Genomic DNA, 57,671 nt, shown 5'->3' with positions numbered 1-57,671 from the left:
AATTGGCTCAAATCATAGCTCATCATTCAGGTAAGTCCTTGGCAGAGGTGATCCAAACCGGTGACCGTGACTACTGGATGATAGCCAGCGAAGCTAAAGACTTCGGTATGATTGACGAGGTACTTACCCGTAACTAATAACCCTTATTAATTCGAATACTATGAGTACAACAACTGAAGTATGTTCTTTCTGCGGGAGACACTCGGGCAAGGACGTGTTCTTGGTCTCCAGCGGGGTAGAGAGCAATGTATATATCTGTAACTATTGTATAGAGCAGGCAGGTAGTATCTGGCGTTCTGAGATTGAGAACAACAAGAAGAAAGCCATTATGGCCATGAACAAGGATCTACTGCTGAAGAAACCTACTGAAATCAAAAGCTTTTTAGATCAATATGTTATCGGTCAGGAGGCCACCAAAAAAGTGCTTTCTGTGGCTGTATACAATCACTATAAGCGATTGCTACAGGAAAGAGATGAGCATGAAGTAGAGATCCAAAAGAGTAATATCGTGATGGTAGGACAGACCGGAACAGGGAAGACCCTTATGGCACGTACTATTGCCCAAATGCTCAATGTACCTTTGGCCATCGTAGATGCTACTGTATTCACTGAAGCAGGCTATGTAGGAGAGGACGTAGAAAGTATCCTTACCCGCTTGTTACAGGCAGCTGACTATGATGTGGATAGAGCTGAACGAGGTATTGTCTTTATCGACGAGATCGACAAAATCGCTCGTAAGGGAGACAATCCTTCCATTACTCGCGATGTCTCAGGAGAAGGGGTACAGCATGCCCTACTGAAGCTCTTAGAAGGTTCTATCGTAAATGTTCCCCCTAAGGGAGGTCGTAAGCACCCTGATCAGAAATATATAGAGGTCAATACCGAACATATCCTCTTTATCGCAGGAGGTGCTTTCGATGGTATTGAGCAGATTATCGCTAAGCGTATGAACCGCCAAGCGGTGGGCTATAATACTTCCAAGGAGACTCGTGTGGATGACAAAAACCTTCTACAGTATGTCACTCATAAGGACTTGAAGGATTTTGGATTGATTCCTGAAATCATCGGACGATTGCCTGTGCTCACCTATATGAATCCATTGGATGAATCCACTCTTAGAATGATTCTTACCGAACCTAAGAATGCAATTATAAAGCAGTATATCAAGCTTTTTGGTATGGATGATATTGCTCTTTCTTTTGAGGAAGAAGCTCTGAACTTCATCGTAGAAAAAGCTTTGGAGTACAAGCTCGGTGCCCGCGGATTGCGTTCTCTCTGTGAAAGTATCCTTACCGATGCGATGTTCCAACTACCAGGAACAGAGGAAAAATCATTGGTTGTTACTCGTGCTTATGCACAGGAGAAACTCACCAAATCGGGATTTACCCAACACCTGCTTACTGCATAGATCAAGTAAAACAAAAAATATAGGACTTTGGTAGGATTACCGAAGTCCTATTCTCTTACCAATCAATAGTATAAAAAGATGAAAAAAATTATTGTATTATTCCTACTCCTTATCGCAGGAGTCTCTTGTAAAAATGCTTCCTCTTCAGGGCAGATAGTTCCCCAGAAGGAAATCACCAATGCCATATATTATGCGCAGAAACCCATTATCTCCGCCCACCGTGCAGGAAAGGGAATCAAAGGCTATCCAGAGAATTGCTTACAGACCATTCAGCACCTTTCTAAAAAAGGGATTCATAGCTTTGAGATAGATATCTTTGAAAGTACCGATGGCGACCTCTTCCTCATGCATGATGACAAGCTCGGGCGTACCGCCACCGGAAGTGGTATCGTATCACAGATGAGTACTCAAGAGCTGCTCAAGGTACGACTCAAGGACGATTTTGGACAAGAAACCACTTTCCCTATCCCTATGCTCAAGGATGTACTGAGCTGGAGCAAGCAGCATGGTGCTTACCTGATGCTGGACTTCAAAAAGGGAATTTCTTACCAAAAGGTAGCCGAATTGGTTCGAGCTGAACAGATGGAAGCACAAGTAGTACTCATTAGCTACAATGTAGAACAAGCCAAAGCACTCCACAAGGTAGCTCCAGAGATGCTTATTTCAGTGACCATACGTAACCAAGCCGAATTAGACCGTATCCTTGAGACTGGGATTCCTAAGGAAAAACTCCTTGCCTTCACAGGAGTACACTTAGCAGAAGACAGCCTATATAAGACCCTCAATGAGCAACGTATTCCCGCTATTTTGGGAACTTTGGGTAACTTGGACAAGCGAGCAGCAGCCAAAGGCGACCAGCTCTATAATCAATGGGCAGAGAAAGGTATACAAGTCTTCTCCACAGACCGTCCTTTTGCGCCTCGATTCTAAAAGACAAGTCTAAAAGATTATATATCAGTAAGGTATAATGTTTTCTCAAAAGTTTCTTTCTGAGAAAACAAAAAAATCTATTTTTTTCACTATCTTTGCATTTGGATATTATAATAAATAATAGGAACTATTATTTATTATTCACATATTCGCTTACGCAACTTTACCTATTACCTGAAAAAGATGAGTATCAAAGAATTATTACAAGAAAAGACAAACATAGGAGAAGTTACCCTCAGAGGATGGGTACGTACTTTTCGCAGCAATCGCTTTATAGCCCTTAATGATGGTTCTACTTTGTCCAACCTACAAGTGGTGGTGGATTTCGAACACACTCCCGAGGAGACTCTCAAGCGTATCACCACTGGTGCGGCTATTGAGGTTAAAGGGAAAGTAGTAGAAAGCCAAGGAAAAGGTCAATCAATAGAAGTACAAGCCACTGAGGTGACCATCTTGGGAGACTGTAATCCTGATGAGTACCCTATCCAACCTAAAAAACACTCCTTGGAGTTCCTTCGCGAACAGGCACACCTAAGAGTGCGTACCAATGCCTTTGGAGCTATCATGCGCGTACGCTCTACCTTAGCCTATGCTATACATAAGTATTTCCAAGAAAAAGGTTTCTTCTATGTCAATACCCCTATTATCACCGGAAGCGATGCAGAAGGAGCAGGGGAGATGTTCCGTGTCACTACTCTCGATGCAAAGAATCCGCCCCTTACCGAGACAGGAGAGGTAGATTATAAGAAAGATTTCTTCGGTCGTGAGACAAACTTAACTGTATCTGGACAGCTCGAAGGAGAGACCTTTGCAATGTCATTGGGCAAAATATATACCTTTGGTCCTACCTTCCGTGCGGAAAATTCCAATACTTCCCGACACTTGGCTGAGTTCTGGATGATAGAGCCTGAAATGGCTTTCTATGACCTGATAGACAATATGAACTTGGCTGAGGATTTCATCAAGAATGTACTCAAATATACTTTGGAGGTGCGTCGTGAGGATATTGAATTTCTTAACCAGCGTTTCTTAGAAGAAGAGAAGACCAAGCCACAGCAGGAGCGTAGTGAGATGTCTCTTATCGAAAAGTTAGAGTTTGTCATTCACAACGATTTCAAGCGAGTAAGCTATACCGAAGCGGTGGAAATTCTCAAGAACTGCAACCACAACAAAAAGAAGAAATTCCAATATCTTATAGATGAGTGGGGAGTAGATCTCCAGAGCGAACACGAGCGCTACTTGGTAGAAAAGCATTTTGGCTGTCCTGTGATTCTCTATGACTATCCTGCCAAGATCAAGGCCTTCTATATGCGCCTGAACGAGGATGGAAAGACGGTTCGCGCTATGGATATTCTTTTCCCTGGCATTGGAGAGATTGTAGGGGGCTCTCAGCGTGAGGAGCGCTATGAGGTACTCAAGCAGAAAATAGCTGACTTAGGTATGGATGAGCAGACCCTCTGGTGGTACTTAGAGCTACGTAAGTTCGGTACAGCCGTACATAGTGGTTTTGGTCTGGGCTTTGAGCGCTTGGTGCTCTTCACTACGGGTATGACTAATATCCGCGATGTGATCCCTTATCCACGTACCCCACAGAGTGCAGAGTTTTAATGTTTTTAATTGGTTATAATTATTCACAAAACCATCTCCCTAAAGGGAGGTGGTTTTTTGACGAGGTTCATAGAGGAACAAATAAAAATTGAACACTATATTTACGGCCATCAAAAAATATTTATTTCGCAGTTTGTAAATAATATTTTCAATCGTTATAAAGCTAAAATATATTAGTAAGAAAGGGTTATTTGAAGTATCAGGAGATGAAAAGAATAGAGCTCATAATAGTTGTTATTAGTCTGTTGTATATTACGATAGGAAATGCGCAAACAAACAAAAAAATAGCGGTTAAGAAACAAATATTAGGCGTGTTAGGTAAGAATTATACAATAGAGAAATATAAGAGTTATACTCGAAATAAGGAATATCTAACGCTTCAGGTATTTGTAGATAGTATTCATGAAAAGGAACTTTATATAGCATATATTAATGGAGATTCTTTTTGGATAAAGAAAAAAGAGAGTGTTACTTTTTTGGTAAATCATAGACAAACCTATGAAGTGGGAGCTTCTGCATTTGTTACGGGAATATTGAAAATTCCTAATATCATTCCCCGTAAAAGAGATTCCTTGGTGATTAAGGCCAATCTAAAGTCTCCACCTAAGGTAACTCCCAGACCTAAATATGGAAAAATCGCCATATTAGGAGAGGAGTATACAATGGATACTTATAAAAGTCAGGATAAGAAAACCTATCTGACCTTTCAAGTTTTTGTATTTGGCTGACAGACAGAAGACTTTTTCGTAAGTATCAATGAAGAGGATACCGATCATGTAGAGGGAAAGAATGCTGCAACCTATATGATTAGAGCTAAGAGGAATTACGATGTAGAATTGTCGAATTATTTAATGGAGACGATAAGAATCCCCTACATTTTCCCTCAGGAGGGCGATTCCTTGGTGATCAAGGGATATCTGAAAGTACCTATAAAAGTCTATTGATTGTACCTAAGTAAAATACTTGATATATAAGCTCTTTAATCTCAAAAAAAGCCGTATCTTTGCACAAAAGAAACTTAGAAATACTTAGAAAGATGTTAGTTAGCATGGATTCCTTGCCACAAACGGCACGGGTATGGATATACCCCAGTAATCGACTTCTGACGGGGGAAGAGGAGGCACAGATTACAGCAGATCTCACTGCATATCTCTCCAAATGGGCTTCTCATGGCACCTTGGTAAGGAGTGCTTTTGAGCTGCGCTACCACCAGTTTATCGTCATTGCTGCCGATGACAATCAGCATATTGGAGGATGTTCCTTGGATGAGCTGGCGCACTTTATACAGGCTTTAGAGCAGAAGTATAACTTGCTCCTTTTGGACAAAATGAATGTGAGCTACCGCCATGAGGACAAAATCTATTATGTGCCCCTTACAGATTTCAAGAAGCTCGTACAGCACAAAAAGGTAGATGGTAACACCATTGTTTTCAACAACTTGGTTACTAATCTCTACGAATACGAACAAGTCTGGGAAACTCCCATGATCGATAGCTGGCACAATCGATTCCTTAAGTAAGGGAAAAGAAAAAGGGTAATAAAAACAAAGCGTTTTTATTACCCTTTTTATCATGTAAAAATAAGCTTATTTTTTAGCTTTTACTTTCACAACGAGTTCTATTTCGTCATTGATGAATTTGTCCTTTAAATCGCCAAAAACAGACTTAGAAGCATAGTTTACGCCATAGTCTACACGGTTGATATTGAAAGGTTGGCTTTCGAGGGTTACTTCGCTATCGGTGATAGTAAGGGTAGCAGGGAAGGAAATAGTTTTTGTTTTTCCTTTTAGAGTAAGATCTCCAGTTACGTTAGTCCCATCGAAGCCAGTAAGCTTAAAGCTTCCTGTAGGGTAGGTTTTTACATTGAAGAAATGGTCAGCTCCTTCTTCTTTTCCAGTTCCTTTTAGGTGAGCTTCGAGGTCGAGCTTTCCTTCGTCTTCCTTGATGTCAGTAACGGTAATAGAATTCATATCTATCACAAAATTTCCGCTTACTTTACCATTGTCTACAGTAAAGGTTCCATTTTGTAGTGCGATAGTACCTGTATGGCTACCTGTGGGTTTGCTTCCTTTCCATTCGATAACAGAAGTAGGTTCAGCAGTATAAGTACCACTGGCTGTTACAGGAGCTGTCTCTACAGGGGTTTCTGTGGTTTGTTCTTGGTTGTTAGTAGTACCATTGTTCCCGCAACTTGCTACAATAAGAGCAAGGACTACTGCTGCGGATAATACCATTTTCTTCATGAAAAATTTTTGTTTAAATTCAAAGGGCAAAAATACCCTTTATTTTTTTAACAAAATGTCAAAAACAATTATATATTTGTTAATTGCATTCTTGTATAGGCAAAAGGACTCATATACTCTACTTAGAGTAGGCCTTTATCACAGCTGAACTTTTGCTTCTAAAACCTATCTTCCCATATATACCAATAGGATGCTGATATCGGCAGGGGAGACCCCACTGATACGAGAAGCTTGAGAAAGAGTAGTTGGGCGTATTTTCTTGAGTTTTTCTCGCGACTCGAAGGAAAGAGAGGTGAGCTTGTCATAGTTGAAGCTCTCAGGGATACGGATATCCTCCAAGCGGTTGAGCTTATCGGCATTGTTCTTCTCCTTCTCTATATAACCGGCATACTTGATCTCTATCTCTGTACTCTCAAGGACTTCCTTGCTCAGCTGCTGAGCATGGGCAAATGCTTTTACTTGGGGCAACTCCATGAAGTCCTCCACAGTAATATTGGGGCGGGCGAGTACTTTGGCCATCTTATCTCCCTGTTTCATAGGGGAGGAATCATACTTCTCAAGGAGAGGATTTGCCTCTTCAGGAGTGATGCTTGTTTCCTTAAAGAACTGTACAAAAGCAGCTGTTTTCGTCTGTTTTTCCTCTAATAGTCGCATACGTTCCTCACTGGCCAATCCTAAGGCATATCCCATAGGGGTAAGGCGCATATCGGCATTGTCCTGTCTAAGGAGGGTACGATATTCGGCTCGAGAGGTGAACATACGATAAGGCTCTTCAGTGCCCTTGGTGATTAGGTCATCGATAAGGACTCCTATATAAGCCTCGTTGCGCTTAAGGACAAAGGGTGATTGCTCCTGTACTTTACGCGAAGCATTGATCCCTGCGATGAGTCCCTGAGCACCAGCTTCTTCATAGCCTGTGGTACCATTGATCTGTCCTGCAAAGAAAAGATTTTCTATGATTTTTGTCTCCAAGGTAGCCTTGAGCTGGGTAGGAGGGAAGTAGTCATATTCTATAGCATAGCCTGGGCGAAGGAACTTCACCTGCTCGAAACCTGCTACCTTGCGCAGGGCGGTATATTGCACCTCTTCTGGGAGAGAGGTCGAAAAACCATTGACATACATTTCCACTGTGTGCCACCCTTCAGGTTCTACAAAAATCTGGTGACGATCCTTATCGGCAAAGCGGTTGATCTTATCCTCTATGGAAGGACAATAGCGCGGCCCCACACCATGGATAATTCCGGTGAACATCGGAGAGCGGTCAAAGCCAGTCCGTAAGATATCATGTACCTCCTCACTGGTATAGGTCATATAACAATCCAACTGATGGGTAAGAGGCTGGGTCAGTGGTAGGTAGGAGAATTTTTCAGGGTTTTCATCTCCAGGCTGTGGGGTCATCTTCGAATAATCCAAGGAACGCCCATCTACACGGGGGGGAGTTCCTGTTTTCATGCGTCCTGCTTCAAAACCATGAGCTACAAGACATTCAGTAATGCCCTTGGCAGCTTTTTCTCCAGCGCGTCCGCCTCCGAGTTGTTTCAGGCCAATGTGAATAATTCCATTGAGAAAAGTGCCATTGGTAAGCACTACACTCTTGGCACGTATTTCACTACCAAGAGAGGTCTTCACACCTGTAGCCTTGCCACCCTCTATGAGTACCTCAGTGACCATTTCTTGGAAGAAATCAAGGTTGGGCAGCCTCTCCAGTTGTAGGCGCCAAGCCTCCGAGAATCGCATGCGATCACTTTGGGCACGTGGGCTCCACATGGCAGGTCCTTTGGACTTGTTGAGCATCTTGAACTGAATGGCCGTTTGGTCTGTGATAATGCCCATATAGCCCCCCAATGCATCTATCTCGCGAACAATCTGTCCCTTAGCAATTCCCCCTACAGCGGGGTTGCAGGACATTTGTGCCATGTTCTGTAGTTGCATGGTGATAAGAAGGGTCTTTGCCCCTGTATTGGCGGCAGCGGCAGCAGCTTCACAGCCTGCATGCCCCGCACCGACTACTATAACGTCGTACATCTCTTTTAATTATCAATTGTTAATTATCAATTGTTAGTTTTGTGATACGCATGCCTGATTTTTAAAACATTTGTAATGCCACAATTATTAATCATTAGTTGTCTATTACATCAAACTAAACAGAGAAATTATACGATTCCCTTGCATAATTGGCAACTAACAAATGATAATTATTTTTGTTGTTTTAAGAATACTAGTAAGCAACTTAATTACTTCTGCTGCATCTGTTTTTATGCTATATACTCTTTTGGAGTAATATAGTCTGTTCTTGATAGAAGTTCTAACCAATATAAGGTTTCATTTATTTCTTTTTGAGCAATAGCAAGCTTATGGATAAAATCTGAGGTGCTTTCAGAATGCTCTGATTCATATACCATAGCCCCAACAGAGGTGCCACTGCGTAAGACTTGCTTAGAAAGTACATATTCCTTTTTTCTTCTGTCAAATACTTATAAAGATTGACCATTCTCACAGCAAGCGCCATGCTCTTTCCCTTTAGTATATTTTCTTACATTCTTTTAGCTATTAACAATTGACAATTAACAATTAACAATTGATTTTGCTTTCCACTTGGCAATAAAGGCAGGCTTAGTACCTCCTTCTTTTTGGGCGCAGAGGAAGGTCTCTACAAGTGTTTTTTCAGGATTAAGGTAGTGACCATGGCTCTTGTAGCCCTGCATGGTATCTCCCAGAAAGGTCTCAGAAAGAAAATTGATATCATATTCCTGAATCACCCACTCACGATGATCTTTCTCACGCATCATATCCAGAGCCCATTGAGTATATTTCACATTATTGACATGGGAGTTCACATCCAAGTCACTGATTCTCACCTTGAAGTCACATATATGAATCATCTCCTCGGGGAGTAGTACACGTTCGGTCTGCATGGCAATCCCACCATCGAGGCGAGGGTGAAACATCTCTTGACTATTGGTCATATCGATAGGGTGGCGAGAGGCGATATCCATGGTAATCCAAGTAGAAGAGCTTTCTCCTATCTTGCGATCACCTACATAGAGCTCGAACTGGCGGAAGGCATGTACCCCCTGAACAGGTAGAGACCAAGTATGAATGGTTACCCGCTCGTTCCACTGAGGCCACTCATACATCTTGAGTTTTTGCTGGATCAGCGCCCAGAAGAAACCCTTTCGAACCAAGTCCTTATAGCCAAATCCTAAAGAGGCGGCATGCTCTGCTGCTATATCCTGCAACATACCCAATACGCCATAGAGACCTAATTGGTTATTCAAATTCACTTGTGTGCTACGTACCTTATAGGTTTCTGTAAATATAGATAACATAGTAGTTTTGAGTTTTATTTGTTGTTACTAAAGTAAATCAGTTTTCTTCTGTATACCGTTAGGAGCTTGGACTTGGAGATAAAGCCAATGTATTTCCCATTCTTGACCACAGGAAGGTTCCAAGCGGCGGTATTTTGGAATTTGTCCATGACTTGGTTCATTGTATCTTGTCCCATCTGGATCAGAGCCGGAGGGGGTTGCATCATCTCAAGGACAGATACTTTGTCATACAGCTCCTTTTCAAAGATCAGGTGGCGAATATCATCTAAAAGGATAACTCCTTCTAAACTGCCTTTTTCCCTATCCAGAACAGGGAAAATATTACGAGAAGACTCTCGAACGGCTTCATATACGACCCCCTTGAGCGTCATGTCCGTGTATACAGGGACAAAATTAGTCTCTATGACACTCTCCATATCCATGAGAGTCAGGATAGCCTGATCTTTGTCCTGATTGACCAATTCTCCTTTGCGTCCCAGCTCCATAGTATAGATAGAATATTTGTTAAAATACTTAGCTATAGAAAAGGAAACTACAGCGGTTACCATGGCAGGGACAAAGAGAGAGTAGCCGCCAGTGACCTCTGCAATAAGGAAAATAGCCGTAAGGGGAGCATGGAGCACCCCTGTCATGAGAGCTGTCATTCCAATCAAGGTAAAATTGGCCAAAGGTAGCTTGTAAGGGAGTATATCTATCTGGTTGATGATACGAGCAAAACAATTGCCCATCACTCCCCCCATGAAGAGCATAGGGGAGAAAATACCTCCCACGCCACCTGCACCAAAAGTGACTGAGGTGGCTACGACCTTAAATAGCACTAAGCCTCCTAAGAGAAGGATAACGACCCAAGGATTTTCCAAGTTCCATCCAAAAATATTGGAACTAATCGAGAGCTCAGGATGCCCTGCCTTCAGATGGTTAATCACCTCATGCCCTTCTCCATAGAGTGGTGGCATGACAAAGACCAAAAGCCCTAAGATAGCTCCTCCGATAACAATACGCAGATAAGCGGAAGAGAACTTAGAGAAAAACCGATTGACCCCCTCATATACAAAGGTAAAGTAGGCTGACATAAAGCCTCCTACGACCCCCAAGAGAAGGTAAAAAGGAATGTTGTGCATCAGGAAACTATCCCCTACATAGATCGGTAATAAGGCAGCATTGCCAAAGAAAATATAAGAGGTGAGTACTCCCGAGAGTGAGGCTACAAAGAGTGGTAACAGAGAGGAAAGGGTAAGGTCTAAACCAAAAACCTCTATAGCAAAAAGAATTCCAGCCAGAGGTACCTTAAAGATGGCAGCCAAAGCCGCAGCACAGGCACAGGCCAAGAGCAGCATCCTATCAGATTGGTTGATGTGGAACAGGCGAGCTACCTGTGAGCTAATTCCAGCACCTGTAACTACCATAGGTCCCTCCAATCCTACAGATCCCCCAAAGCCAATGGTAATAGGAGCTGTAAGTATGCTACCATAAGCCTGAAAGCGCTTCATGATACCCTTTTGCTTGGCCACTGCATATAGAATAGAGGGAATCCCATGGCTGACCTCCTTGCGGATGATATACTTCTTGACCCAGTAGACCAATAAGAAACCAACCGCAGGGAAAATCACATAAAAACCATAGTTGATATAGCGGATGATATTGCCTACCAAAACCTCCTCAATAAAGTGTGTAAGGGAGCGCATCGCCAGTGCTGCAAAGCCCGTAGCGACTCCAACTAACCCACAAAGTAGCAGTATAAACTGCCTATGAGTGAGGTATTGTGTTTTCCACTGTAGGAATTTTATATACCAACGCGCAGTCGTTCTCATTATAGTTTTGAACTCTAAGTTCTGAATTTTAAGTTATCTCACTAGTCAATTGTGAGTTATCGGTACTAACCACTAACCACTATTTGAACTCTTTTTCGTGTCGTTTGCGTTCGTTTTCGTCCAAATATATTTTTCTCAAGCGCATATTCTTAGGAGTTACCTCTACATATTCGTCTTTTTGAATATATTCAAGTGCCTCTTCGAGAGAGAACTTGATAGGAGGAGCGAGTTTCACTTTCTCATCAGACCCAGCAGCACGTACATTGGTGAGTTTCTTAGTTTTAGTCACATTCACTACGATATCCCCACTGCGAGAATTTTCGCCAATCACCTGACCTGTATAGATATCTTCTCCAGGGAAGATGAAGAAACGCCCTCTGTCCTGAAGCTTGTCCAAAGAGTAAGGAATAGCGGTACCCTGTTCCATAGAGATAAGAGATCCATTGATACGACCTGCTATTTCCCCTTTGAAAGGTTGAAACTCTAAGAAACGGTGGTGTATGATAGCCTCTCCTGCGGTGGCAGTAAGCAATTGGTTTCTCAATCCGATAATACCACGAGAAGGGATTAGGAACTTGATAACCATACGCTCGCCCTTAGGTTCCATACTGAGCATTTCCCCCTTGCGAAGAGTAACGAAATCCACGGCTTTACCACTTACATTTTCAGGGAGGTCTATGGTAAGTTCTTCTACAGGTTCACACTTTACGCCATCTATTTCCTTGATAATTACCTGAGGTTGTCCTATCTGTAGTTCATAGCCTTCACGACGCATGGTTTCGATAAGCACCGAGAGGTGAAGCACCCCACGACCATATACAATAAACTTGTCCGCACTGCCAGTGGCTTCCACCCGTAGAGCGAGGTTCTTCTCCAATTCGCGTTCCAAACGTTCCTTGATATGGCGGGAAGTAACGAACTTTCCATCTTTTCCAAAGAAAGGAGAGTCATTGATGGTGAAGAGCATACTCATAGTAGGCTCATCAATAGCGATGGTCGGAAGGGCTTCAGGGTTTTCGTAATCGGCAATAGTATCACCTATGTCAAAACCTTCCAAGCCAGCAATGGCACAGATGTCACCCGCTTGTACTTCTTCCACTTTCTTACGGCCTAAGCCATCGAAGGTATGTAGTTCACGTATTTTGGACTTAACAATTGTCCCATCGCGTTTTACAAGTGAGATATTCATACCTGCCTGAAGGGTGCCACGGTGTAGACGCCCAATAGCAATACGCCCAGTAAAGGTAGAATAGTCCAAAGAAGTAATAAGCATCTGTAGGCTACCTTCTTCAATCACAGGAGCAGGAATATGCTCCACAACCATATCCAAAAGAGGTTCTATAGATGTGGTGGGTTTGCGCCAGTCCTCGGACATCCAGTTCTGCTTGGCTGAACCATATACAGTAGGGAAGTCCAGCTGCCAATCCTCCGCACCCAGTTCGAACATAAGGTCAAATACCGCTTCATGCACCTCCTCTGGGGTACAGTTTTCCTTATCCACCTTGTTGATAACCACAATGGGTTTAAGCTTCATCTCAATGGCTTTCTGCAAGACAAAGCGGGTCTGAGGCATAGGCCCCTCAAAGGCATCTACCAATAGGAGTACTCCATCGGCCATATTCAGTACACGCTCTACTTCTCCTCCGAAGTCTGCGTGGCCAGGAGTGTCTATAATATTGATTTTGGTTCCCTTATAGTTCACCGAAACATTCTTAGAGAGAATTGTAATTCCGCGTTCGCGTTCCAAATCGTTGTTGTCCAAGATGAGATCACCTGTCTCTTGGTTGTCACGAAAGAGTGCGCAGTGGTGTAAGATTTTATCTACTAAGGTTGTTTTTCCATGGTCTACGTGGGCAATAATGGCTATGTTTCTGATAGCTGTCATATAAAATATTTTTAGGGGGCAAAAGTACGAAAAAGTTTTTAGTTTTTAGCGATTAGTTTTTAGTTATTTAACGTGAAGGGTCAATAGAGGCTCTTAGAAGCCTTATAAGCTAAAAAATAATTTGCCAATGTATCCACAAAATCTGATACATTGGCAAATGCATTAGCCAATATGTTAATTAGCCAATTATAGGAAGAAGGCTACTATAGCAGCAATAAGACCATAGACAAGCATAGGAATTACTGTTTTTTTCAGGATAGTACCCTCGGCATTATCGATGCCTAATACGGAGCAGCCTGCAATGATATTGTTGATACACACCATGTTCCCCATAGCCCCCCCTACCGATTGCAGGGCTAAGATAAGCGGTACTGAAAGCCCCGTGGCAGTAGCTACAGAATATTGAACTGCCCCAAAGGTAACATTGGAAATAGTATTGGAACCAGAGAAGAAAGCTCCTAAAGCGCCTAAGAACGAAGCAAAGGAGACCCAATGCTGTTGAGTAGCATCGGCCAGTCCCTTCCCTATGGTTTGGGTCATGGAATAATCATCCCCTACCATCATAAGCTTGACCATGATCATAGCTCCTACTAAGGCCAAGAAAGGTTTTTGTACCTGGAAAGCACTCTTGAGGTAGATATCCTTACACTTATTCCAAGAGAGAGCAAAGATAAAGAAGGAAATAACTACTGTAACTACAAAAGGAATAAGAGAAGGGGTATAGAGTAACTTATAGCTATCACCTACACCTGTCTTGAAAATATTTTCTACTGAAAATATGAGCCCCTTAGATACCTTGAAGATTCCCAATTCTCCCAAGGAGAACTCCAGCCATTCGGAGGAATCGTTAAGCATCGCTTTGAATGGCAATTGTTGTACACGGGTAAGTACCAAGATAATAATAAGTAATAGGGTAGGGGTAAAAGCTTTGATAAGTGTCTTAGCTGCAATGGGCTGTTTTTCTTTTTTCTGCTCTGTTTTAGCCAGTCCGATTCCCTTGCCTGCCAATAGTACGGATACAAATAGACCTATAGCTCCTCCTACCAAGGAAGGGAACTCATAGTTGAACTGGGCGATAAGTAAGTAAGGGACGGTGCAAGAGAGCACACTAAGAAGAATAAAGAGAATATTTTGCTTGATTTCTTTCCAAGAAACAATGAATCGTAGCGCAAGTATAGGAATAACAAAGGCAGCTACAAAATGGATAAGAGCAGAATATTTCCCAATGGAAGAGACATCCTCCCCACCTATAGTACCACTGTCTAAGAGTGTCTTGAAGCCATACCAAGTAGGAGTACCTACCGCCCCAAAGGAGACCGGTACGGAGTTCATTACCAAAGCGAGCATCACCACTTGCATTGGTTTGAAGCCAATACCTACTAAGATAGGTGCTGCAATGGCTACAGGAGTACCAAACCCACTGGCTCCCTCCAGCATAAAAGCAAAAGCCCAACCTATGATCATCAGCTGTGCTACTGGGTTCTCACTGATATTGCCCAGCCAGCTTCTTAGGGTATTCATAGCTCCAGAGGTTTCCATCATACGATTGAAGAAGACTGCTCCGAAAATTACAGAAATAGGGGTGAATACTGAAATAATCGCTGAGACAACGTTGGCATTGAGCAATATAAATTCGTTTTTGAAATAGAATAATTGCAATATGTAGACAATTCCTGCAATCAAAGGAAGTGCTACATATGAAGGAAAAGCATTGCGCTTTACCATCAGGTAAATCAGTAGCACAATAGGGAAAATACTTAAGAAAAGATCCATGAGAAAAGTATTAGTAGGTTTTTATATCAAAAAACTTTAGAAAAGCCCTTTTTAACGCCGCAAATATATAACTTTTCATACATATAAATCGCTTTCTTTAACTTTTATTTAAGTATTAAAAGATAAAGAAATGAAGTGCTAAAGAGTTTATGTCGATTTTTTGTTCCTCGGATTCCCTAATCCTTGATATTTTCTCAATATTTAACATATGTTTGTGACTTGTTCTCAGGGACAATTCTTACTTTTGCGCCAAAATAAATATCTATTTTTTATGAAGAAATTAGTAGTATTGGCCGTAACAGCTCTATTCTTAGGAGCTTGCGGTGGAGGTAAATCTCCAGAAATGAAACGCTTAGAGAACGAACAAAAAGCCTTATCACTTCAGAGCAAGATCAATGACTTGCAAATGCAACTTGTAAAAGAACAAGCTACCAATGAGAAATTAAAACAAGAGGCAGAAAGCATTAATAGTCTTGCTAATAGTAGCGCCTCTGCTTTCTCCGATGCAGAATCTGCTTCTGCTTCTGCAGCTAAGGCAAAGAAGGCACAACGTGATCTAAAGAAAGCTCAGAAAGTAAACAAAGACTTGGCTAACAGTAACAAGAAAGTTCAAAAGCTCGAAAAAGAAATTAGCAGAGCTCAACAAAAACTTGCCAAAACAGGAGTACAAGTAGAGTTTACACAACCTGCCAACTAAGAAGGTATACTATCCCTCTTCACTTTTGATAGAGAGTTCCAACCAGCGATCACTTTTTTCCTCCAAGAGAGTTAATACTTCACTGAGAGCTTGGGATTGTTCCTGTAGTTCTTCGCTGGAGAGTGCCTCTTGAGTAAAATGTGCTTCAATGGTTGCCTTCTGAGCTTCTAACTGAGCAATTTCCTTCTCCAAGCGAGACAATTCACGTTGCTCATTTTGAGAAAGAGTACTATTAGCCCCGCGCCATGAGTTCTTCGTGGCAGGGGCTTTTTCCTCTTTTGGAGTTTCCCTGACAGAAGACTGTTCATAGGTGAAATAATCAGAATAGTTGCCAGGAAAGTCCTGTACCTCACCCTCTCCTTTGAAAACAAAGAGGTGATCTACAATCTTATCCATGAAATAACGATCATGGGAGACAATCACCAAGCAACCCTCATAATCCAAAAGGAACTCTTCTAAGACATTGAGCGTAACGATATCAAGGTCATTGGTAGGCTCATCCAGAATCAGGAAGTTCGGATTCTGAATCAGGACAGTACAGAGGTAGAGACGCTTGCGCTCACCCCCACTGAGTTTCTCTACATAGTCATATTGTTTCTTGCGATCAAAGAGAAAGCGTTCCAATAGTTGTGCTGCCGAAAGGGTACGCCCCTTGAGCAAAGGGATATATTCGCCATATTTCTTGATCACATCTATTACCTTTTCCTGTGGGTTGATCTCAATTCCTTGTTGGGTATAATAGCCAAACTGTACAGTTTCTCCTATGATAATCTTACCGGCATCAGGGGCGATTTTCCCAGTAAGTAAGTTTAGGAAGGTACTCTTGCCCGTACCATTCTTACCAATAATTCCTACCCTTTCCCCACGCTTGAATACATAGGAGAAGCGGTCAAGGATCGTTTTCTCAGGAAATTTCTTCACCACATTGTGCAGTTCAATAATCTTGCTCCCTAGGCGTTGCATAGCGATTTCCAGCTCTACCACATGTTCGCGACGGCGCTTTTGGGCTTGTTCCTTGATCAGGGCAAAGTCATCAATACGCGATTTGCTCTTGGTGGTACGTGCCTTAGGCTGGCGACGTATCCAGTCTAACTCACGTACATATAGGTTCTTTGCTTTTTCTTGAGAGGCTTGTTCCTGATCAAGGCGCTGCTGTTTTTTTTCCAAGAAATAAGTATAGTTCCCTTTGTAACTATAGAGGGTACCTTCGTCCAATTCTAAAATTTCATTACACACCCTCTCTAAAAAGTAGCGGTCGTGGGTTACCATGAAGAGGGTCATCTTTTCCTTGGCAAAGAAATTCTCCAACCACTCAATCATCTCAAGGTCAAGGTGGTTGGTAGGCTCGTCAAGGAAGATAAGGTCGGGCTTGCTAATGAGCACATTAGCAAGGGCGAGCCTTTTGCGTTGCCCTCCAGAGAGGTGCTTGATAGGCAAGTGTAGGTTAGTGAGTTTCAGCTGAAAGAGGATTTGCTTGTATTGGGTTTCAAAATCCCAAGCCTCGTGCCGCTCCATAGCTTCAAAAGCTTTTTGGTAGGCTACTTCGTCTTCAGGGTGTTCCAAGGCATGTTCGTACTGCTGAATGACCTTGAGTATAGGATTTTCCTCTTGGAAGATATAGTCCTCAATAGTCAACTCTTCTGGCAGCGCAGGTTCCTGAGAGAGAAAGGCTATTTTCAGTCCCTTGCGAGAGACTACCTGCCCTGTATCGGGCGTGTCCTGACCAATAAGGATTTTTAGGAGCGAGCTCTTACCCGCACCATTCTTAGCGATGAGGGCTATTTTTTGGTCTTTGTTGATACCGAAAGACACATTTTCGAAGAGCACTCGCTCCCCATAGGCCTTGGATATGTTTTCTACAGATAAATAATTCAAATTGAGGGTGTTTTAAGAGTTTGTTATTAGTCTTTGAGAAAGATTACTTCGTCTTTTACAGGGATATGTTGTTCTATAAAATAGGCTTTTAAGGCTTCATAATCCTTATATTCAATCCACAGATGTAGGATGCGACCTTTTTCTTTTGTGAATAAGTCTAAGAAGGGCTTACTCATTTTATATCTCTCCTCTGAGAGGTTGAAAAAATAAGCCATTTTGATAGCATCTTTATCCAAAGAATATAAAATCTGTTCTTTATAATGTATTTTTAGCTTCTCCCCACGGATAACGAGGGTGTATAGGGTGTACTTGTACTCTTTAAAAATCATTATGAGTATATAAATGATTATCGAAGCGGTAGCTACTACCAGAAGAATACGTAACAAAAAACCTATTGGGTCAAGAGTATCTGTTAGAAAGCTATGACTTACGCCACTAACAAAAAAAGTAGTTAGCATGAGTAGTAATATTCTGTTTCCCCATTCCATAGCAGTAAGGCTCCTTCCTTGGATAGTTAGGTGAGTCATAACTTTCTAACTTTTTGAAAGAAGTTGCTTGGCGTGTTCCCTTGCCGATTCGGTAATATCTTTTCCTCCGAGCATCTGGGCGATTTCCTCTATGCGCTGCTCTGGGCTAAGTTCTTGGAACTGGGTGGTGGTGCGGCCTGCGATGTCGGTTTTGTATATCTTGATATGTACATCTCCTTTGCTAGCTACCTGTGGAAGGTGAGAGATAGCAAATACCTGACGGCTTTGGCTCATCTGTTTCATGATCTCTCCCATTTTGTGGGCTATCTCACCGGAGACTCCCGTGTCTATCTCGTCAAAGATAATGGTAGGTAGCGCTATTTTGGTAGCTAAAATATGCTTGATAGTGAGCATGATACGAGAGAGTTCCCCACCAGAGGCGGTTTTCTTGAGCAACCCGAAATTCCCCCCTTTGTTGGCGGAAAAGAGGAAAGAAAGGCTGTCATTTCCCTTGGCTTGGTAGTGCTCGGTAGGGGTTAGGCTGATTTGGAACTGCGCATTGGGCATCCCCAAGTCCTTAAGAGAATCCTGTAGGCTCTTGGTGAGCCTAGGAATTACCTTCTCACGTACCTTGTGGAGTTTTTGAGCAAGTGTGCTGAGGGTTTGGAAGGCCTTCTCTACTTCTTTTTGGGCAATCTCTATATCCCCTTCTATATTTTCCATTTGGGAGACTTTCTCTTCCAAAGCCTCTTTGATAAGGATAAGTTCAGAGACGGTACTTACCTTATGTTTTTTCTGTAAGTCATAGAGTTTTTGGAGTTTTTTCTGAGCACGGGCGAGCTTCTTGGGGTCGAACTCCACGTTCTCGGCTAGGTCATATACCTCGCGGGAGAGGTCATCCAACTCTATATAGGCGGCATCGATACGTTCGTAGAGTTCGCTGTACTGAGGCGAATAGCTACTTAGGGTGGAGAAGAGCGAGGAGAGATCGCGCATTTGGGTCATGATTCCCTGTTCCTCTTCGGCCAAGAGATTCGCTGCTTCAGTGAGGTTGTCCCTGATGGTCTCACTATTGGAGGCTTGGTTGTAGAAAGCCTCCAGTTCTTCTTGCATACCTTCCTCCAGCTCAATCTCCTGTAGTTCGGAAAGTACAAAAGTATTGTAATCGTGTTCCTTTTGGGTATTTTCCTGAAAGGTCTTGAGTTCTTGGAGCTTTTTGCTTTCTCCTTTGTATACCTTTAGAGCGGCTTGGTATTCCTCCAATAAGGATGTATTCTCAGCTAAAGAGTCTATGAGAAAGAATTGGAAATCTTCCTCACTGAGTTGCTGGGTATCGTGCTGGGAGTGGATATCAATGAGAGTTTTTCCTAAGGAAGAAAGAACATCAAGGGTTACAGGACTGTCGTTGACAAAGGCACGAGACTTACCCGAAGAGAGAATCTCCCGACGAATAATGGTCAGTGGTTCATAGTCCAATTCTTCCTGCTGGAAAAAATCAGCCAGGCCATAGCTTGCTATAGCAAACTCAGCTTCTACTACACATTTTTCTTCAGGATTTCTCAGCGCACTCAGGTCTGCCCGACGGCCTAAGACCAAAGCAAGCGCATCTAGGAGGATAGACTTCCCAGAGCCTGTCTCTCCTGTGATAATAGTAAAGCCCTTAGAGAAATGAATCTTGATGTCCTCAATAAGGGCAAAGTTCTTGATAGCTAATGATTGTAACACGAATTCAATGATTAATGTTCAATGATTAATGTTCAATGATTGAATAACATATAGTATTAATCATTGCAGGCATTAATCATTATTGAAGGTTTCCTATAAAAAATATTCCATAACATTCCTGATTCTCAGTAAGATGTAGGAAATCTTTCAGTTTGGGGGCAAAGGCAGGGGTTCCCCAATAACACCCCAGCTCATAGGCAGTACATAGCAAATACATATTCTGTACCGCCATGGCTACAGCAGCGACTTCCTCCCATTGGGAAACCTTTCCGCTGAATTCCACAGCAATGGAGATAATGGTATCTGCTTTGGCCACTTTCTGAGCGAGAGCATTGTAAGTATCCTCGGAGAACTTCTCTGCGGGGACATGCCCTTTGTAGAGGCGCTGGAGTTCGGCACCCAAGGCTGTTTTCTCTTCTCCACGGAAGGCTTTCAGGCGCCAAGGCTTGGTTTTCTTATGGTTAGGCGCATAAGTGGCGATGTCCAAGATATCCTCGATAATCTCCTCAGGGATAGGTGTTTCGGTATAGTCCGCAGGGAAAATACTCTTGCGGGACTTGATAATGTGTTTTATGAGAGTTGCAGTGGTATTCATGATCAATTTTAGAGTTAATAATGATTAAGGTCAACTGAGTAATTATTGGTGCAAATATACAAAATATAATGGTTAGTGATTGAGTTTTTTACCTTCAGCGTACTCAAAGGGAAATCAAGCGAATTACAAGTGTTCAGAACGAACCTACTTACCATTTGAGATTATCTGCGATTTTTCTGTCATTGGAGAGGTGTTGTACCTTGTTCTGTCCGCCGAACTTACCTTGACTCTTCATATACTCCACAAAAGTGCCCTTCGGGACACAAGTGATCTTGAGTCTTTGTAGGATTTTTCCCTCTATCAGGTCTTTGTAGTAGCTGTTCTGTGCTTGAAGACCTTGGTCAAGAGTATTGGCAAAGGTCTCTATGTCCTCTGGGAGTTTTTCGAATTCAATAAACCACTCATGGTAAGGGAGTTCCCCAGGGGCAGGATTCACCTGAGGGGCTACGGTGAACTCACTGACCTCACCCCCTGCTTTGCTTACTGCTTGGGCAAGAGCTTCCTCTACTTCCTTGGCAATGACATGTTCGCCAAAGGCGGAAATAAAGTGCTTGATACGCCCTGTTACCACGATACGGTAAGGGGAGAGACTGGTGAACATGACAGTGTCTCCCATGTTGTAGCCCCATAAGCCTGCATTAGTGGAGACAATAAGTACGTAATTCACGCCCAGCTGTACGTCCTTGAGAGAAATGCGCTTTGGGTTTTCACTGAAGAAGGTATCAGCTTCGACAAACTCATAAAAAATACCAGAGTTGAGCAACAAGAGCATACCCTTTTCGTTTTGGCTATCTTGATAGGCGAAAAAGCCTTCGCTAGCAGGATAAAGCTCTATAGAATCCACTCTACGCCCGATCAGATGCTCGAACTTCTGGCGGTAAGGTTCGTAGTTGACCCCTCCGTAGATAAAGAGTTGGAAGTGGGGAAACAGCTCTCCTATGGGCTTATGAGATTTCTCTTGTAGTCGTTCGAAGTACATTTGTACCCAGGGGGGGATTCCACTGATTACGGTCATATCCTCCTTGATAGTTTCCTTGACAATAGCATCTATTTTTGTTTCCCAATCCTCTATACAGTTAGTCTCCCAAGAGGGCATTCGGTTTCTTTGTAGGTATTTGGGGACATAGTGGGCAGAGATTCCAGAGAGTCTTCCTAAGAGGATGCCATTTTTCTTTTCCAAGATAGGGCTTCCCTGTAGGAAAATCATTTTACCATTTACAAAATCCGCCTTCCCTGTTTGGGCTATATAGCACATAATGGCATCACGAGCCGCTTGGATATGATAAGGCATCGACTCTTTGGTCAGGGGGATGTACTTAGCCCCACTGGTTGTGCCAGAGGTTTTGGCAAAGTAGAGCGGCTTACCAGGCCAGAGGATATCGGACTGAGCTTCCTTCACCCTTTCGATATACGGCGAAAGAGCCTCATAGTCTCGGATAGGTACTTGCTTTATGAAATCTTCATAAGAGTGGATTTGGTCAAAGTGATGCTCCTTGCCAAAGACTGTATTTTTAGCTTTTTGTATAAGGGAGTTTAGGATTTTCTCTTGGGTAGGGATGGGATCTTTCGCCCAGAGATCAATCTTCTTGCGTATATATTGAGCCCATTTTCGGGCGAGAAAACTTTTTATACTCATAGTATAATTATTTGAAAGTCATATAGTTCAGTGGATCTACAGGATATCCTTCGTGCCAGAGTTCAAAGTGTAGGTGGGTACCTGTGGAGAGTTCGCCTGTATTGCCTACCTTGGCGACGACCTCACCAGGACTTACCTTATCACCCTGTTTCTTCACTAAGGAAGCATTGTGCTTGTATACCGAGATGAAGTTGTTCGGATGTTCTATGACAATGACAAAGCCTGTCTGTGCAGACCATTCAGAAAAGATGATCGTACCATTGGTGATTGCCCTTACAGGAGTCCCCTCAGGAGCAGTGATATCCACCCCATAGTGTCGCTTGTCCGACTTGAAAGCACTGGAGAGTGTTCCTTGGCAAGGAGGGAAAAAACTCTTTTGAGCCTTGTTGGAGGCTTGGTCGAAGACATTGTAACGCTCCTCTTCAGCTACCTCATGGCGCAGTTTCATTTCCTCTTCGCTGGCTTGTATATCCACCTCTACAGGGATTTGTTGTACCGCATTGAGCAAAGAATCCTTATTTACCTTGTCTGGATGGATATCTCCAGTAAGTATTTTCTGTAGGGAGGAAAAATAGGCATCATTGCCCCCAATACGCTGTTGTAGAGAGTCGGTACGGAAGGTAAGATCAACAATTTGCTTGCGCAGGTCAGCCTCTGAAAAGCCTAAGATATACTGCCTCAAGGGAGAGTAGATAATCACTAAGGAGGTCAGTACAATCATCAGAATAGCAAATAAGCTACTATAGATGAATACATTAAGCCTATTGAGGCGAAAGGTAGCGACATCCTCCAAGGTGTTTTCATTCATGATGACTACACGATACTTGAAGAGCCACTTGCCACGAAGGTCTTTATTTGATTTCTTTTTTACACTCATTGATGTCGTTTTGAGTTTTAAGATTTGAGTTTTGAATTTTCTTATTTCCTAATGCCATTTTGCTAAGGACAATTCCCATAATAATTCCTATAACTAAGATAGGGATGCTTCCCAAAAGCAATATGATGAAAATATACTGCCATGCATCCTCTGAACCCTCTGGAAAAAAGATGATATAAGCAAAGGTAAATGAAAAGATACCACTTGCCCAAAACACAGTAAGAATAAGCTGTACTCCCAAGAAAAACCGTACTAAGGGAGAGAGTTCTTCAAAAGGGACAACCCGCTCTCCTGCAAAATATCCTAAAACAAAAGAGATTAAGGCGAAAGGAAGGATAATAAGGAGGGATCCTAAAAATATTTCACCTCCGATATCACTCTCACCTCCTGTATAGATGGCCAGAGCTAAGAAAATTAAAACAATTTCTATTCCAATCGTTCTAAGGATACATCTGGTTGCAGGCTTCATCTTGGAAATTTTTGGCAAAGATACATCAAAAAATACAAATGACCAATCAATAATTGTTTTTTAAGAGACAAAGAGCCAGACCAAATACACAACCTATGCACAAGATAGGGACGCTTGCTAAGAATATAAACATGGAAGGGGCTACCCATATACCGCTGGGGAGATCAGAGTAAAGCAAATGGAAAAAGCCAAAGCCTAAAATGACACTTATTACAAAAATAGCATAGAAGATAGAGACTCCTATGAGAAAACGAAAAAAGGGAATCATTTTTTCAAAGTGGATATATTGTCCAGCCAAAAAGCCTAATACTAAGGAGATTATTGCGGCGACAGGTATAGGAATCCATAGGATTCCTCTGTTTGCTCCTTTTTCAGATAGGGGCGAAATAAGCCTCTTGATGAAAATGACGATCAATAAAATCTCAAAGAGGATAGTGGTTAATAGGTAAATAGTCGAACGTTTCATTTTGATATAATTATTTACCCTTCACTCTTCATTTTCCTGAGTCTCATTCCCAGCCAGATACCTACCCCTAAGGTCTGTATCCCTCCGAAAATAAGGAAGATAAGAAAGAGAATTCCTAAGTTATTCCAATTAAAATAAAAAAGGGAGTAGTGGGCATTTTCTACAAAGTATCCGGTAAGAACTCCTTCGAAAAGTAAGAAAAAAAGAATGATAATCCCTAAATAGATTTGTAATGCACGTGGTTGTCGCTCAAAAGGGAAAAATTCGCCTATGAGGATACCCAAAACTACACACATAAGTATCCCGCTCCCTATAGAAAAGAAAATCCCTTTAAAATCACTAAAGAAACCAATGTGATTCTTGGTTATTAAAAAACTCACACTCTCATAGGTTAGTAGAGCCAAGAGTACTTCTATGGCGATAGCGATGAGAATATATTGAGTTGCTTTTTTCATTGTAATACAGATAATAGGTAATAGGGGGAGTTTGGGCACTTGTTCACTACCTCCTGCTCACTAATATTTTGCAAAGGTACATTAAAAATATTATTTTTTATTACAGATATAAAAAAATCTTGTATCTTTGCACTCAAAAAAAGTTATGTTAGCAAATCATATTTTCTTGGGAGTGATAGGAGCTCCACAAGTGATCATCATCATAGCAGTAGCCCTTTTGTTCTTCGGAGGTAAGAAGATTCCAGAGCTGATGCGCGGCTTAGGAGGAGGAATACGTGAGTTCAAAGATGCCATGAAGGACGGACAAGAACCCCAACAAACCCCTGAAAAAAGAGAAGGGCTTACTCGAGAAGATCTGAAAAAATTAGAAGAGAAAAATAGCTAAACTCTTGGAACTTATACACAAGCGAAAAAGACTTTCACTCGGCCTGTCCTAAGATAGGCTGAAGGGAAGTTTTTGTGTTTGATAGGTGGCAGTGAGTAGTAAAACTAAAAATTCAATTCATGACAATATTAAAAGCACAAGTAATAGAAGCACTCCGTAAGATTACCTCTCCAGGGGAGGGGGGGAACCTTATCGATGCGGGTGTGGTTAAGAATATAGTCGTTTTTGGAGATGAAGTAGTGGTCGATGCTACTATCTCCAATCCTTCCCTACAGGCAAAGAAGAAGGTAGAGGTCGAAATCATGAAGGCTATCCATGCTGAAGTGTATGAGAAGGCAAAGGTAAAGGTTAATATCACTGTAGAGGTAGCTCCTACTTCTCAAACAAATGAGATAAAAGGCAAACCTATAGAGGGGATTAAGAATATTATAGCGGTAGCCTCCGGTAAGGGAGGGGTGGGCAAATCCACCGTTACGGCCAATCTGGCTGTTGCCTTGCGCAAAATGGGCTTTAAGGTAGGGCTCTTGGATGCAGATATCTATGGTCCTTCTATTCCTATGATGTTCGATGTACAAGAAGAGCGCCCTATATCGGTGGAAATCGATGGGCGTTCCAAGATGAAACCTGTAGAGAACTATGGAGTAAAAATCCTCTCCATAGGCTTTTTTACACACCCTGATCAAGCAGTGATATGGAGAGGTCCTATGGCGAGCAAAGCGCTGAACCAGATGATCTTCGATGCCGATTGGGGCGAATTGGACTTCTTGCTTATCGACCTACCTCCAGGTACGGGAGATATCCACTTGAGTATCATGCAGGCGCTCCCCATCACAGGAGCTATTGTAGTGAGTACTCCACAGAATGTCGCACTGGCTGATGCTCGTAAGGGAATCGCTATGTTCCGCCAAGAAACGATCAATGTACCTGTACTGGGGCTGGTGGAGAATATGGCATACTTTACTCCGGCAGAACTTCCTCAGAACAAATATTATATATTCGGAAAGGAAGGAGTGAAATCCTTGGCTGAGCGTACTGATACCCCGCTGCTTGGTGAAATTCCTTTGGTACAAAGTCTTCGTGAATCAGGTGATGTGGGGCGTCCTGCAGCACTCCAGGAGGGTACTCCACTGGCCAAAGCTTTTGAGGACTTTGCCCGCAATGCTGTAGCAGAGGTGGTCACCCGCAATCAGTACCTTGCTCCTACCGAGGCCATCAAGATTACCACCATGGCTGGCTGTAGTCCTAAGAAAAAGTAATATCTAAATTTTTTATAAATGCACGAGATAACCGCCTATTGGGAAGGCGACATGCAATTCACCTCCACAAATCCTAGTGGAAACTCATTCTTTATCGATACCACTCCTGAAAACGGAGGGGAAAACAATGGCATGCATCCTAAAGCTCTTATGCTTTCTGCTTTGGCAGGATGTACTGGCTTGGATGTATTGGCGCTGCTTAAGAAAAAGCAGATAGAGCTAGACAACTTTACCCTTGATGTCAAAGGGAAACTTACTAAGAACCACCCTCGCACCTATGAGGAAGTTACAGTGAGCTATTTCTTTGAGGGGGCTGACCTAGATGTAGAACAAATCACCCATGTAGTAAGCCTCTCAGTGGAGAAATATTGTGGGGTCATAGCCATGTTCCGCCAGTTCGCTACCGTGAATATTAAGCTGTTCTTTAATTCGGAAGAACACCCTTACAATGCCCAGTAAGCTGGTTTGGAATTTCCTACCTACCCCCCAACAGAATGAGGTAGAAACCCTCGCCTCTGCCCTTTTTCAGGTACAAGAAATACTTCCCTGGCATAGGACTATAGCGAGCCTACTCTTACAAAGAGGAATTGCAACTGTAGAGCAAGCTAAGACATTCTTCAATCCATCCCTGTCGGATCTTTTCAATCCTTTTCTGATGAAGGACATGGATAGAGCTGTGGAGCGCATTCTTTTGGCTATGGCACATAAGGAGCGTATTCTCATCTATGGAGATTACGATGTGGATGGTACTTGTTCGGTAGCACTCTTGTACCTCTTCCTTTCGAAGATCTACCCAGAGGTAGCCTATTATGTACCGGATAGGTATAGGGAGGGCTATGGGGTCTCCTGTGAGGGGATTGACTTTGCTCAGGATAATGAGATGTCACTTATCATCACTTTGGACTGTGGTATCAAAGCCCATGATAAGGTGTTCTATGCCCGTGAGCGAGGGATTGATATGATTATCACCGATCACCATACTCCCGATGATACGATCCCTCCGGCGGTAGCTGTACTCAATCCTAAGCGCACTGATTGTTCTTATCCCTATAAGGAACTCTGTGGCTGTGGCATTGGCTTTAAGCTTATTCAGGCGCTTTGTAAATCCTTAGGCTATCCCCTTGAGACAGCCTATGCTTATTTGGACTTGGTTGCCTTGGCTACTTGTGCGGATATTGTTCCTATCACAGGAGAAAACCGAATATTAGTCTCGGTAGGGCTTAAACAGATAAATGAGCGTCCCTCTGAAGTGATGCAATTACTTCTCTCAACGGCTAACCCTCCGATTCAGGTCAGGGACTTAGTTTTTGTGGCAGCTCCTCGGATCAATGCCGCTGGGCGTATGAACCATGCTTCTCGTGCAGTGGATTTTCTCATAGGGGAATCCATGGAAGAAGCTACACTTCTGGAACACTTTAATACCCAGCGAAAAACAGCCGATGAGCAGATCACTCAGGAAGCTCTAAGCCAGATTTTGGGCTCTCATGAAGAAGATGCTCCTGCTACAGTAGTTTTTTCTCCTCATTGGCATAAAGGGGTGATTGGGATTGTTGCCTCGCGCCTTACAGAAATTTACTATCGCCCTACGATTGTCTTTACTCAGAGTGGGGAAGTATTGGCTGCCTCAGCCCGTTCGGTTAGGGGGTTCAACCTCTATGAGGCACTCTGTGAGTGTAAGGATGAGCTTATCCAGTTCGGCGGGCATACTGCGGCGGCTGGGATGACACTGCTTCCAGAGAATTACCAGCGCTTTAAGCTGAAATTCCAAGCAGTGGTGGATCGTACCCTACCACAGGAGCTTCGCTCTCCTACAATTATGATAAGTGCTAGAATGCCCTTACATGTGATTACTTCTTCTTTCTATCGCTGTTTGCAGCGCTTCTCTCCCTTTGGGCCTAAGAATATGACTCCCATCTTTCAGGCAGATGAGGTCATTGCCAAGAGTGTTTCCTTGGTAGGGAGTGATCGTAGCCACTTGCGTATGATCCTTACAGATACTTCTCTCAAACAGGAATTTGTAGCTATTGGCTTTGGATTAGGTCATAAGAAAGAAGCAGTAGAAAGCGGAAAGCCTTTTACTATAGCTTATGAACTGTCTGAAAATCATTGGAGAGGCACTACTTCTTTACAATTGGTTGTAAAAATGATCAATGATTAGTGGTCAATGATCAATGACTGCTCACTGTTCACTGTTCACTGCTCACCGCTTACCGAAACTATAGAAAAAATCTATAATAAAATAGATTTTTTCTAAAAATTGGAATGATTATAAATTTCTTTGTTGTAGAAAAAAAGTGGAGGTAAAAGTCAAAAAATCCAAAGAGATTGAGTACTTTTGCAGTAGTTTTTTAACCTTTTACCCTCATGGAACAAGAATCTTTCCGTAACTCCATAGGTACTGTGGATACTTCTGGCAAGCGTGTATGGGCTTATCCTAAGAAGCCTAAAGGGCGCTATTACCGCTATCGTAAGTATGTGAGTTATTTGCTCCTTGCTATATTTTTCATCTCTCCTTTTCTCAAGATTGATGGCAATCAGTTTTTACTCTTTAACATCATAGAGCGTAGATTCAATATCTTTGGGTTCCCATTTTGGCCTCAGGATTTTTACCTCTTTGTGCTTTCTCTGATCATAGGAGTGGTCTTTATCCTGCTCTTTACGGTGGCCTTTGGGCGTATTTTCTGTGGATGGGTTTGTCCACAGACTATCTTCCTTGAGATGGTCTTCCGTCGTGTGGAGTATGCTATAGAGGGCGATCGCAATGCCCAAATGAAGCTTGATAAGCAAGAATGGAATGCCGAAAAGATACGTAAGAAAGGGCTTAAGTGGCTTGTCTTCTTTATGATTTCTTTTGTGGTTTCCAATGTCTTCTTGGCTTATATCATCGGGAGTGATCAGCTCTTGGTAGAGATCAAGGAAGGCCCCTTAAAGCACCTCAATACTTTCGTTGCACTACTGATTTTCACCAGTGTTTTCTACTTTGTTTTTGCTTGGTTCCGTGAACAGGTGTGTATCATCGCTTGTCCTTACGGGCGCTTGCAAGGAGTGCTTTTGGACAACAAATCCATCGTGGTGGCCTATGACTACAAGCGTGGGGAAGGGGAGAATGGTCGTAAGAAGTTCCGTAAGAATGAGGACAGAAAAGCACTTGGCAATGGGGATTGTATAGATTGTTTTCAGTGTGTGCATGTGTGTCCGACCAATATAGATATCCGAAATGGTACTCAATTGGAGTGTGTGAACTGTACCGCTTGTATTGATGCCTGTGACGAGGTTATGGTCAAGTCCGGTATGCCTAAGGGACTGATTCGCTTTGCCAGTGAGGAGGAAATAGCCAAAAAAGAGCCTTTCCGCTTTACAGCACGTATGAAGGGATATGCTTCAGTGCTTGCCATATTGGTAGGAATCCTTATAGGGTTACTCTTCTTGCGTAGTGATGTGCAAGCTAATATCTTACGACTACCTGGACAGCTCTACCAAAAAGAAGGAGAGATTATCTCCAATGTCTATACTTACAAGATTATCAATAAGACAACTGAGGATTTCAAGCATATTACCTTCAAAATAGTAGAACCTAAACAGGCCAAGATAGAGATGGTAGGTAATCCCGACATCACCTTGGACAAACAAGGGATAGCCAGTGGAACCCTCTTTATCAAGCTTCATCAAGCCTTTGTGACGGATAAGAAGCTCAAGCTCAAGATAGAAGTCTATAGTGGTGAGAATCGCATAGAAAGTACTACTACCACCTTCTCAGGGCCAGTCACCTTTTAAAAAGAGTGAAGTATGAAGAATTTCATACTTCACTCTTTTCATTTCTTATCTTTGTTCTTGCCTAATCATTAGGTTATAAATATCTGAGAATTATGAAAGAAAAATTCCTATTGTATGATGGAGATTGCTTGTTCTGCAATCGTATAGCTTATTTTCTATCCCAAAAAGATAGAGAAGGAAGATTTCTCTATATAGCCAATACCTCCCAGCAGGGAATGGATATATGCAAGCAGTATCATTTAGAAGAGCTTACACAAAAAACAATTGTAGTGAAGGTAGGGGAGAATCTCTATACCCAGTCACAAGCCGTCTATTATTTTCTAAAGGAATGTAAGCTGTTTCCTTTGCTGCGTTTTTTGATAAAAATAACCCCTTCTTTCATAGCCGATTTTGTATACGACTACATCGCTAAGCGGCGAAAGTCTTTAGGCAAATATTGTCCTATTCCTAATCGCTAAGAGCCTTTTTATCACATACCCAAGCTTATTTGTTGGTCACATACTCCCTCAAGCGACTTTGCTTTTCTCTCTGCTATCTGGTTACTTGCGTGCTTTGTAGGTTGCCCATACCGATCACTCGGTCGTATAGATCATTCACAGAGCGGTAATATACAAGTACTGTATAGGTATTTTCTGTCTGGTAGTGATTCCCTCCTATAGCATTGTAATCGGCTTTACCATTGCGCTTTATAGCAAACTTATAATTATAGAATCCTTGCTTGAGATATACGCCTCCTATGTATATCTTTTGTTTTTCATCATAGTGAAGTTCATATTCCTTAGTCAGTGCATTATCTGAGAATGCGCCATATACATATAGTTGGTCATTGGGCTGTAAGTCCTTAGGGGCAGCGAGGCTGAACTGTACCAAGGCATATTCTCCCTCTATCGTAGCATTGCGCCCTTGATCACTGGTGATACGAAAAGCGCCATCTATATCGGGGTTGTAGGTGTAGGGAAGGCCTGCTCGTGGCATTTGGGTAAAGAGCTGACAGAGATAGTTGTTCCCCTCCCGACGGGTAGCATAGACTCCAGAGGTAGGAGTACGCAGATCTCGGTTCTCAAAATACAAATATTCGTTCCCTCCTTCGAAGGATGTTTCTCGATCATACTTATACACAAGGTCGTTGCCCAGGATAAATTGAGGCTTGACATTCTTGATGGCATTGTCCCAGCGGTAGTTCTGTAGGATCGCTATCTTGACAGAGGTATTGGGGGTCTGGAACTGAAGTTCTTTGGAGGTAATTTTCATCTGTACACTCTGGCGCGTCTCGGCATATTTTACTTCACGGCTTTGATGTACAGAGAGTTGCACCAATGCTGTGCGAGTATAGAGGACAAAGCGGCGTGTGAAGATAGGGCGTTGCTCACTATCGGTTACTGTCAGGAGATAGTTCCCTGTGATAAGAAAATCGGTCTCATTATTTGGCAGGGTCAGGTCGTAGTGGGTATAGGGTTGTAGGGTACCATAGGAGTTCCTATACTGGGTGATGCGTACATCGTCCATTCCCTTGAGGTACTCACTTTTGAGTAATCCCGAAGGCTGCCAATCATAGTTACAATGGGTAAGGGTGTAGTAATAGTCCGCTTCCTGCCCCCTAAGGTCATCAAAGGAAAGGGTAAAGGGACTTCCCAAGCTCACAATAGGCAGTTGCATCAAGGGATCATCTGAGCCGCGAAACTCTATGGTTCGGATATAGTCAGGAGCAGACAACTCCTGTGCAAAGGAGCAGATAGGAAGCAATAGCAAGAGTAATAATTTCTTCATGAGTTTTTACTTTTTGAGTTGGCAAAAATACAAAAAAAAGATGAAAATATTTGCGGAGAATATAAAAAAGAGTATCTTTGCGGGAGATATCTAAAGTTAGCGGCCAGTAGTTCCCTTCGGGGGTGAGGTAGCTAAGATAGAAGAACTTAAAAAGGAGCTATAGAGGGGAGTGAAGAGAGGTTAATCCCTATAATCCTAAAACCCTTAGAACTAAAAAAATAAAAATATAATGTTAGCAACACAGAATCCTACACAGACCAAGGCTTGGGCGGCCTTAGAAGCTCATTTCGCTAAGGTAAAAGATGTTACCTTACAACAACTTTTTGCACAAGATGCAACACGTGCCCCAAAGTATACCCTCCAGTGGGAAGACTTTTGGGTGGACTACTCCAAGAACAATTGGGATGAGACTACCCGTAATCTCCTTTTGCAATTGGCTGAAGAGTGTGACCTAAAGGCCTCTATTGAAAAGTATTTCACAGGTGATAAGATCAACGCTACTGAAGGTCGTGCGGTACTCCATACTGCCTTGCGCTCGGCTGAGAAAGAAATCTTGGTCGATGGGAAAAATGTCATCCCTGAAGTAGCCCAAGTAAAGGCCAAAATTAAGGATTTCAGTCAGGAAATCATCTCCGGCAAGCGCAAAGGTTATACAGGCAAGTCCTTTACCGATGTGGTGAATATCGGTATTGGTGGGTCGGACTTAGGACCTGTGATGGTTACCGAGGCCCTGAAGTTCTACAAAAATCACCTCAACATTCACTTTATCAGCAATGTAGATGGTGATCATGTACATGAAGTGATCAAGCACCTCAACCCTGAGACTACTCTTTTTGTGATTGTCTCTAAAACCTTTACCACACAGGAGACCCTCTCCAATGCCCTTACAGTGAAAAAGTGGTTCCTCAAGCATGCCAAAGAGGCCGATGTAGCCAAGCACTTCGTAGCAGTTTCTACCAACCTCAAGAAGATAGATGAGTTCGGTATTGCCTCTGAGAATGTATTCCCCATGTGGGACTGGGTAGGGGGGCGTTTCTCCTTATGGAGTGCCGTAGGGCTTACTATTGCCCTTTCAGTAGGCTATGAAAACTTTGAAGCGCTCCTTTTGGGTGCCCAAAAGATGGATACCCACTTCCGCACTGCACCCTTTAAGGAAAACCTTCCTGTACTTTTGGCCTTGCTCTCTGTGTGGTATACCAACTTCTATGGGGCAGAGACCGAAGCCATTATCCCCTATACCCAATACCTACACCGCTTCCCTGCCTACTTGCAACAAGCCATTATGGAGAGTAACGGAAAGTATATAGATCGCAGTGGACAGCGTGTCAGTTACCAGACGAGCGCCATCGTATGGGGTGAGCCAGGAACGAACGCCCAGCATGCGTTTTTCCAACTCATTCACCAAGGGACCAAGCGCATTCCTGCTGACTTTATAGGCTTCAAGCACTCTCTCTATGGAGATCAAGACCACCAAGATAAGCTCATGGCCAACTTCCTTGCCCAAACTGAGGCGCTTATGAATGGCAAAACCCCAGAGCAGGTGCGTGCCGAGGGGGTAGCGGAACACTTAGTGCCGTTCAAGGTATTCGAGGGCAACAAACCCACTACCACCCTACTCATTGACAAGCTCACCCCAGAGAGCCTTGGTAAGCTCATTGCCCTATACGAACATAAGATCTTCGTACAAGGGGTGCTATGGAATATCTATAGCTATGACCAATGGGGCGTAGAGCTTGGTAAGCAATTGGCTGGCACAATTCTCAAGGACTTTTCAGCCGCTCAGCCAGCCAAGCATGATAGTTCCACTTCGCAACTCATTGAGAGAGTGAAGAGTGAATAGTGAGTTACTTAGTTGTTCACTATTCACTATTCGTTAATCATTAACCATTAATCATTATCATTGACCATTATGAACGCCTTAACGCCTCAATTCCTTAACGATGAAGACGGTAACGCTATGTATGCCGTGCTTCCTATAGCGCAATACAACCAGCTCTTAAGCCGAGCGATGGAGGAAGAAACCGATTTTTATTATGAACTCACTGATGAGGAAATCGCCTATTTTGAGAGAGCAGAACAGCTATCAAAAGAAGGAAAAGTTGTCAGTAGTGAGGAAGTACGTAAAAAAGTAAGAGAAAGATATGGTAGTAAAATGGCTGATAGAAGCTGAAAGTAAGTACTATGAAACGCTTGACTATTGGGAGGAACATAATGGTTCTTTTAATTATTCCCTTAAGATAATCCAAGCTGTTGAAAATTTGGAGGATAATCTCGCCGAAAACCCGTATTTTTCAGCTAAGTATAGTAAGAAATTAGATTTGTACAAAAGATTCTTTCTAAATGGAAGATTTGCGCTTTATTATAAAGTAGATGAAGAAAATCAGACTGTAGAGATAAGAGATTTCAGAAGTACTAAGCAACTACCTGTTTTTTAATCTTATAACCCTTAAATGAATGATCAAGCAAGAACAAGCCGAAAAGTTCTTAGGCAAGCATGAGCCTAAAGAACTCAAAGAAGCCGATTTAGCTTCTTTCTCCGCCCCCTATCAAAAGTTGGGCGCGTATATTACTGGCCTTATGGAATATGAAGAAATAGGAGCTTTTGAACAAGAGTTTGCCTCCTATAACTTCCCTGATAAGCTTTGGGAGAGCAAGGAAGGAAAGGCACTTGCCTTGCTACTCTTTGGTAAGGAAATAGCCCCTTACGCGTAGCGTGTCTGGGACTCTCTGCTGGCCTATCCCTACCTAAGATGGTGGGGGCGTCGCCCTTTCCGCTCGGAAAATCCTGCCGACTATACCGAGGTGCAACTCTCTAAGATGTCTACACTGCATAACTATTATGGCTCAGGGGTGGGCGTGTTGCCTATAGCCGAGCAATTCCAATATGTGATCTATAGGGAGTATAATGTGGAGGAGTTCTTTGCTTTGGTGCTTTCAGAGAATCCTGATGCTTACTATGCGCTTTTTAAGGACATTTTCTCCAGCGAACACGAGATAGGGGGCGTATGTACCGTACTGATTAAGGCCGCCCTAATGGTGGAAGATACGCGTTACCGCACTTTGGTGGAGAAACTTCTTTTAGCCGCTCAGCTTCAGGAAGGCTTGAGACAAACAATCTTGGAATCCTTGGACGGCACCTCTTTGGCTTCCTTACAGCACTTTATAGGAGTCATTCTCCAGCACAACCTCACCCGCTTTAGCAGTGTGGTACGTGCGGTAGATGTATGGTTTGGTTTTGGCTGGGAAGCCCCCCAACAGCCGGTGATCAAGCGTACTTTGGAGCTGGCACAAACCTTCCTTGCTGATCACACAGCTGCTGAGAAAGCAGTGAGTAGTAAGGACAATATAGAACGCTATGTCGCCCTATGGGCGGTGGGGGTACACAGTGTACAACAGGCTATCAGCTTAGCGGTGAAGGCAATCCAAGACCCTCAGACAAGTCATGAGGGGCGTATCGTTACCCTCTACTTTGTACGAGAAACTGGAAGAACCGACTGGGAGATAGCCACTTATGCGGAAAACCATTTCGGAGAAGCGGCTGATTTGGACTGTTGGCTCTTGCAGAACCTCCCCGAGGGTAGTCTCTCCCCAGTGCTTTTTGACCGTATGCAGGCGGTTGCCAAGGCGCTACCTAAGGAGGGCAAACACTTTGAGGGTGTGGGCTTCCGTTGGCTCAACTTTACCCTAAAGTCACAGGATATTTACCGATTTCTCATAGGTGAAGCCAATGAGGAGCAACAAGAGCGCTTGGCAGGGGAACTCTCGGAAATTCCTGTAGAGGTGCGCCAGAACCTTCTGCAGAATGTGTATCCAGTGCTGGGTCGCGGGCGCTACTATTACGAGAGTCCAGCAGAGAAGAAAAAGAAACCTGAAAAATATCCAGCCGACTCTTGGCAGCGTGCCTTGGTACGTACCGCCCTAAATGATAAAGCTTCTTATGTAGCCGAGATTGCTTTTGAGATTCTTAAGAAAGTACCTTTAGTGCATGACGATATCTTGGCGATAGAGCAGGTACTCTCCCGCAAGAACAAGGAACAGCGCAAGGAGAGTGTGGCACTACTTATCAAACAACCCGAAGCAGTACTTAAGGATAGTACCTCTCGTATGATTGTCTCCAAGAGTGCCGACCAGCGCTTGGCGGCTTTGGAAATCTTGACTGTACTTCAGGAGGAAGAAAGGCTTACCGATTATGTAACTGAGCAAGTAGAAGCCTATAAGGGTCGTAAGCTCACCAAGAACGAGCAGGTGCTAATGGACAAGCTCGCCTACAACCCTGATGAGACAGGGGAGCAGCGCTATGACCTCTCCAATGGTTTTGGCGTGATTGATTTTGACAGGCTTACGCCTTTTGCCTTGCCTCAGCCTCAGTTTGATAAGGAGCGCAAGGAAAAAAAGGGCTTCCTCTTTGACAAAATCATAAGGGTGGAGAAAGTACGAGAAGCCCTTAACGACCTATTAGCCCTATGGCGCAAGAACAAAGACTACGAATATGCTTGTGAGTGGTACCAAGGGGAAACAAGGACACAGCTACTGGGGCAACAAATCTATCGAATGCATGCTACCAAGGAGGGCGAAACCCCTATGGAGGTATTGGAGGATTATCCTTTGGCAGTGCTATGGAAAGACTGGCACCAAAAGCACCAGCTCAATGAGATAGAGTACCAGTATGCAATCCGCTATTGTCAAAATCTTTATTATGAAAACAAAGTACCCAAGCAACTAAAGGACTATCTGGCAGGCTATTATCCTGACTTTAAGGTAGCTTTCAAGGGTGATTTGGGAAATTATTACGACAGTGAAGCCCGCCGCTTGGAAGATCTTTTGACCCCTATAAGCGAGGCTTATGCCCAGGACAAGGCGTTTTTGGCCAGCTTCAAGCTCTCTGTTTTTGAAGATGTGTTGGCTACCTATCCACCTGAAAAGCGCCACATAACCATAGAGCGTGATTACGAAGATTTGAGCTGGACAGATGTCATCCAAGACTATGTCATCTCTATAGACCAAGATGAAGAAGGGGATATAGAATACTATACCCCTGAGCAGCGCTTTAAGCTCTGGCAGTTGCTTTACTACACTTATGCCCAAAAACAAACTAAGAACGACCTTTCTTCTTATACCCCTCAGAGCGTACTGACAGGGCTACGTGCCAAGGTACGTGAGGACGAACGCCTACCAGGGATAGGAGGAAGTCTGATGGGGCTGACCCTAAACCTCTACCAAAAAGGCCAACTCTCGGCAGATGACCTCTTATTCTTCTGCCTTTTGGAGGACGAACTCTTCACTGTTGTGCAAGGAGGAGAAAACTACTTCTACCGAAGGCTGCCTGAGGCGCTTAGAGCTTCGCTTATCTTCCCCGACACCCAGCTGGAACTGCTCAAAACGCGTATGCTCCAGTTAGAACTACAGCGGGGAGACCTACCTACCGATGCCTCTATCTATATACAATACCTGCAAGAGGTAGAGGGCATGCACTACTTCTTTGAGGCCTTGGAGCGTATGGGCAAGGAGCCTTTTACTAAGGGCTATTACTACGGCAGTAGTGTAACCAAGCGCCATACCTTTAGCCATATCTTGGAGGTGAGCCAGCCGAGCGCTACCGATACTTTTGCTGCCTTTAAGGCACATTTGGACAAGACCAAAATCACCGACAAACGCTTGGTCGAAGTGGCTTGCTACGCCCTACATTGGGCAGACTGGATAGGGGACTACCTCCAGATCAAGGATTTCAAGGAGGCTATTTGGTGGTTTATCGCTCATACAACCGACTATATGGATGCGGAAAAGGAAACCATCGTCTCCCAATACTCCTCCGTACCCCGTGATGACTTTCAGCGGGGCGCTATAGATGTGGATTGGTATCACCGCATACATCAGTCAGTAGGCAAAGAAGGTTGGAAGCTCATACAAGAGTCAGCCAAGTACCTTTCCGAAGGGATGGGGTATCGCCGTGTAAAGCTGTATTCTGCGGTGCTTACAGGCGAGATCAAGTTGGATGAAGTCATCCAAAAAATCACAGAAAAGCGTGATAAGGACTATGTGATGGCATTAGGTCTGGTGCCTATCAACAAAAAGAAGGAAGAGGAAGACTTAGTAAGCCGTTATAACCTTCTGCAGACTTTCCTCAAGGAAAGTAAGCAGTTTGGTCAGCAGCGCCAAGAGAGTGAGAAGAACGCGGTCGAGATAGGACTTGATAACCTCTCCCGCAATGCAGGCTATGAGGATAGTATCCGCTTTAGCTGGGCAATGGAGGCCAAAGCTACCCAACAGATTATGGAGAAATCAACCCTTGTGCTGGATGACACCACTATTAAGTTGGTTATTGATGAACAAGGCAAGGCAGAATTGGAAGTCACCAAGGGAGAAAAGACCCTTAAGTCTATCCCTGATAAGTATAAGAAAGACAAGCAGGTAGAAGTCCTCAAGGATAACAAGAGCTATCTTACTAAGCAGTACAGCCGTACCCGCCTATCTTTGGAACAAGCGATGCTTTCACAAACGCTCTTTACGGCGGCTGAATTGTCCAAGATTCTAGAGCACCCAGTGGTAAAGGCAATGCTTAGCAAGCTCGTACTATTTAACCCTGAGACACAAGCTTCAGGCTTTTGGCAAGACGGCAAGCTCCTCAGTGCAGAGGGGACACTCACGCCACTTAAGGCAGATGACAAACTTCTTATCGCCCACCCAAGCCATTTGTTCTATGCGGTACAGTGGGATTTGTACCAGAAGTATCTCTTTGACAAGGAATTGAAACAACCTTTCAAGCAGGTATTCCGAGAGCTCTATGTCCCCACTAAGGATGAATTAGAAACCAGCAACCGCAGTGAGCGCTACCAAGGTCACCAAGTACAGCCCCAGAAGACCGTGGCACTACTCCGTGGTCGTGGCTGGACGGTGAATTACGAAGAAGGACTCCAAAGAGTATATCACAAGGAAGGCTTCCGTGCCACTATCTATGCGGCAGCCGATTGGTATACCCCTTCAGATGTGGAAGCGCCAACCTTAGAATACGTAGTTTTCTACAGCCTTAAGGATGGCAAGGAAGTACCGATGAAGGAGATTAATCCAGTAATCTTCAGTGAGGTGATGCGTGATGTGGATTTGGTGGTGAGTGTAGCCCATGTAGGCGGGGTAGATCCTGAAGCGAGTCATAGTACTATGCAGATGCGAGCAGCCTTGGCCAGAGAGAGTGCGCGCCTCTTTAAGCTCTCCAATGTGGAAGTTAAGGAACGCCATATCCTTGTCAAGGGCAAGCTGGGCGAGTACAGCATCCACTTGGGCAGTGGTATGGTAAGCCGAGGGGGCTTGCAGCTGAGCATCCTTGCGGTACAGAGCCAACACCGCGGACGGGTATTTCTACCTTTTGTGGATGACGATCCCAAGTCGGCAGAGATCATCTCCAAAATGCGCCTACTTGCCGAGGACGACAAGATCAAGGATCCTACTATCCTCAGACAGATAAAGTAAGCAGTAAGCAGAAGTCATTAACCATTAATCATTAACATTATGATCGAACAAGAACAAGTAAATCAATACCTTGCTCCTTTCAAAGCAAAAGAACTTAAAAAAGAGGATTTAGCTTCTTTTTCTCAATCCTATCAAAAGTTGGGGGAGTACATCCTTAATAAGTCGTCCTCTAAGGAACAGCGACATCTTGAAGCTAATTTTCCCTCTTTGGGATTGCCTGACAAGCTTTGGGAAACCAAAGAAGGGAAGGCCTTGGCGACACTTCTTTTCAGTGAGGTGCAAGCACCGTATATACAGCGTGTCTGGGATATTGCCTACCAGTTTCCCTATAGCTACACTTATAATCGACGTCCTTTCCGCTCTCCCAACCCAGAGGACTATAGAGCGGAACAGCTCAGAACCCTCAAGAGACTTCGTTCTTTCTATAACGTAGGAGTAGGAGCCCTATCTGTGGAAGAGCAGTTCCAGTATGCCTTCTACAAAGGAGGAGAAGAAGATTTCTTTGTTGTGGTGCTCTCCGAGAATCCCGATGCCTATTATCCACTCTTTGAGGAGATTTTTTTTGGCGAACATGAGATAGGAGGGGTGTGCGAATCACTTATCAAGGCAGCTCTGATGGTGAAGGATCCTCGCTACCATACTTTGGTAGAGAAGCTCCTTTTAGCAGCTCAGCTTCAGGAGGGACTCAGGCAGACTATCTTGGAATCCTTGGATGAGACGACTATCCCTGTACTTCAGCACTTTATAGCACTCATCTTGGAGCACAACCTCACTCGCTTTAGCAGTGTGGTACGTGCGGTAGATGTATGGTTTGGTTTTGGCTGGGAAGCCCCTCAGCAAGCGGTGGTCAAACGGACTTTGGAGCTAGCACAGACCTATTTGGTGGATTTGGATAAAGCACGTGAAGCAGTCAGTAGCAAAGATAATGTAGAACGTTATGTAGCCCTATGGGCCGTGGCTGTCTATAATGTACAGGAGGCACTAAGCCTTGCTACAGAAGCTCTGAACAATACCCAGACCAGCTATGAGGCTTGTGTGGCAGTGCTTTATTTTATGTACCAGACCCAAAAGAAAACCTCTGAGATTCTCCCCTTTGCAGAGAAATACTTCGGGATAGAACCGGCTTGGGATTATTGGATTCTACAAAATCTTCCTAAGGGAGAGATTCCACAAGAACTATTTGAGAAAATGCGTACAGCAGCGCACAAACTCCCTAAGGATGGTAAAAATTTTGAAGGGCTCGGCTTCCGTTGGCTTAATTTTACAGTAAAACCTTTGGATATTTATCAGTCTATACTCAAGGTAGCCAACGAACAACAGCAACAGATTCTGGCAGGAGAACTTGCTGAGATTCCTGTCGATGTCCGCCATATCCTACTCGACGATATCTTCCCTGTGCTCTCTCGAGGTCGTTATAGTTATTATTCAGAGGAAGAGAAAAACTTGCCACCAGAGGATTACCCTGCCGACTCCTGGCAACGTACCTTGGTGCGTACTGCCCTGAATGACAAGGGACCTTATGTGGTGAGCAAAGCAATGGAGGTGCTCAAGAAAGTGCCTTTGGTGCAGGACGATATCCTCGCCCTTGAGCAGGTACTCTCCCGCAAGAACAAGGAACAACGCAAGGAGAGCGTGGCCTTGCTCGTTAAGCAACCCGAAGCGGTGCTTAAGGATAGCACCTCCCGTATGATTGTCTCCAAGAATGCCGACCAGCGCTTAGCTGCCTTGGAAATCCTCACCATATTACAGGAGGAAGGAAGGCTTACCGACTATGTAACTGAACAAGTGGAAGCTTATAAGGGGCGCAAGCTCTCCAAAAATGAACAGGTACTGATGGACAAGCTCACTTATAATCCCGAAACGGCTACCGAGCTACGCTATGACCTTACCAATGGTTTTGGAGTGCTCAACTTGGACAACCTAACTTCCTTTGATCTTCCTAAGCCTCAGTTTGATAAGGAACGCAAAGAGAAAAAGGTCGGTTTCCTCTTTGACAAGCTTGTAAATATACAAAAAGTAGGAGAGGGGGTCAGTGAACTTTTGGCTTTGTGGCGTGCCAACAAGGATTACGAATACCAGTACGAAGGCTATCAGGGAGCTACCGAGACAATCCTCTTAGGCAATGTCATCAGGCGTCAGCACAAAGGCAAGGATGATGAGACTCCTATGGAAATACTCGAAGACCTGCCATTGACCGACCTATGGAAAGGCTGGCATGAGAAATACCAGTTCAATGAGGTTGAGTATTACTTTGCCAAACGTTATTGCGGCAATCTCTACTATGAAAACGCAATACCTCAAGGCTTGGATGATTATTTGGCTATGTATTACCCTGACTTCAAGGTGCGTTTTGAGGGGCAAGTACATAGCTACTATGGAGAAGCCCGTAGGGCAGAAAGCCTATTAGGCTATCTGATGAATGCTTATAGTGAAGACAGAGCGCTTTTGGCAAGCTTTAAGCTTTCTGTTTTTGAAGATGCTTTGGCTACTTTCCCCAAGGAAAAGCGCGGGGAGATCTACAAGCGCGGTTATTCTTCCTTGGATTGGGACGATGTAGTGACGGATTATGCCGCCGTAGTCTATTATGGGGACGATGGAGACTTCCCTTATTATACCGATGATCAGCTCTTTAGGCTTTGGCAAATCCTCTATTACCTATATATAGAAGTAAAGAAGGACTTAGATGCCCAGAAGAATACGATAAAAGATGTTCTTCCTTATGTACGCAACTTTGTACGCCGAGAAGAGCGCCTGCCTGGCATCAACGAAGGCTTGCTACAACTGACTCTCATGCTCTATAACAAGGGCAGACTTACCACCGATGATCTTATTTTCTTCTGCTTGCTCAATAATGAGTTGTTTGCTATGGCACAAGGAGCAGAAAATCACTTTAGCCGACGATTGCCTAAGTGGATCAAGGATACCCTTACTTTCCCTGAGATCCTCTTGGAAGAGATCAGAACCCATATGCTCCAAGTAGAATTACAGCGTGGCGACTTGCCTACCGATGCCTCCGTATATATCAGTTCACTCAGTGAGATAGAGGGTGCCCAATACTTCTTTGAAGCCTTGGAACGAATGGGCAAGGAGCCTTTTGCTAAGGGTTATGGTAGTGGAGTGAGTAAGCGCTTTACTTTTAGCCGTATCTTGGAAGTAAGCCAACCGAGTGCTACCGATACTTTCACTGCCTTTAAGAAACACTTGGATGAGGTAAAGCTTGATAAGAAGCGCCTGGTGGAAGCGGCCTGCTATGCGCCTCACTGGACAGAGTGGATTGGTGACTACCTCAAGATCAAAAGTTTCCGTGAGGCTGTCTGGTGGTTTATCGCTCATACCACCGACTATATGGATGCAGAAAAAGAAACCATCGTCTCCCAATACTCCTCCGTACCCCGTGACGACTTTCAGCGTGGGGCTATCGATGTGGATTGGTACCACCGCGTGCATAAGGCAGTGGGCAAGGAAGGATGGAAGCTTATCCAAGAGTCGGCCAAGTATCTCTCCGAAGGTATGGGCTATCGTCGCGTAAAGCTCTATTCAGCGGTGCTTACAGGCGAGATTAAGCTAAGCGAAGTCATTCAGAAAATCACTGAAAAGCGAGACAAAGACTATGTCATGGCATTGGGTCTGGTGCCTATCAACAAGAAAAAAGAAGAGGAAGACTTAGTCAGCCGCTATAACCTCTTGCAGACTTTCCTCAAGGAAAGCAAACAGTTCGGGCAACAGCGCCAAGAGAGCGAGAAGAACGCCGTGGAGATAGGCTTGGATAACCTCTCCCGCAATGCAGGCTATGAAGATAGTATCCGCTTTAGCTGGGCAATGGAGGCCAAGGCTACCCAACAGATTATGGAAAAAGCCACCCTCACCTTGGACGATACTACGATTAGGCTGGTGATTGACGAGCAAGGCAAGGCAGAGCTGGAAGTCACCAAAGGCGACAAGACCCTCAAGTCTGTCCCTGATAAGTATAAGAAAAGCAAGGAGGTAGAAGCCCTTAAGGAAGGGAAAACCTACCTAACCAAGCAGTACAGCCGTACCCGCCTATCTTTGGAACAAGCGATGCTTAGCCAAACACTCTTTACTGTGGCTGAGCTACATCGTATCATGGAACACCCAGTGGTAAGAGCGATGCTCAGCAAGCTGGTACTCTTCAATCCTGAGACACAGGCTTCAGGCTTTTGGCAAGACGGGCATTTGCTCAATGCGGAAGGTGAAAAGGTAGCTCTCAAAGCAGATGACAAACTCCTGATTGCCCACCCAAGCCATTTGTTCTATGCGGTACAATGGGATTTGTACCAAAAGTATCTGTTTGACAAGGAACTCAAGCAACCTTTCAAGCAAGTATTCCGAGAATTGTATATTCCCACCAAGGATGAATTAGAAACCAGCAACCGCAGTGAGCGCTACCAAGGTCACCAAGTACAGCCCCAAAAGACGGTGGCACTGCTTCGTAGTCGTGGCTGGACGGTGAATTACGAAGAAGGACTCCAAAGAGTATATCATAAGGAAGGCTTCCGTGCGACGATCTATGCGGCAGCTGACTGGTATACCCCTTCGGATGTGGAAGCACCAACCTTAGAATATGTAGTCTTCTACAGTCTTAAGGATGGCAAGGAAGTGCCAATGAAGGAGATTAATCCGGTAATCTTCAGCGAGGTGATGCGTGATGTGGATTTGGTGGTGAGTGTTGCCCATGTAGGAGGGGTAGATCCTGAAGCCTCTCATAGTACGATGCAGATGCGAGCAGCCTTGGCCAGAGAGAGTGCGCGCCTCTTTAAGCTCACCAATGTGGAGGTTAAGGAGCGCCATATCCTTGTCAAGGGCAAGCTGGGCGAGTACAGCATCCACTTGGGCAGCAGTATGGTAAGCCGAGGAGGCTTACAGTTGAGTATCCTTGCGGTACAGAGCCAACACCGCGGACGGGTATTTCTACCTTTTGTGGACGACGATCCCAAGTCGGCAGAGATTATCTCCAAGATGCGCCTACTTGCCGAGGACGACAAGATCAAGGATCCTACTATCCTCAGACAGATAAAGTAAACAGAGGGCTGCGCCTATGTAGGGGTAAAATCTGCACGAGTAAGGGTACACCCACATGATGAAAGGCAAGCGTATCCCAATTTAATATAGTCAAGAGTTGAAATGTCTTATTTCTAATGCTCTAAGAAACAATTTATTGTCTCTTGCATAGGGTTAGAAGTTGGATAATTTCAACTCTTGATTGTTATTATTAATCCTTGCTCGATGTTAAAAATTCCTGTTCGTAATTAATTATGCACATTTCATGAATATTTTTGAAAAAAAATCCTTTTAATTAAAAATTTTTTATAACTTTGCTTTTTGATAGGTTTATAATAATTTCTTAGTAATAATAAAGGACTGAGGAAGAATCTATCCTATTGTGAACCAATTTTTTGCACAACAAAATCTAAAAATTTTTAATTATTTATCCTATGAAGACTAAACTTTTTAAGACAAAAAAATATACTGCCATGAGAAAGTATCTATATATATTGTTTGCCTTGTGTATGTTCCTTTCTTCTTTTGGGGTATGGGGACAACCTAATAATACACCCGTGTCACTCCGATGGAATAATGGAGGGCAAGCTGTTAAGGGGGATTTTATACAAATAGGTAATATACGTAATTTCTCTACAGAGGCTCAAAGTTCAGCTACTTTGAAAGTTCCGACACATAGTAGTTGTCTTCGTGTAAAATGGGCTGGATTGTATTGGTCAGCTTATGTTCCTATAGGAGATAGACACAATTCACGAATAGAACAGGTAAAATTTAAAATGCCTGGGGATACACAATTTCGTGATTTACGAGCAGATGTTCATATGTATTCAAATTTTGCTAATAGTGGAGACTCTTATAACTGTTTTAAAGATGTAACTTCTTTACTACAAAGTAAAGGTGCTAATTTTAATAATGGAGAATACACAGTTAGTGGCATTTATTCTCCCAATACAATAGGAAGTTGGGGAGGATGGACATTGATTGTTGTCTATGAGGATATACAAGCAGCTACTTCTAAAAAGATATATATATATGATGGAGCTGAATGGAATTTCTTTAATTATAATGGTACACAAACAAAAACAATTCCTATTACAGGATTTCAGACTCCTCCTGCACCAGCTCCCATTAAAGCTCGTATGGGTATATTTACAGGAGCCGGAGATAAAGGAACCTCATATACAGCAGGTGATGAAATACGGATAAATGAAGTAAAGCAAGGACAAGCCTCTAACCCTAATGCTTATAATGATTTTATGGATGAAACAATATCCTTTAATCATTCAGAAGCAGCAATGCCTCGAAATCCTAGTGTAACTAATCACATAGATATAGATATATTTGATATCCCAAACCCTAATAATTCTGTTATAAAGAATGGTGATACTTCCTTGACAATTAAATTTGTTGCTTCAGATGCTTATATAACCTATACAGTTGCTTTATCTGTTGATGCTATAGCCCCTCACATAGAAACACATAAGGAAGTACTAGGCTTAGAGAATGCTCAATGGAAAGATTTTACAGGGAAGACAACCGCATTTGGTGAAGCGCTCAAGTATCGTCTTAAGTTCCGTAATATAGGAAATGACAATGTCCGTGATGCTGTCTTGGAGGACTTACTTCCTAAAGGGGTAACCTATGAGAATTTTGAAACATTACCCTCGGGGGTGACTTTTGTTTCAGCAACACCCAATTATAATAATACAGGGCGGACCTTGGTGAAGTTCAATGTGTCACCTTCACTCTTACAACATTCTTCTACAGCACCTTTCTCGGCATCTATTACAATCAATGTGAAGGTACAGCCTGATTGTGCCAATCTTATTGACTTATGTTCCAATGAGTTCAAAAACCAAGCAGAAATGGTCTATCATGCGGTCTTGGACAATAAGGAATATCGCACGGGTTCATCCGCTACTACTGGGAGCGCTTGTGACCAAAATAACGAGAGTGCAACAATTTTCTTTGTCAAGGATGATACTTGTCAGGCTCAAGACTTGCCTTATTGTGGCAATATGACCCTAAAAGGAGGAGCTGGCTTTGCTGCATGGAAGTGGACTAAGGAGGGGCAGACTGGTACAATCGCTACCACTGAGGATCTCCAAATCTCGACCCCAGGGGTATATTGGGTAGAGCGTACACTGCCACCAGGAGGAAACCGTTGTAACAACCAGTTAAGAATAAAATATAATGTGCAGACACGTACTGGGGAAGAAAGACATCCTATGCGTGATGCTTCGTATGTCACTGAACGAAAGGTATGTAATAATACAGGGATAGAGTATCTCGGGGTTTCTGTATGTAATACCAATGTACCTATGGCTATCAACAATGCTACACTTTCGGATACGCAGGTGACTTGGTATCGATATAAGACCCAAAGAGCTGCAGATGACTGTCCTCCTCAGGTTGCTAACACAGGTATACAAACAGATAGTAACTGGGAGTTCATACATACAGGTAAGAATCTGAACATGACACCTGCCTTGGTGAAATATGCCAATGGTACAGAGTTCGCCGTGCGATTAGGGCATGCCAATTGTCCACTTACTTATCACTTCCGTGCCTATAAGGGAGAGGTTAATTATAATGCTATTGCTGAAAATATCATCTGTGGTACTGGGAAAATCAAAATAACAGGAATCCCTACAGGTTCTTTCCAATACAAGTTGCAAGGTCCTGCTTCTTCCAATTATACAGATATTCCTACTGGGCAGACAGCTATAGATATTCCTGTAACACAAGCAGGACACTATAAAGTGTATATTCGCCAAAAACTCACTGGAGGTGCTACACCTTTTCAAAATAATGTGTGTGAATATATTAAGGAAGTAGATGTATATGAATTAACTACTACTAATGCCTTTACTCTTACACAGGTAGAGGAGGTCAAGTGTGTGAGCTCCAATCCTAACACTGGAAAGATGCGTATAGTCTTGGATGCCAATGTCACTCTCCCTGTCAAGATAGAGGTGAAGAAGGGTACAACTCTTATACATACTTATACAGTAACTAATACTACCCAGCTTAACTCAGATAATATCCCTGCTACCAAGGCTGTCCTTCATTCACTTGCAGCAGGTAATAACTATTCAGTAACACTTACTCCTACCTACAAGACAGGCTGTTCTGTGACACAAAGTAATTTTGAGATTACTCAGATCCCTGAGCTGAAGATTAACAATGGAGCGGCCAAGACCATCACTTGTGGTTTAGAAAAGGAACTCACCGTTACCGTACAGGGAGGTAAGCTCAATTCTGTCAATGGGCGCTACCACTTCATCGTGGATGGTATTCATAATAATAATGTAAGTGAAGTCTTCGAGAACAAGGCAGGAACCCCTGAGGTACACACCTATACTCTCAAGATCAAAGATCCTTGGGCAGGACCTGGTTCTAAGATATATAAGGTAACAGTATATGATGAAAATAACTGTGCAGCGACAAAGAATATTACTTACACTTATCAGGAAAAACCAACCTTTGACCTTACCAAAGTGGTTGATGCAGTCTGTGGCCCTGCTACAGGTAGCCTGAAGGTGGATAACATCAATGCAAACTTTGTCACTACAGACTATACCATAAAGTATAAGTTGATCAAAAAGAACTCTAACGGCACTTGGCCTGATTGGTCGTCTCCAATCAAGGATCAATCAGATCCTACTTTTACGGGCTTGGCTCCTGGGGACTATCGTGCACGTATCTACTATACTAAGGGTACAGTAACCTGTCATTATCCAGAAGATTGTATCACTTATCAGCTTGAGAACGGACAGACTCGTACTGACTGTAACCCACCACATACCGATCCTAAAGAAGCCAACATAAGTGAGGGCAATGGACCTATCCGTGCATTTGCTGGGGTGATACAGCTTGCTTGTGATACACCACCTAACTCTGCAGAGATTTATGTGGCCAACGTAACAGGCGGAACTAATAATATATATGAATATAGTATCAATGGAGGAGCTTGGCAGACAACTAAGAGCTTTTCTAACCTTCGTCCTGATACCTATATAGTGCGGGTAAGAAATAAAGTAGCTGCCGGACAGCCTTTCTGTGAGTGGAGTAAGACCCTACAGGTGGAGGCGCCTATCGCCAAGCCTGTCCTTAGCAGTACGATAGAGTATGACTGCGAGGGAATCGCTCGTATGAAGGTCACTTCCAGCCGTACAGACTATAGCTACCTTACTGTACACACTCCTACCCATGGAGCAACACCAGGAGCTCTACCTACAACCCCTCCTACGGGAACATTCAATAATGGTACAGTACCCAATGTGGTCTTCCCAGCGATTACCACATCAGGTACCCAGACCGTAAGGGTGTTCTATAAGCAAACCGCAAATCCTAGCCCTATCGTCTTGATACAAGAAGATTTTGGGCAAGGGGAAAATAGGTGTGATCCGAATGTATACTCAGCTTACGCTTGTCAGCCTAACAAAAGTTCGTTCATCAATGATGGGGAATATGTGATTACTTCTTCCGAGAATGGAACGCTTGTCTTGAATAATGGTTGTTGGACAAAACCTAATGATCATACAGGGCTTACCAATGGGCGCTACTTGGCTATGAACGTAGGTAGTATAGGTTTCAATCGTCCTATCTATGTCAAAGAGGTAGAGGATGTCGTACCTACCCAACCTATTAAGTTCAAGATGTATGTATACAATCTCTGTCACTGTTCTTCTTGTGGCTCACCATCTTTCCAAATTCGTTTGGTGAATAAGCTAACAAATGCAGTGCTTTCAGAGTCTACTACTCTGGCTCCACCTATCAATGGTCATGATCCTAACGCATGGCATGAGTTCTCTGGTGAGTTAGCCTCTCCAGGGGTAACCTCCTTGCGTATTGAGATCGTCAGCAAGAGCCCTGTCATAGGGGGTAATGACCTTGCCTTGGACGATATCTATGTATACCAAGAGCCTAAGGCTTGTCCTAGTAGTTATGTAGACTTAACAGCTACTATAGAAGCAACAGATGCCAAGAAGATGAAAATCACCTCTCATACTACTATAGATGAGACTTGTAATGGTTTGAATGATGGTAAGCTTACCTTTGGGGTAGCCAACTATGGCAATGTGGCATATACTTGGAAGGTGGTAACTCGAGGCACTACTACCCAGGTACAGGGAGGCACTAATAACACAGCAGGTCTTACTGTGAACAACTTAGCTCCAGGTCTTTATACATTGAAGATTACCTCTGGACATCAGAAGAAGTTCAGCAATGATCAGGCTTGTGAGGTTACACAGGACTTTGAGATCAAGAGAAATGCTAAAGTAACAGTAACTCAGAATAGGACTATAGATTACCTAGACTGTAATATAGATAGGAAGCAGATGCTTATCTTCTCTCAGAATGCAACGGGTACTAACCAAGGAGTGTTCAACATCATGGGAGGTAAGCAGACACCGAGCGCGCCGCTGAGATATACGATTAAGGTAGTAAAAATTCCTTCAGGAGCTACCGATATTCTCACTCCAGATTCGAATGGAAACTACCGTTATGTAGTGGTAGCAGGTACTTACCAGATAACTATTACAGACGACAACAACTGTAATGGAGGTCATGGCACCTTCACCTACAAGGTAGAAGCACGCCATAAGATTGGTACTGTGAAAGCAGAGTACAAAAACTGTGTGGTTGCCAATGGTATAGGTGACATGGAGCTTAGCCACACTTTCATTGGAGGTGCAAGCAATGGCAAGCCAGTAACCTATGATTGGAAGAAACAGGGTGATGCTACATGGACAGCGGTGTCTGGTAATACCATTCCTAAAACAACCCTTGATGGTTGGACAAAAGGAGTTACCTACCTTATCCGAGCTAAGGATGAGTACAGCTGTGAGAAAGAGATAGAGGTATCAATCCCAGTAGAGATTGAGAACCTAACTACGGCAGACTATACCGTAGTTCATCCTGCGGCAGCCTGTCCTCCTAATCCAGTAACTCCAGGAAGTATCACAGTGAACCATGTACGAGGTGGTAGTTCAACCCCTACTTATCACTATGCTTTTGTACCAGCGGGTACTCCACCACAGGATAGTGACTATACAGCGACCAACGCGAAGTCAGGTATTACCACGGGTGGTGATTGGGATGTATATATTAAGGATATAGCGGCAACACCTCCTACTTGTGGTAAGAAAGTGACCACAACACCTATTCATATTGAAGATCCAGTACCTACAGGAGGTGATTTAGATCCTTCAGGCACTATCAAGCATACATCCTTCAGTGCTACCTGTGAAGATGGACAGGGTGGTAGCTTGGTGATTGAGCGTTTCCGTGGTAAAGGAGGGTTCCGTGTGGAAGTAACCAAAACAGCTCCTGCGGCTTTGCCAACAGTAACCTATCGTATTCCTAAGGTAGCAGTAGCAGGTAAGGTAACGATCAATCCAACTACGGGAGAGATGGTAGTAACAGGCTATGTGATAGACAACTTATCCAAAGGAACCTACAAGGTAGAGATATACGACGAGGGTAATAGTAACTGTGCTGTTCCAGGGATGGTGGGTAAATCCTTTACCATTGCAGATATGAGTATTAACTTCTCTCCTTCAGGAGCAGTGACTCAGTCTAACCCTAACTGTACAGATACTACTATGGCCTTTGCTCTAAAGGCAACTAGTACCATAGTTCCAGCCAGTGAGTATGAGATAGTATACCGCTTGGTACGACATAATGGAGCTCCAGTAACCAATGGAGACGAACAGTGGAAGACAGAAGCACAGCGACCTATACAGGCACCATACACAGGTCAAGGCTTGGTAGGAGCGATGTATGGAGGTGTGGCCATAGGAGATAAGTTTACCGCTCAGATAGGAGTAAGAAGGAAGTCTGACAATGCCGTGGTATGTACAAAGGATATTCCTGAGTTTACCCTTGCACGTCGAGCTAATGATTTGACCCTTACACCTAAGGTAAATGCTAATTGTAGTAATTTTGATTTGGATGTGAAGTTTGGTGCTACGGGAACTTATCACAAGGTAACCTTCTATCTTAACTATGATAATATTGCCCATACAGCAGAAATGACCTCAGGGCCTCATAGTAACTATGCAGCAGGAACTACCTACACTTTCACTGGCCTTCAGAAGGGTAGGAATTATACAGTAAATGTAGTCTATGAGACTTCTTCTTCTTCAGGAGAATGTAACGAAGGTTTGGAAGTACCTACAAACTCTGCCAATACCCCTGCTATTCAGGTGGATAACTCAGCAAGTAGAGGAGTGGCTTGTGATAATGCAAGCACACCAGTGAACATACGTTTCCACGTCACCCTTACTACAGGGGGAGGAGGAGCCTTACCTTATAAGATTTATGAAAAGACCAATACAGGTCTCACACAGGTAGGTACAGGTACAGCGAACCCAACTCCAGCGGGATCCAATACCTATGAGATCTCTTACAACAGACCTACACCGCTTCCTGCGACAGGTCAACCCTATGTGATATCCTTCACTGCAGCGGGTTGTGATTCTTATAGTGGAGATATCACAGTGACCCCACCAGCAGCAGGTCGTGCATTGACTCCTGGTACTCTCTCAGTAGTGGCAGCGAAGACCAAACCAATGAACTGTCAGGATGGTACAGCCAAACTCACTGTCAAGGGTGGAGCAACAGGCGGATATGGACCATTTACATATAGCTTGTTGATGGAAGATAACATAACAGCACCTTCCACTTCCTTCTTAAGAAGAAATATAGTAAAACGTAATATAACAGATCTTACTACTGATGTAGAATTTGATCTTAGAGAGACAGATTTCAATGTAACGGGTACCAACTGGTGGAGTACAGTATTCCCAACCTTGACCTTCAAGGTAAGAATTACCGATCAGGCAACAGGTTGTGAGGTAACTGCTACCGCAAGTGGTAATGCCTTAGGTAAGTTCCTCTCTAGCAAGCATACTGCTACAGCGACCTTGGATATCAACAAGACTGCTACAGGAGCGAATGCTTGTGATGCCAACGATGTGAACTATAAGCTGAAGATTACCTTGTCGAATATCAATGCGACAGTGGGTACGGCACTTACCTTTGCTGATTACGAATACTCTATTGATGGAGGAGGTACCTATACGACCTTCCCAGCCGCAACGGTTGAGGTAGATATACCAGCGCTCTTTGATCAGAATAAGGTTAAGGTAAGATCTAAAGAGAGTCTTTGTGAAGCGAACATTACTTATGCAGGAGGAACGCCACCGGGAGCTAACGAGCGTTTGACATATCCTAAGCTTAAGTTTACCGCTGAGAAGAAGACGGATATGGCTTGTGACAATGCAGGGGTATATACAGCGACGTTTGACTTGAAGATCACTAGTGGTTCAGACTTTGTGACCTCACCTACGGTACCTGCACCATTTACACCAGCAGGTAATCGTTATCTGATCAAGGTAACTGAGGGTACAGGAGTAGCCGCAGGCACAAGAAATGCCTTGACCACAGCACCAGCAGGTACTACCTTTACCACAGCGGTAACCCCTGTAGGTACAAATTTACATAACCAGGAGATTAAGGTAACTTATACAGTACCACCATTCCCAACAGCACCAATTACGTACAACGTATGGGTGAAGGATTTGGGTAACAAGTATTGTGATGAGTATGTAGCCAGTGCGCCTATTGTGGTGAATCCTGCGGAAGATCCTAACAATCTAAAGGCACGCCATACGATAGACCCAGCGAAGATTAGCAATGTAGTAGGTTGTACCCCAGGAGGTACTACTGGTAGCTTTGAGTTTACCCGTACCATTACCACAGGAAGAGAGAATGTATCCTTTGTATATGAGTTATACTACAGTACGACAGGAGCTGCAAGTTCATTTATAGGATCAGGTACAGTAGGTGATGGAGACATCATAGAGCGTACTACAAGTACAGTTCGCTATAAGGTAACAGGACTTAAGGCGGGTTACTACCAGCTCAGAGTGAAGAGCTCAGCCAATGGTAGTTGTGGTCAGGATGTTACAGGCTTCTCTGGAGGGGTAGTTCAGATAACAGAACGTCCTATCCCAGCCTTTGATGCCAACCCACCTGCCAACCCAGGTATAGAGATTGTTCAGGCAGGTTGTGGTGCTGCCACTTCCTATGGGGTAACGCCTAAGCAGTCCAATGCACAGCTCTACCTCAATATTAAGGGAGGTACTGCACCTTATAAGGTAGAGATTTATGAGGCAGGTAATGTAATCCTTACTCAGACAGTAACCTCTACTACACCTCCAGCACCTTACCCAGGACCTACAGTGTACACAGCGAATGCCACTATAGACCTTCCTGCTAAGGATGTGGATTATACGATAGTAGTAAAAGTAACGGATGCGAACGGATGTGTATTGGCTATTCCAGGTTCATTCGTAGGAACTGTTAAGACACTACAAAAGATCACAGGGGCAACCTTCCATCGTACCCAACAGATGAGCTGTCAGCCAACGGGTACGGAACAGGTGACCATGACAGTGACCCGTACGAATGGTTCAAATACAGGAGGATACAATGTATATATAAGAAAGATGACCGGAGCAGGAGCTCCTACTGAGGTAGCAGGCTATGACTCAGCTGCCAGAACAGCGGGTACTGCTCAGATAGGGGGTACAGGGGTAGGTACGATTACCTTCCCTCAGATCGCCGAAGAAAGTGCCGATTATGAGATTACCTTGACCGATAAGGATACAGGATGTACTTTTGTGGTACCAAGTGGATATAGAGTAGAGAAGGCTAAAGCACCACGAGTGAACTTCTTTGTAACGGCAGGAATCTGTGGAGATACTGCTTCACCTGCTCCAGGTACAGTTGGTGTAACCTTCAGAGTAGAAGTAGAAGGGGAAATAGGTACTGGAGGATATACTTGGTTTGTGAAGAAGTCAGGAGGAACTACCTATGGTACCCAGACAGGGCATGGAGCTTCAGACCAGATGACCGTACATATACCTGTAGGAGATGTACCACAGGGTACTGCGATAACTTTTGAGACTGAGGTAACTGTAGTGGGTACACAGTGTAAGACAGCGGCGCAGCTTACAGCTACCCGTCCACAGAATATCAATGCAGTGAGCAAGGTATTGCGCTATATGACTTACTGTAATGGAGAAGCTCAGAACGATGCTCAGATAGGGGTTACCTCAGCTCCGACAGGAGGTTGGGGAGCACCATACCAATACCGAGTAGTAACCGATGGTAATGCAGGTAGCTTCACCGATCAGATGACCTTTACCGTAGGGGTGGGTACCCACTATATAGAAGTGAGAGACTCACGCGGATGTACAAGGAAATTGGATAGCTTTACCTTTGTGCCTTACCATGGTCCATCTATGCAGCTACAAGCACCGAATGCACCAACAGCGACCAAGATACCAAGCTGTGTAGGCTCTCAGGATGGAGAGATTAAGCTCACTGGGGTAATAGGAGGTAGTGTAACAGCTACCACACCATCACCTTCAGGATCTACACCAACGTTGATAGAAGGACGCTTGTCTTACGAGTTGTTCGATGCGACCACAGAAAGATCCTTAGGTAGAATCTTGCCAGATGATAACCCAACCACTCGTGGTACGGTAACCTTCTCTGGTTTAGGAGCTGGTAAGTACTTTATCAGAATCACCTCGGATATGCTTTGTGCCGATGACAAGGTTGATTCACAACCTGTAACAGTCAATGACCCAGGTACAATCATTGCCAGAGCGGAATTGACTAAGTACCCAGGCTGTAATACAGCAGGTGACATCACCGTACAGATAGAGGGCAGACCGAATATGAATCCTACAAGAGGTACTTATAAGGTAGAACTCTATGACATTAGTGCAGGTCGTCCAGGTACTTTAGTGCCAGTAACCCCAACTATTACGGGAGCTTACCAGACAGGAGTAACGGCTGTCTTTGCCGCAGCAGTAACTACACCAGTAAGCTCGGATAGAGTATACTATGCTAAGGTAATGGATAACGGTGGAGGTACAGGTGCTTGCGAAGGAGAATCCAACGAGGTACATGTAGCCAAAGTGAATCCGATAGATGGCGCTATAGATAATGATAAGAGTGTGACAAGCCTCAAGTGCTATGGTAGCTCTTATGGTAAGATTGTGGTAACAGCTACAGGAGGTAAGAACGATGAGCCTTATGTCTTTACCCTTAAGAGAAATGGAAGTGTTGTACCAGGCTTATCTACACCGAATCCGAATGCACAAGGAGTATTTGAAGGACTTGATGCCTCTGATGACTATAGCGTAGAGATTAGCCAAGCCGTGGGAGTATGTATTCCTAAGGTAGTTCAAGTACCGATAAAACAAGAAACCAAGTACACGGTAGAATACGAAGTGAAACAGGTGACTTGTAACGGAGATCATGATGGTTCTATCGAGATCACTACAACTTCAGGTCAGACCAAACTTGATGGTACTCAGAGAAAGCTTACCTATGCGATTAGTCCTCGCTTAGACCGCTTCTTGGACAATGGTGGTAAGTTCGAAGGCTTAGCTCCAGGTAAGTACTATGTGATTGTACAGGATGAAAATGGTTGTCGTCCTAATGAGATTAAGGAGAAAGGTCAACCTACACCACTTGGAACCGATATTATAGAGTTTACCATCACCGAACCGGATCCGCTAAGCGTAACAGTACGTATGGATACGGTAGAGCACGAAAGCTGTGCTGGAAGCAATGACGGAAAGGCTTACTTGCGAGTGATTGGAGGAACACCACTAAGAACAGTGGGCAATGATAAGGTATACGAATACTCTAAGGATGGAGGCACTACATGGGTTGAATACCATAGTGATGGTAATGGTACCCTCATAGATGGCTTAGCCCCTGGCGACCATACCATCAAGATAAGAGATAAGAATGGCTGTCAAGCCGAAGCAACCCTTACCATAGAAGCGGGCTCAGAGGTGACCCTCAAGCTCAGCGAAGGTAAGTACGAGTGTGTGAACAATGTGATTAAGTATGTGGTAGAGGCCAGTGTAGAACCTGCATCAGCAGCGCTTAATGTACGTTACTTGCTCGATGGAGTAGCTCATAACAATACCCGCTTTGAGTTGGATGTGGATCTTCAGACCAATACAACTAAGAGCTATGTAATCTCTGTAATCCATAAGGTAGCAGGTCATGGAGAATGTAGAAAAGACTCTGCACCGATTCTGGTAGCTCCAAAGACACCGCTTAAGGCGCAGGCAGATAAGATCACTAGCGTAAGCTGTCACGATGGCGCTGATGGTTCCTTCGAGGTAGTAGCTCAGGGAGGCTCAGGTAAGTACGAATATGGACTTAAACAAGCCGATGGCTCTTACAGATGGCAGGGTACGAACAACCAGTTCAAGGACCTTTCTGTAGGCTCTTACACGGTAGGAGTGAAAGATACAGAATATGGATGTATCTATGAGGTAGTCAATACAGCGATCATCGCACCTACACCGATACTGATCACTCAGAATAGCATCACCCATGTAGGATGTAAGGGCGAAGCCAATGGAGAGATAGAGTATGTACTCAAGGGAGGAAATCCTCAGTATAGCTGGGAGGTATTCTTCGAAAACGGAGAAAGCACTTCTAAGCGAGGTACAGGAGAGAGAGAAGCTACACCATTCAAGATACAAGGTCTTAAGGCTGGTAAATACCTCTTGGTGGTGAAAGACGCTAAGGGTTGTAGCCAGAAGAAAGAGTTTGAGATCATAGAAGGGGTAGACCTCAAAGGAGTGATCACACAACACTATCAGTGTAATGCGGATATCAGTGAGAACAACAAGGTCTTGGTAGTGGATGGTTCAGGTCCTAATAGTGACACAGCTGCCGAAGCTACTTACGATGTATATGTATCGGTAACGACTCCATACTTGGTAATCAACCCAAGTTCAGGAGGAGCGATAAACCGCTTGCGATATGCGATTACCACCCAGGGTGGATCCCCAATCCAGCGATATGAGTTCAATGGAACTACGCCTACAGGAACTGATAATACGCACAATATGTACAAGATAGCCCATGCATCGCTACTTGCACAGCTCAATGCGGTACGTCCGTTGCAAGAAGGCTTGAACAAATACGAATTGCACTTGTACTATTTCAATAAGGATAACCCAGCGATGAGTGATCCGCCATTGTGTCAGGAAGTGAGAGAACTCAATATTGAGTACTATCCACCGATCAAGATCACCAACCAGAGTATCGCCAACGACCTTAACTTAGTAAAAGTGAAAGTAGAGGGAGGTAAAGAGCGCTATACGGTATACTTTAGTGGAGCTCAATACCACACAGGAGAAGAGGTTAAGGCGCACTATGTACAGAAGGTGGACGATGTGAAGGCAGGAGATGAGGTAGTTTACTACGTACAGAAGACGGATTATGAAGAGGTGAACCCAGCCACAGGCAAGGTAGAGAAGAAAGTCCGTGTATATGTAGAGGACAGCAAGGGCGAGCTCAAGCAAGAGAATGGAGGCAAGCAGGTATGTGCTCATTCAGTATTTATCTATAAGGAATATATGGATGTGGTGATACCGAACTACTTCACACCGAATGGAGATGGCGAGTATGACACATGGGCACCGTTGAACTTGGCCAGCTATCCACATGCCGAAACGATCATCTATGACCGCTACGGCCGCCAGATAGCGACCTTGAACAACCGTCAAGAGTGGGATGGTACCTACGGAGGCGAACCACTTCCAACGGGAGATTACTGGTATGTACTTCGTCTGAACGAGCCAGATGACAGCCGTACCTTCAAAGGCCACTTCACCCTTTATAGGTAGCGATCAATGA

Annotated in this window: 34 protein-coding genes and 2 pseudogenes (1 of these 36 running past the window's edge); 19 read left to right on the top strand and 17 right to left on the bottom strand. The window is 43.8% G+C overall.

All coding sequences use genetic code 11. The annotated features are described in order from the left end of the window. The 6 genes from clpP to CAPGI0001_RS02875 all read left to right on the top strand — a co-directional run. Positions 1-137, top strand: partial view of an ATP-dependent Clp endopeptidase proteolytic subunit ClpP gene (gene clpP, locus CAPGI0001_RS02900; RefSeq protein WP_002666517.1) — the final stretch only. The gene continues 523 nt to the left of window position 1, outside the view; only the last 137 of its 660 coding nucleotides appear in the window; its start codon lies off the left edge, out of view; the stop codon is at positions 135-137. 23 nt (positions 138-160) lie between these two features. Beyond that, positions 161-1,408, top strand: a complete 1,248-nt coding sequence (gene clpX / locus CAPGI0001_RS02895; protein ID WP_002666688.1) for an ATP-dependent Clp protease ATP-binding subunit ClpX — start codon at positions 161-163, stop codon at positions 1,406-1,408. A gap of 78 nt (positions 1,409-1,486) precedes the next feature. Continuing rightward, positions 1,487-2,338, top strand: a complete 852-nt coding sequence (locus CAPGI0001_RS02890) for a glycerophosphodiester phosphodiesterase family protein (protein ID WP_002666836.1) — start codon at positions 1,487-1,489, stop codon at positions 2,336-2,338. A 183-nt stretch (positions 2,339-2,521) separates the two neighbouring features. After that, a complete protein-coding gene (asnS, locus tag CAPGI0001_RS02885) occupies positions 2,522-3,946 on the top strand; it encodes an asparagine--tRNA ligase (protein WP_002666848.1) in 1,425 nt (474 codons plus the stop codon). Positions 3,947-4,152: 206 nt separating this feature from the next. Continuing rightward, on the top strand, positions 4,153-4,674 hold the full coding sequence (locus CAPGI0001_RS02880; RefSeq protein WP_248601290.1) for a hypothetical protein: 522 nt from the start codon (positions 4,153-4,155) through the stop codon (positions 4,672-4,674). Between the two features lie 308 nt (positions 4,675-4,982). Continuing rightward, positions 4,983-5,465, top strand: coding sequence for a hypothetical protein (locus CAPGI0001_RS02875; protein ID WP_040359476.1), 483 nt, complete (start codon positions 4,983-4,985; stop codon positions 5,463-5,465). A 66-nt stretch (positions 5,466-5,531) separates the two neighbouring features. Here the strand turns inward: CAPGI0001_RS02875 and CAPGI0001_RS02870 are convergent, their stop codons facing one another. The 7 genes and pseudogenes from CAPGI0001_RS02870 to CAPGI0001_RS02840 all read right to left on the bottom strand — a co-directional run bounded on the left by CAPGI0001_RS02870 (position 5,532) and on the right by CAPGI0001_RS02840 (position 14,986). Next, positions 5,532-6,188: a YceI family protein gene (locus CAPGI0001_RS02870; RefSeq protein ID WP_002666864.1), complete on the bottom strand. Its 657-nt coding sequence runs from the start codon at positions 6,186-6,188 to the stop codon at positions 5,532-5,534. 165 nt (positions 6,189-6,353) lie between these two features. Then, positions 6,354-8,213, bottom strand: a complete 1,860-nt coding sequence (gene mnmG, locus CAPGI0001_RS02865) for a tRNA uridine-5-carboxymethylaminomethyl(34) synthesis enzyme MnmG (protein ID WP_002666561.1) — start codon at positions 8,211-8,213, stop codon at positions 6,354-6,356. A gap of 156 nt (positions 8,214-8,369) precedes the next feature. After that, positions 8,370-8,697: pseudogene (locus tag CAPGI0001_RS02860) on the bottom strand (four helix bundle protein). 55 nt (positions 8,698-8,752) lie between these two features. Continuing rightward, on the bottom strand, positions 8,753-9,517 hold the full coding sequence (locus CAPGI0001_RS02855; RefSeq protein WP_002666775.1) for an acyl-[acyl-carrier-protein] thioesterase: 765 nt from the start codon (positions 9,515-9,517) through the stop codon (positions 8,753-8,755). A gap of 14 nt (positions 9,518-9,531) precedes the next feature. Continuing rightward, the gene (locus CAPGI0001_RS02850; protein WP_002666828.1) at positions 9,532-11,328 is read right to left on the bottom strand and encodes a chloride channel protein; all 1,797 of its coding nucleotides are present in this window, start codon (positions 11,326-11,328) and stop codon (positions 9,532-9,534) included. Positions 11,329-11,407: 79 nt separating this feature from the next. Next, the gene (gene typA / locus CAPGI0001_RS02845; RefSeq protein WP_002666502.1) at positions 11,408-13,213 is read right to left on the bottom strand and encodes a translational GTPase TypA; all 1,806 of its coding nucleotides are present in this window, start codon (positions 13,211-13,213) and stop codon (positions 11,408-11,410) included. A 186-nt stretch (positions 13,214-13,399) separates the two neighbouring features. Next, positions 13,400-14,986, bottom strand: coding sequence for an L-lactate permease (locus CAPGI0001_RS02840; RefSeq protein WP_002666500.1), 1,587 nt, complete (start codon positions 14,984-14,986; stop codon positions 13,400-13,402). A 271-nt stretch (positions 14,987-15,257) separates the two neighbouring features. Here CAPGI0001_RS02840 and CAPGI0001_RS02835 point away from each other — a divergent pair, with 271 nt between their 5' ends. Beyond that, positions 15,258-15,683, top strand: a complete 426-nt coding sequence (locus CAPGI0001_RS02835) for a hypothetical protein (RefSeq protein ID WP_040359472.1) — start codon at positions 15,258-15,260, stop codon at positions 15,681-15,683. 9 nt (positions 15,684-15,692) lie between these two features. Here the strand turns inward: CAPGI0001_RS02835 and CAPGI0001_RS02830 are convergent, their stop codons facing one another. From CAPGI0001_RS02830 to CAPGI0001_RS02790, 9 genes are all read right to left on the bottom strand, one after another. Next, positions 15,693-17,558, bottom strand: coding sequence for an ABC-F family ATP-binding cassette domain-containing protein (locus CAPGI0001_RS02830; protein ID WP_002666708.1), 1,866 nt, complete (start codon positions 17,556-17,558; stop codon positions 15,693-15,695). A gap of 26 nt (positions 17,559-17,584) precedes the next feature. Further along, positions 17,585-18,085: a hypothetical protein gene (locus tag CAPGI0001_RS02825; protein WP_002666550.1), complete on the bottom strand. Its 501-nt coding sequence runs from the start codon at positions 18,083-18,085 to the stop codon at positions 17,585-17,587. 6 nt (positions 18,086-18,091) lie between these two features. After that, a complete protein-coding gene (gene recN, locus CAPGI0001_RS02820) occupies positions 18,092-19,750 on the bottom strand; it encodes a DNA repair protein RecN (RefSeq protein WP_002666441.1) in 1,659 nt (552 codons plus the stop codon). Positions 19,751-19,829: 79 nt separating this feature from the next. After that, on the bottom strand, positions 19,830-20,345 hold the full coding sequence (locus CAPGI0001_RS02815) for a nitroreductase family protein (RefSeq protein WP_002666784.1): 516 nt from the start codon (positions 20,343-20,345) through the stop codon (positions 19,830-19,832). A gap of 148 nt (positions 20,346-20,493) precedes the next feature. Further along, positions 20,494-21,981, bottom strand: coding sequence for a GH3 auxin-responsive promoter family protein (locus CAPGI0001_RS02810; RefSeq protein WP_002666673.1), 1,488 nt, complete (start codon positions 21,979-21,981; stop codon positions 20,494-20,496). A 7-nt stretch (positions 21,982-21,988) separates the two neighbouring features. Then, a complete protein-coding gene (locus CAPGI0001_RS02805) occupies positions 21,989-22,858 on the bottom strand; it encodes a M23 family metallopeptidase (RefSeq protein ID WP_002666508.1) in 870 nt (289 codons plus the stop codon). Further along, the gene (locus tag CAPGI0001_RS02800) at positions 22,833-23,327 is read right to left on the bottom strand and encodes a hypothetical protein (protein ID WP_002666471.1); all 495 of its coding nucleotides are present in this window, start codon (positions 23,325-23,327) and stop codon (positions 22,833-22,835) included. Before CAPGI0001_RS02800 ends, CAPGI0001_RS02805 begins: the two co-directional genes overlap by 26 nt. 46 nt (positions 23,328-23,373) lie before the next feature. Beyond that, entirely contained in the window at positions 23,374-23,793 is a 420-nt protein-coding gene (locus CAPGI0001_RS02795) for a hypothetical protein (RefSeq protein ID WP_002666584.1), read from the bottom strand. Positions 23,794-23,807: 14 nt separating this feature from the next. After that, complete coding sequence (locus CAPGI0001_RS02790; protein WP_002666682.1) at positions 23,808-24,248, bottom strand: hypothetical protein; 441 nt, start codon at positions 24,246-24,248, stop codon at positions 23,808-23,810. Between the two features lie 145 nt (positions 24,249-24,393). On the opposite strand from CAPGI0001_RS02790, the gene CAPGI0001_RS02785 reads away from it, so the two are divergent. The 6 genes from CAPGI0001_RS02785 to CAPGI0001_RS02760 all read left to right on the top strand — a co-directional run bounded on the left by CAPGI0001_RS02785 (position 24,394) and on the right by CAPGI0001_RS02760 (position 30,121). Continuing rightward, a complete protein-coding gene (locus CAPGI0001_RS02785; protein WP_002666598.1) occupies positions 24,394-24,633 on the top strand; it encodes a Sec-independent protein translocase subunit TatA/TatB in 240 nt (79 codons plus the stop codon). Between the two features lie 119 nt (positions 24,634-24,752). Further along, positions 24,753-25,889 carry an Mrp/NBP35 family ATP-binding protein gene (locus CAPGI0001_RS02780; RefSeq protein ID WP_002666535.1) on the top strand — a complete coding sequence of 379 codons (1,137 nt, stop codon included), beginning with the start codon at positions 24,753-24,755 and terminating at the stop codon, positions 25,887-25,889. Positions 25,890-25,907: 18 nt separating this feature from the next. Continuing rightward, on the top strand, positions 25,908-26,348 hold the full coding sequence (locus CAPGI0001_RS02775; RefSeq protein ID WP_002666792.1) for an OsmC family protein: 441 nt from the start codon (positions 25,908-25,910) through the stop codon (positions 26,346-26,348). Then, entirely contained in the window at positions 26,338-28,047 is a 1,710-nt protein-coding gene (recJ, locus tag CAPGI0001_RS02770) for a single-stranded-DNA-specific exonuclease RecJ (protein WP_002666871.1), read from the top strand. Before CAPGI0001_RS02775 ends, recJ begins: the two co-directional genes overlap by 11 nt. Before the next feature lie 206 nt (positions 28,048-28,253). Next, the gene (ccoG, locus tag CAPGI0001_RS02765; RefSeq protein ID WP_002666695.1) at positions 28,254-29,663 is read left to right on the top strand and encodes a cytochrome c oxidase accessory protein CcoG; all 1,410 of its coding nucleotides are present in this window, start codon (positions 28,254-28,256) and stop codon (positions 29,661-29,663) included. A 92-nt stretch (positions 29,664-29,755) separates the two neighbouring features. Next, positions 29,756-30,121 (top strand): thiol-disulfide oxidoreductase DCC family protein, encoded by a 366-nt coding sequence (locus CAPGI0001_RS02760; RefSeq protein WP_002666609.1) that lies wholly within the window; start codon positions 29,756-29,758, stop codon positions 30,119-30,121. A 73-nt stretch (positions 30,122-30,194) separates the two neighbouring features. Here the strand turns inward: CAPGI0001_RS02760 and CAPGI0001_RS02755 are convergent, their stop codons facing one another. Beyond that, entirely contained in the window at positions 30,195-31,430 is a 1,236-nt protein-coding gene (locus CAPGI0001_RS02755; protein WP_002666858.1) for a type IX secretion system plug protein, read from the bottom strand. A 229-nt stretch (positions 31,431-31,659) separates the two neighbouring features. On the opposite strand from CAPGI0001_RS02755, the gene pgi reads away from it, so the two are divergent. The 6 genes and pseudogenes from pgi (at position 31,660) to CAPGI0001_RS02725 (ending at position 57,661) form a co-directional block, all read left to right on the top strand. Continuing rightward, positions 31,660-33,270, top strand: coding sequence for a glucose-6-phosphate isomerase (gene pgi / locus CAPGI0001_RS02750; RefSeq protein ID WP_002666685.1), 1,611 nt, complete (start codon positions 31,660-31,662; stop codon positions 33,268-33,270). 69 nt (positions 33,271-33,339) lie between these two features. Then, entirely contained in the window at positions 33,340-33,600 is a 261-nt protein-coding gene (locus CAPGI0001_RS02745) for a hypothetical protein (RefSeq protein ID WP_111986533.1), read from the top strand. Beyond that, the gene (locus CAPGI0001_RS02740; RefSeq protein ID WP_002666807.1) at positions 33,572-33,865 is read left to right on the top strand and encodes a type II toxin-antitoxin system RelE/ParE family toxin; all 294 of its coding nucleotides are present in this window, start codon (positions 33,572-33,574) and stop codon (positions 33,863-33,865) included. The genes CAPGI0001_RS02745 and CAPGI0001_RS02740 overlap by 29 nt, the downstream gene beginning before the upstream one ends. A 19-nt stretch (positions 33,866-33,884) precedes the next feature. After that, positions 33,885-38,894, top strand: a pseudogene (locus tag CAPGI0001_RS02735) (DUF5724 domain-containing protein). Positions 38,895-38,933: 39 nt separating this feature from the next. Beyond that, complete coding sequence (locus CAPGI0001_RS02730; protein ID WP_002666797.1) at positions 38,934-43,934, top strand: DUF4132 domain-containing protein; 5,001 nt, start codon at positions 38,934-38,936, stop codon at positions 43,932-43,934. A 452-nt stretch (positions 43,935-44,386) separates the two neighbouring features. Beyond that, on the top strand, positions 44,387-57,661 hold the full coding sequence (locus CAPGI0001_RS02725) for a T9SS type B sorting domain-containing protein (RefSeq protein WP_162013384.1): 13,275 nt from the start codon (positions 44,387-44,389) through the stop codon (positions 57,659-57,661). Positions 57,662-57,671: the final 10 nt, after the last annotated feature.

The sequence above is a fragment of the Capnocytophaga gingivalis ATCC 33624 genome, assembly GCF_000174755.1.
In the GTDB taxonomy this organism is placed as follows: domain Bacteria; phylum Bacteroidota; class Bacteroidia; order Flavobacteriales; family Flavobacteriaceae; genus Capnocytophaga; species Capnocytophaga gingivalis.
Note: the sequence above shows the minus strand (reverse complement) of the source record. Positions and strands in the feature narration are given on the sequence as shown.

What these genes read in the sequence shown, in the direction of transcription:
- clpX (WP_002666688.1), top strand. Translation starts at nt 161, where the DNA reads ATGAGTACAACAACTGAAGTATGTTCTTTCTGCGGGAGACACTCGGGC.
- CAPGI0001_RS02890 (WP_002666836.1), top strand. Translation starts at nt 1,487, where the DNA reads ATGAAAAAAATTATTGTATTATTCCTACTCCTTATCGCAGGAGTCTCT.
- asnS (WP_002666848.1), top strand. Translation starts at nt 2,522, where the DNA reads ATGAGTATCAAAGAATTATTACAAGAAAAGACAAACATAGGAGAAGTT.
- CAPGI0001_RS02880 (WP_248601290.1), top strand. Translation starts at nt 4,153, where the DNA reads ATGAAAAGAATAGAGCTCATAATAGTTGTTATTAGTCTGTTGTATATT.
- CAPGI0001_RS02875 (WP_040359476.1), top strand. Translation starts at nt 4,983, where the DNA reads ATGTTAGTTAGCATGGATTCCTTGCCACAAACGGCACGGGTATGGATA.
- CAPGI0001_RS02870 (WP_002666864.1), bottom strand. Translation starts at nt 6,188, where the DNA reads ATGAAGAAAATGGTATTATCCGCAGCAGTAGTCCTTGCTCTTATTGTA.
- mnmG (WP_002666561.1), bottom strand. Translation starts at nt 8,213, where the DNA reads ATGTACGACGTTATAGTAGTCGGTGCGGGGCATGCAGGCTGTGAAGCT.
- CAPGI0001_RS02855 (WP_002666775.1), bottom strand. Translation starts at nt 9,517, where the DNA reads ATGTTATCTATATTTACAGAAACCTATAAGGTACGTAGCACACAAGTG.
- CAPGI0001_RS02850 (WP_002666828.1), bottom strand. Translation starts at nt 11,328, where the DNA reads ATGAGAACGACTGCGCGTTGGTATATAAAATTCCTACAGTGGAAAACA.
- typA (WP_002666502.1), bottom strand. Translation starts at nt 13,213, where the DNA reads ATGACAGCTATCAGAAACATAGCCATTATTGCCCACGTAGACCATGGA.
- CAPGI0001_RS02840 (WP_002666500.1), bottom strand. Translation starts at nt 14,986, where the DNA reads ATGGATCTTTTCTTAAGTATTTTCCCTATTGTGCTACTGATTTACCTG.
- CAPGI0001_RS02835 (WP_040359472.1), top strand. Translation starts at nt 15,258, where the DNA reads ATGAAGAAATTAGTAGTATTGGCCGTAACAGCTCTATTCTTAGGAGCT.
- CAPGI0001_RS02825 (WP_002666550.1), bottom strand. Translation starts at nt 18,085, where the DNA reads ATGACTCACCTAACTATCCAAGGAAGGAGCCTTACTGCTATGGAATGG.
- CAPGI0001_RS02815 (WP_002666784.1), bottom strand. Translation starts at nt 20,345, where the DNA reads ATGAATACCACTGCAACTCTCATAAAACACATTATCAAGTCCCGCAAG.
- CAPGI0001_RS02810 (WP_002666673.1), bottom strand. Translation starts at nt 21,981, where the DNA reads ATGAGTATAAAAAGTTTTCTCGCCCGAAAATGGGCTCAATATATACGC.
- CAPGI0001_RS02805 (WP_002666508.1), bottom strand. Translation starts at nt 22,858, where the DNA reads ATGAGTGTAAAAAAGAAATCAAATAAAGACCTTCGTGGCAAGTGGCTC.
- CAPGI0001_RS02800 (WP_002666471.1), bottom strand. Translation starts at nt 23,327, where the DNA reads ATGAAGCCTGCAACCAGATGTATCCTTAGAACGATTGGAATAGAAATT.
- CAPGI0001_RS02795 (WP_002666584.1), bottom strand. Translation starts at nt 23,793, where the DNA reads ATGAAACGTTCGACTATTTACCTATTAACCACTATCCTCTTTGAGATT.
- CAPGI0001_RS02790 (WP_002666682.1), bottom strand. Translation starts at nt 24,248, where the DNA reads ATGAAAAAAGCAACTCAATATATTCTCATCGCTATCGCCATAGAAGTA.
- CAPGI0001_RS02785 (WP_002666598.1), top strand. Translation starts at nt 24,394, where the DNA reads ATGTTAGCAAATCATATTTTCTTGGGAGTGATAGGAGCTCCACAAGTG.
- CAPGI0001_RS02780 (WP_002666535.1), top strand. Translation starts at nt 24,753, where the DNA reads ATGACAATATTAAAAGCACAAGTAATAGAAGCACTCCGTAAGATTACC.
- CAPGI0001_RS02775 (WP_002666792.1), top strand. Translation starts at nt 25,908, where the DNA reads ATGCACGAGATAACCGCCTATTGGGAAGGCGACATGCAATTCACCTCC.
- recJ (WP_002666871.1), top strand. Translation starts at nt 26,338, where the DNA reads ATGCCCAGTAAGCTGGTTTGGAATTTCCTACCTACCCCCCAACAGAAT.
- ccoG (WP_002666695.1), top strand. Translation starts at nt 28,254, where the DNA reads ATGGAACAAGAATCTTTCCGTAACTCCATAGGTACTGTGGATACTTCT.
- CAPGI0001_RS02760 (WP_002666609.1), top strand. Translation starts at nt 29,756, where the DNA reads ATGAAAGAAAAATTCCTATTGTATGATGGAGATTGCTTGTTCTGCAAT.
- CAPGI0001_RS02755 (WP_002666858.1), bottom strand. Translation starts at nt 31,430, where the DNA reads ATGAAGAAATTATTACTCTTGCTATTGCTTCCTATCTGCTCCTTTGCA.
- pgi (WP_002666685.1), top strand. Translation starts at nt 31,660, where the DNA reads ATGTTAGCAACACAGAATCCTACACAGACCAAGGCTTGGGCGGCCTTA.
- CAPGI0001_RS02745 (WP_111986533.1), top strand. Translation starts at nt 33,340, where the DNA reads ATGAACGCCTTAACGCCTCAATTCCTTAACGATGAAGACGGTAACGCT.
- CAPGI0001_RS02740 (WP_002666807.1), top strand. Translation starts at nt 33,572, where the DNA reads ATGGTAGTAAAATGGCTGATAGAAGCTGAAAGTAAGTACTATGAAACG.
- CAPGI0001_RS02730 (WP_002666797.1), top strand. Translation starts at nt 38,934, where the DNA reads ATGATCGAACAAGAACAAGTAAATCAATACCTTGCTCCTTTCAAAGCA.
- CAPGI0001_RS02725 (WP_162013384.1), top strand. Translation starts at nt 44,387, where the DNA reads ATGAGAAAGTATCTATATATATTGTTTGCCTTGTGTATGTTCCTTTCT.